The organism is Enterobacter sp. DSM 30060, from assembly GCF_013375955.1.
Lineage (GTDB): Bacteria > Pseudomonadota > Gammaproteobacteria > Enterobacterales > Enterobacteriaceae > Enterobacter > Enterobacter intestinihominis.
On record NZ_CP056118.1, the window covers coordinates 4,177,175 to 4,233,068 of the forward strand.

Consider the following 55,894-nt stretch of genomic DNA (forward strand, 5'->3'; position numbering starts at 1 on the left):
CCGAGCATGAAACCGATCTGTATGAGCGCCAGTGCGACGTGTTCCTTAACCCGAACGATCCGGCGGTGATTGAAGAAGCCCTGAAGCAGGGCATCCCGCAGAACGTCATCGACGCAGCGCAGCGTTCCCCGGTTTACAAAATGGCGATGGACTGGAAGCTCGCCCTGCCGCTGCATCCGGAATACCGCACCCTGCCGATGGTCTGGTATGTGCCGCCGCTGTCACCGATTCAGTCCTACGCGGACGCGGGTGGTCTGCCGCAGAGCGACGGTGTACTGCCTGCGGTCGAAAGCCTGCGCATCCCGGTGCAATACCTGGCAAATATGCTCAGCGCGGGCGATACCGGCCCGGTGCTGCGCGCTCTGAAGCGCATGATGGCGATGCGCCACTACAAACGCTCCCAGACCGTGGAAGGCGTGACCGATACCCGCGCCATTGAGGAAGTGGGCCTGACCGAAGCGCAGGTTGAGGAGATGTACCGATATCTGGCCATCGCTAACTACGAAGACCGCTTCGTGATCCCGACCAGCCACCGCGAAATGGCGCGCGACGCCTTCCCGGAGAAAAACGGCTGCGGCTTCACCTTCGGTGACGGCTGTCACGGCTCCGACACCAAATTCAACCTTTTCAACAGCAGCCGCATCGACGCGATCAACATTACCGAGGTGCGCGATCACGGGGAGGGAGAATAATGCAGATCCTTAAAATCATCGCGCTACTGATTGAGTATCCCGATGAGCTGCTTTGGGATAACCGTGAAGAAGCGCTTTCCCTGGTGGAACAGGATGCGCCCATGCTACTGCCGTTTGCGCAGCAGCACCTGAGCGCCCCGCTGCTGGATAAGCAGGCCGAATGGTGTGAAGTTTTCGAGCGGGGGCGCGCGACTTCACTACTGCTGTTCGAGCACGTTCACGCCGAGTCCCGCGATCGCGGTCAGGCGATGGTCGACCTGATGAGCCAGTATGAGAAAGCCGGGCTGGAGCTGGATTGCCGCGAGCTGCCGGACTATCTGCCGCTCTATCTGGAATATCTCAGTATCGTCAGCGACGACGAGGCGCGTGAAGGGCTGCAAAACGTCGCGCCTATACTGGCGCTGATTGGAGGCCGCCTGAAACAGCGCGAGGTAGCGCATTACCAGCTGTTTGACGCCCTGCTGTCGCTGGCGGAAACACGGCTTTCCAGCGACAGCGTGGCGAAACAGGTATCCGGTGAAAAACGGGATGATACCCGTCAGGCGCTGGACGCCGTGTGGGAAGAGGAACAGGTCAAGTTTATCGAAGACAACGCCACATCGTGCGACAGTTCGCCGATGCAGCAATATCAACGACGCTTTAGCCAGGACGTCGCGCCGCAGTACGTGGACGTCAGCGCCGGAGGCCCAAAATGACTCATTACCTGAACGTGTTTTTCTATGACATTTATCCGTACATCTGCGCCACCGTCTTCTTCCTCGGCAGTTGGTTGCGCTACGACTATGGGCAGTACACCTGGCGGGCGTCATCAAGCCAGATGCTCAGCAAGCGCGGGATGAACTGGGCTTCGAACCTGTTTCATATTGGGATTCTGGGGATCTTCTTCGGGCACCTGTTCGGCATGTTAACCCCGCACTGGATGTACGCCTGGTTTTTACCCGTCGCGGTTAAACAGCAGTTAGCCATGATTGCGGGAGGTATTTGCGGGGTGCTGACGCTGATCGGTGGGTCGATGCTTTTGATCCGACGCCTGTTCAACCAGCGGGTGCGCGCCACGTCCACCACGCCGGATATTATCATCATGAGTATCCTGCTGCTTCAGTGCATCCTTGGGCTGTCGACCATTCCTTTCTCCGCTCAGTACCCTGACGGAAGCGAGATGATGAAGCTGGTCGGCTGGGCGCAGGGTATCGTCACGTTTAAGGGCGGCTCGTCGGAAATGCTGAGCGGCGTCGCGCCGATCTTCCGCGTGCATCTGGTGCTGGGGATGACGATCTTCCTCATCTTCCCGTTCACCCGCCTGGTGCACGTGTGGAGCGCGCCGTTTGAGTACTTCACGCGTCGGTATCAGGTGGTAAGATCGCGCCGTTGATTTGTCGGGTGGCGGCTACGCCTTACCCGACCTACGTATACTCCCGTAGGCCCGGAAAGGCGTAGCCGCCACCGGGCTATTTCCCCGCCTGCGGATGCGTATCAAACCCCGCCATCACGGCCGTCAGCTCTGCCAGCGTAAAGCCGTGCTTCGGGTCATCAACGCCCAGGCCAAACCGCTCCTGCATCAGCTTATATAGCGCCTCCGCATCCGGCAAATGGATCTGCTCCTCCACATGACCGTTCTGCCAGTGGGTAAAATTAAAGTTGGTCAGCGTCAGCTTGCCCCCGTCCGGCAGGTGGCGACACATCAGCAGGTGATGACGAAAATGGGACTGAGGCCAGTGCGCCGACCAGAAGTTACCCATCACGTAATCGTTGAAGTACTGCGTCCCCAGGTCAAATTGGTACATTGACTGCCAGTGCTCGTGATGGCGGAATTGCAGTACCCAGTCGTTACCCTCGCTCAGCAAACGATAGCACCCGTGCGGGGTTTCCTGCTCCTCGTTGGCGATCAAACGAATCGGCGCCGTCAGCGTTTGTCCGCCAAATCCTACATCAGCGATCCAGCGCTCGCCGTTCAGCTCAACCAGCAGCAACCGGTGCGTGCGCGGCGGCATCTGCGACGGATTCGCCAGCACAACCCGCCCCAGCACGCTGCGTACCGTAAACCCAACTTCGCGCAACACCCGTTCAAACAGGCCATTTTGCTCGAAGCAATATCCCCCCCGACGCGCGGTGACCAGTTTATCCACCAGACACCCGTCGTCCAAATGGATTTCCCGCGGCAAAACGACGTCAATATTTTCAAAAGGGATCGCGCAGTTATGGTGTAAATGGAGCCCCCGCAGGGTATCGATATTAACCTGTACGGGCTGCTGCCAGCCCGTGCGGGCAAAATAAGCACTCAGAAATGGGGACATGATTTGCTCCATGATGTGATATCCCCTGTTTATAAACTATTTTCCCTAATGCATATGCGCAAAAGTGCTTTTTCGGCATACTCATCGTGTACATGAGGAGATCCTATGAGCCACTTTCGTCCTGTTGAATTACGTCATGCCAGCCGTCTTCTGAATCACGGTCCAACCGTGCTCATCACCAGCCGGGATGAGACCATCGATCGTCGCAACGTCATGGCCGCCGCATGGTCTATGCCGGTGGAATTTGAACCCCCGCGTATCGCGATCGTGGTAGACAAAAGCGCGTGGTCACGGGAGTTGATCGAACGCAGCGGGAAATTCGGCATTGTGATCCCCGGCGTGGCGGCAGCCAACTGGACCTGGGCGGTCGGCAGCGTCAGCGGGCGCGACGAGGATAAATTTAACTGCTACGGGATCCCGGTTATTCATGGCCCTGAGCTTGGTCTGCCGGTTATAGAAGAGAAATGTCTGGCGTGGATGGAGTGTCGGTTATTACCTGTCACTTCTGCGGCCGAGAAATATGACACCCTGTTTGGCGAAGTGGTTTCCGCCGCGGCAGATGAACGCGCATTTGTCTCCGGACGCTGGCAGTTTGACGGGGATAAGCTGAATACGCTGCATCATCTGGGGGCCGGGACGTTTGTGACGAGTGGGAAGATGGTGAAGGCGCTGGATTAACGCATCTCAAAAAAGAAAAGCCCTCTTCCTGAGGAAGAGGGCTTTTTATTACTTAACACGCTTCGCAATAATCTCATCCGCCACATTCCGCGGAGCTTCCGCAAAATGATGGAACTCCATCGTATACGTCGCGCGCCCCTGGGACATCGAGCGCAGCGTGGTGGCGTAGCCAAACATTTCAGCCAGCGGGACGTCAGCGCGAATAATCTGGCTGCCGTACTGCTCTGCCATCCCCTGCACCATGCCGCGGCGGGAGGAGAGATCGCCCATAATGTTCCCGGCATACTCTTCCGGCGTTTCCACCTCAACGTGCATCACCGGCTCAAGAATAACCGGATCCGCCCGCCGCGCGCCCTCTTTGAAGCCGAGGATCGCCGCCATGCGGAAGGCCATCTCCGAGGAGTCAACGTCATGGTAGGAACCAAACGTCAGGGTCGCTTTCACATCGACAACCGGATAGCCCGCCAGCACCCCCGTATTCATGGCTTCTCTCAAGCCTTTTTCCACCGACGGGATGTACTCCCGTGGAACTACCCCGCCTTTGGTGGCATCTTCAAACACAAAACCACTTCCGGCTGCTAACGGCTCCAGACTCAGGACCACATGACCGTACTGCCCTTTCCCGCCGGACTGTCGGACAAATTTACCTTCAATATCCTTCACCGCTTTACGCAGGGTTTCACGGTAGGTGACCTGCGGACGACCAATGTTTGCCTCAACGCCAAACTCACGCTTCATGCGGTCAACGATGATTTCGAGATGCAGTTCGCCCATCCCGGAGATAATGGTCTGACCGGACTCTTCGTCCGTGTGCAGACGGAAAGACGGATCCTCCGCCGCCAGGCGCTGTAGGGCGATCCCCATTTTCTCCTGATCGGCCTTGGTTTTCGGCTCAATCGCCAGCGAAATAACCGGGTCCGGGAACTCCATCCGTTCAAGGGTGATCACCGCATTCGGGTCGGTCAGCGTGTCACCGGTGGTGACGTCTTTCAGCCCGACACAGGCTGCGATATCCCCTGTGCGCAGCTCGTCCACCTCATGGCGGTCGTTGGCATGCATCAGCACGATGCGCCCGATTCGCTCTTTTTTGCCCTTCACCGGGTTATAAACCGCGTCGCCTTTGCGCAGTATGCCGGAATAGACGCGAATAAAGGTCAACTGTCCGACGTACGGATCGCTCATCAGCTTGAAGGCCAGCGCAGAGAATGGTTCATCATCGCTTGGGTGGCGCTCGGCGTGCTGTCCGTCTTCGTCTACCCCATCAATAGCGGGCACGTCCAGTGGAGACGGCATCAATTCAATCACCGCGTCGAGCATGCGCTGCACACCCTTGTTCTTGAAAGCGCTGCCGCACAGCATGGGCTGTATTTCACCGGAGATAGTCCGGATCCGCAGCCCTTTGATGATTTCCGCCTCATCCAGTTCGCCCGTCTCAAGGTACTTATCCATAAGCTCATCGCTGGCTTCTGCCGCAGACGAGACCATTTTTTCTCGCCACGTCTGCGCGGTGCTCAGCAGATCGTCGGGCACCGGCGCGTAGGTGAACGCCATGCCCTGGGTCGCATCATCCCAAAGAATGGTGCGCATCTTGATGAGATCAACCACGCCGGTGAAGTGTTCCTCTGCGCCCACTGGGATCACAATCGGGACCGGATTAGCTTTCAGCCGCTCCTGCATCATCCGCACCACGCGGAAGAAATCCGCACCCGGGCGGTCCATTTTGTTGACGAATGCCAGACGCGGGACGTGATATTTATTCGCCTGACGCCAGACGGTTTCCGACTGCGGCTGCACGCCGCCGACGGAGTCATAAACCATCACCGCGCCGTCGAGCACACGCATGGAACGTTCCACCTCAATGGTGAAATCCACATGCCCGGGGGTGTCGATAATATTGATGCGGTGCGGTTCAAAGCCTCTGTCCATGCCGGGCCAAAAACAGCTCACCGCCGCCGACGTAATGGTGATCCCGCGCTCCTGCTCCTGCGCCATCCAGTCGGTGGTTGCCGCGCCATCGTGTACTTCACCCAGCTTGTGGCTCATCCCGGTGTAAAACAGGATGCGCTCAGTGGTGGTTGTTTTGCCCGCATCGATATGCGCGGAGATACCGATGTTGCGATAACGTTCGAGTGGAATGGGTCGGGGCATGATATTTCCTTACGTCTTCATGACGGGTTTGTGACGACCAGGATAGTCGCGTGTTTGTTCGTTTGTTATAATAGTCCTATTGTACGAGTATTATCGAACTATTTTTTAACGGTTGACCTATTGTTGATATAGCTCAATCTCACGCGAGACGCAGGAAAACGATGATCCCAAACCACCCGGAACCAGAACAAATACTGCTGGAAAATGTGCTGTTCGCCCTCGGCAATCCGCTGCGGCTGGCGATTATTCGACGGCTGGCCGACGGCAGTGAGCTGAGCTGCAACGCGCTGCGCCCGGACGAGGTGGTGAAATCAACCATGACTCACCACTGGCGTGTACTGCGCGACAGCGGCGTGATCTGGCAGCGCCCGCAGGGGCGCGAGAATATGATTTCACTGAGAAGAGAAGATCTGGACGCCCGCTTTCCGGGGCTGATGGCGATCCTGTTACAGTCGAAATCATAAGCGCACTGACTGTTGCCTTTCGGCCAGCGCGCGCAGCGTAGCTTTGAGCCAGTTCGTAACGCCTCGTTTCCCGCTGCGCTTGTGCGAATAAATTTTTACTTCAAACGGACTGATGTGGAACGGTAAATCAAAAATTTTAATACGGGTAGCTGGCAGCAGCTTTTCAGCGGCGAATCGAGGTAACGCCATCAGCAGATCGCTTTCTGCAATAACAAACGGGGCGCTGAGCATAGACGGGGTTTTGATCGCAATGTGTCGGGTATAACCCATGCGTTCCAGCTGCAAATCCAGCACCCCCTGCTTCTCATTCCACGGCGTAACCACAAGATGCCGGGCGGCGAGATAATCCTCTAGCGTGAGCGCGCTCCGGCTCGCATTGCTAATCACCACATATTCATCTTCGAACCAGCTGATCTCTTCCAGCTCCGGGTACCGGCGATCCTCAATGGTGCTGAATCCCAAGGCCAGATCCACCTCTCCTGCCAGTAATTCCGTCAACGCCGGGCTGTGCGGCAAATATCGTAATTCCAGACGCAAGCCAGGCGCCGCATGTTGAAGCGTATTCATGAGCGCAGGGAATATGCAGAACGCGGTAAAGTCCGTTATCGCGATCTGCAAACACGCTGTACTGACAGCAGGATCAAATTCCGGCTGCGGCGACAGCTCCTGGTCGAGATATTTCAGGGCCGATGCAATAACTGGCGCAAGCTGGGTGGCATAGACGCTGGGACACATTCGATGTCCTTCCCGGTAGAACAGCGGGTCGTTGAGCGAAACACGCAGCCGTGACAGGGCATGGCTGAGCGCCGAGGTGCTCATCGCCAGCTCATCTGCCGCAAGTCGAACGGAACTGTGGCGATAAATCGCGTCAAAAACCGGCAGAAGGTTTAAATCAAGGCGCCTTAAGGCTGGATGCATAATATTCATCATTTATTGATTTCATTGCACTTAATTCTTCTGACATTAGCCTTTATGCTTATCCCCATCAACTACAAACAAAGATAAAGGGAAAGGAATGAGCATTACGATTCGTCAGGCGCGACCTGAAGATGCAGCGGCAATATACGATATGATTTACGAACTCGCAGTCTATGAAAAAGCGCCAGAAGAAGTGGTCACCACGCCGGACGAAATCCGTAAAACGCTGTTTGGTGCAGACAGTAAAACCGAAGCGCTGGTTGCCGAATATGCAGGCCATGCTGTGGGGTATGCCGTTTTTTTCACCAGCTATTCCACCTGGCTTGGTCGCAACGGCATCTATATGGAAGATTTGTATGTCTCCCCGGAATACCGCAGCAAGGGTGCGGGAAAAGCACTGCTTAAAAATATCGCGCAATGCGCAGTGGAACGTCACTGCGGCCGGCTGGAATGGAGCGTGCTTGACTGGAACCAGTCTGCAATTGATTTTTATCTGAGCATCGGCGCGGTACCGCAGTCCGAATGGGTACGCTATCGTCTTGATGGCGAGGCATTGCGGGCATTTGCTGAGTAGCAATGCCATCGCGTGAAACGCCCCTCTTTCTAAGGGGCATAATGTCAATGAAAGCGTTGCTGAAGCACGGTATATCTGAGAAAGAGATTACCGCCTTTTTTGTCTTCTCTGAGACGTTCGACGATTCAGCGACCGAGGCTCATTCCGGCTGCGTCAGGCTGTAGACGGGGATCCGCCGGGTTGTCATCGTTAGCGTATCAAACACCTCAGTCTCTGACGTCACAATCCTCGTGCCCGTTTTTCTTAGCCTCTGCACATCGGCCGCGATGCGCTGAATGCCAAACCAGAAAAGCCCGTCGAGCGCCGTTACAGATAGTCCATTTTCGAGTGCCAGTTTGAGTCGTTCCCTGGGCGCTTTCACCTGCTGTGCAATTTGCCGGTAAGGTACTTCACTTCCACCAGTGCTGTCGCTTCGCTGGATCCGCGTTTTCAGGTGATAGGTAAATTCGTCAGGAACACTTTCCAGGTCCTGTTTAAGGCTGTAAACGCAGCCAAACCGCTTGCCGTTGAACAGGACATTTTTTTGACTGAGCTGGAACTCATTTCTGATCCCATCAATCAACTGCGGGGCGCGGGTGAGGAGTAACCGGAAGGGAAGCTCAAAGCTGGTCACATAATCCACATTCAGCAGCGCGAGACGCAAACGCTCTTCCGCACCGGATTTTTGCTCGCGACACTCGCACATCACTTCTGCCCACTGGCGGGTCAGACGTTCTGGCTCGGCGACTTCGGTGAGGAGATATTTTTCAAGGTGATAGTAGACTCTTCCGGTCATATTTTGCATCCCGACAAGGTGGATGCGGTAATTCTATCCAGCGGCGCAGATTTTATAAAGGGCGGAGCGCAACGGCATCCGCCCCCTGTGCTACTGCTGGATACTCGACCGATCCGACATATCGCTGGCAGCGAAAGTTCTGACTGAGGACTGGACCTGTTTTTTTCGCGCATACAGGTCCGGTTGCCCTTCAGGACGCGTTTTGAAGCGACGATGCAGCCACATATATTGCTCGGGTGCCATCATCACCGCACGCTCAATTGCCCTGTTCATCTGCGTAGCCACGGCCACTTTATCGCCTCCCTGCAAGGTATCGCTAATATCGTCCAGGATAATCAGCTCATACCCTGTGCCGTCTGCTTTTCTGCGTGGTACAAACGGGATCACGGCCGGTCTGGCACTTTTCACCAGCATATAGCTCCCGGCAGTTGTCGCGGCGTCCGTGACGGCAAAAAACGGCACAAACACGCTATTCGTTTTTCCATAGTCGTGATCCGGGGCATACCACAGGATCTCGTTTTGCTTAAGCGCGCGGATCATGCCCTTCAAATCGTAGCGGTCGAGCATGGTTTTATTGGAACGCAGACGACCGCGCGTCTGTAGCCAGTCGAGCAACGCATTGTTGTTGGGACGATAGACGCCAATACCCGCGTTGAGCATGCCAAAGATGCGTGCGCCTAATTCCAGCGTGAGAAAATGCATGCCAATGAGCACCACGCCCCTTCCTTGCGCCCTTGCCTGTTCCATATGTTCGTAGCCGGTCACGCTGAAGTGTTTGCGCACGCGCCAGTCAGGCCAGAACCACGCGATGCCCGTTTCGATGACGCCCATTCCAACCGATTCAAAATTACGCTCAAGCAAACGCTCGCGCTCACCCTCTTTCATCTCCGGAAAGCAAAGCTCAAGATTTCGTCTGGCGATTTCCACGCGGCGTGGAAGCATGCGCATAGCCAGACGCCCGAGTCCGTGCCCTGCTTTTAACAGAAGCGAATATGGGAGCTGGACCGTACACCAGAGTGCGGCGATGCCTGCCCAACTGAACCAGTAACGAGGATGAATAAAGGCGAGTGAAAACCGAGGTAATTTTGTCATGAAAAAATTATCCTTTTACTATCTGTACTTAATCTGGTGCAGTTGTAGTGCTTACCTGCTGATTTAACGAATATTGTTCGGAGGAGTGAATTGTAGCGGAAACGTTGTGCTGTTTATTATCGATTTTTGCGAAAGGAATGAAAGGCGGGGATCGCCGGGTGATACTGCACCACCCGGCAGGCGAGTTACATCGAATAGCCGGGCTTCTTAATCAGTTCATCCAGTTTAGGTCCAATCTCGGTATCCCAGACCTGCGCCTTCCAGTCAGCTTCCTGGACTTCGTGAAGCGCCACGGAGATTGAGCGATCTTTGCTGTTCAGATGACGGACTATCGTTTCGGCGATATCCGCCGCCAGGGCCGTTTTTTGTTCGTCAGTCAGATCGCGTGGAAAACATTTGATATCAACGTGAGGCATGGGCAGGGCTCCTTTTATAGGTTAGCGTTCCACGTTATCAGATTATGTCGTTAGCTTTTAGCACCTTGTGCAGTTCTGGCAACGCGCAGACGGCATTCGCGATGGCGGTGATATTAGGTGCGTTGGTGGTAAACCACTCATGACCTGGCCCCCAGGTACGCACGACGGCAATATAGACGTCAAGCAGCGTTAGCTGTTGGCCAAAGGCATAAGGCGAGGCGCTGAGCTGGCTGTCAAACCACAGATAGAGGGATTTCCGGTACTCAATACAGTTTTTCTTCAGCTGTTCCGGGGCATCAGGCACCCAGCGTTCCGGGTAATCTGCATACGTAAAGGTGGGATAGACGTTCGCCACAAACCAGATGAGCAGGCGCTGAAACTGCTGGCGCTCGGCCTGCCCAACGGGCGGCGCGAGGTCGGGTCGTCTGTCGAGCACCATCAGGGCGATCGCCGCGGTTTCCGTCACGATCGCCCCATTTTCCAGCTCCAGCGTCGGCACCTGGCACAGCGGGTTCAGTTTCAACAGCAATTCGCGCTGCGGGCCGGGCTGGTCAAACCCATCCACGTTGACGAACTGATACGGGATGTCTGCCAGAGTCAGCATCACCTCACTGATTGCCGATCCCCAGCCGGGTACGCCATAGAGTTTGATCATGTTGCCTCCTCAGGGATGAAAACCCTAAGTGTATACCCGTCATACTTCAAGTTGCAGGTGCGTTGGCTGCATTCACTCACCCCAGTCACGTACTTATGTACGCTCCCGGGGATTCGTTCCCTTGCCGCCTTCCTGCAACTCGAATTATTTAGGGTATAGAGCACCATTAGTAGGTTATCCCGGGTGGATTAACGTCTGAAGACGTCACCGCTTCGCCCGCTTCCCCCCAGCGCGCCAGCACCTTTTGATAATCCCCGCGCTTAATCGCACCGTCCAGCGCAGCCTGCAACGCATACACCAGCCCATTGCCTTTTTTGGTTGTGGTGGCGACATAGGCTTTCTTCGGGCCTAATCCCACGACGCGGGTTTTGCCGGTTAACGCGGCTTTGTAGGCCGAAACGGACTGCGGTCCAAAGAAGACATCCGCCCTGCCGGACTGAATATAGAGATTGCCTGAGGCGTCGTCGGTCAGATAAACCGGCAACGCAGGCTCGCGCCCGGCCTTTTTATTCTCTTCGTTCCAGCCCAGCAGAATACGTTCCTGATTGGTGCCTGACCCGACAATCACCTTTTTACCGGCCAGATCTTTCGCACTGGTGATCGACTGTACGTTGCTGGTGGATTTCACCGAGAAGGCCAGGGAATCGACGCGATAGGTTGCAAAATCGAACTTCTCCTTACGTTGCTCGGTGACGGCGATATTCACCAACGCCACGTCATAGCGCCCGGAAGTGATCCCCAGCGGCCAGTCTTCCCACGCCGTTGGCACCAGCTTCAGCTTCAGCCCCAGACTGCCCGCCAGCAACCGGGCGATATCCGGGTCGCTGCCAATACGGGTGCGGTTATCACTGGCCAGCAGCGCCAGCGGCGGAGAATTCAGGGCTGAAATCGCCACCGTGAGGGTACCCGGCTCAACAAATTTATAGTTCGCCGGGATTTTCGCCACTGCCTGTTGATCAACCGTCACCGGCAGCGGCTGTTCGTTGGCCTTTAAATCAATGCTGGCGTGACTCGCCGTCGTGAAGACCAGCCCCGCCAGGAGTCCATATTTCATCTGCGCTCCTTACAGCACTTTTGAGAGGAACTGACGCGTTCGCGGATGCGACGGTCGGTTTAACACGTCGTCGCTGCTGCCCTGCTCCACAATTTTACCGTCGACCATAAATACCACCTGGTCCGCCACTTCCCGGGCAAAGCCGATCTCATGGGTGACCACCACCAGCGTAGTGCCGGAGCGGGCGAGCTTTTTAATCACGTCCAGCACTTCGCCAACCAGTTCCGGATCCAGCGCCGAGGTTGGTTCATCAAACAGCATCACGCGCGGGCGCAGCGCCAGCGCGCGGGCAATGGCGATGCGCTGCTGTTGGCCGCCGGAGAGGTGACGCGACCAGGCATCGGCTTTATCGCGCAGACCTACCACATCCAGAAGGCTGTAGGCGTTTTCAATAGCCTCTTTTTTACTGAACTTTTTATGCGCGATGGGTGCTTCAACCAGGTTTTCCAGCACCGTAAGATGCGGAAAAAGATTGAAGTTCTGAAACACGTACCCAACGTTGACGCGCTGTTTGAGGATCTCTTTCTCTTTGAGCTCGTAGAGTTTGTCACCCTGACGGCGATAGCCGATGTAATCCCCGTCAATCTGGATAAAGCCTTCGTCTACGCGCTCCAGATGGTTAATAGTGCGCAGCAGCGTCGATTTTCCCGATCCAGAGGGTCCGAGGATCACCGTCACGGAGCCCGGTGGGATCTCAAGCGTGACGTTATCGAGCGCTTTATGTCGGCCAAAAAACTTACTGACGCCGGTTATGGAAATGTGTCCTTCAGGAGAGGCTTGCATGAACGGGCTCCTGTGCTGACGAAGTGGTGACGGAACGCGCGCGGCTGGTCGCCCGGCTCTGGTTTACGGCGGAGCGGCGCTCGCTGCGGGCGAGTCCACGCTCAATAACATGCTGGATGGCAGACAGTACGGTGGTGATCACCAGATACCAGACGGCCCCCACCATCAACAGCGGGATCACCTCCTGGGTGCGGTTGTAGATCATCTGGATCGTGTAGAACAGTTCCGGCATCGCCAGCACGTAAACCATCGCCGTCCCTTTGGCGAGGCTGACGATTTCGTTAAACCCGGACGGCAGGATGGTGCGCAGCGCCTGAGGGAGAATTATGCGCACGGTGCGACGCCACGCCGGCAGACCCAGCGCAGCGGCCGCCTCATACTGACCGTGGTCGACCCCAAGGAAGCCCCCGCGAATGATCTCCGCCGTATAGGCGCTCTGCACCAGCGTCAGCCCCACGATGGCGGTAGAAAACTGCCCGAGAACGTTGATGGTTTCAAAGCTGCCCCAGGTAATGCCGGTAAAAGGCACGCCGAGAGAGAGCGTGTCGTAGAGATAGGAGAAGTTATAGAGGATAATCAGTACCACGATCAGCGGCAGCGATCGGAACAGCCAGATGTAACCCCACGCCAGGCTGTTCAACAGCCATGATGACGAGAGCCGCGCCAGCGCCAGCATGCCGCCAATCACCACGCTCAGTACGGTACTTATCAACGTCAGCAGCAGCGTCTGTCCGACGCCTTCGAGGATCACCGGGTCAAAGAACCAGCGGGCAAATACCGCCCACTCCCAGCGCGGATTAAAGGCCACGGACTGGATCACGACAGCCAGCACAAACAGCGCCACCACGGCGCCAGCAGCGCGCAGCGGATAACGTGCCGGGACCACTTTTATGGTTTCAACGTTGCTCATCGTCGCTCCTTATGCGGTTTTGCTGAGCGCTTCGCGGATCAGCATCTTGGTGAAACGCAGCCGACCGTCGAACGGCGGCTGGCTATACTCTTCCGGGTCGCGGTTGAGATCGAACTGCGGCTGATACCCCTGACTGAGATAGAGCCGCACCGCCTCCGGCTGACGAAACCCCGTAGTCAGGTAGATGTGGCTGTAACCCGCCAGCACCGCCCGGCGCTCCAGCTCCTGTACCACGCGCGCGGCCAGTCCCTGCTGGCGCAGCGTTTTATTCGTCCAGATACGTTTGATCTCTGCGGTATGTTCGTCGAAGGGCTTGTACGCCCCGGTGGCGATGATCTCGCCATCGCGCTCCAGGACGATAAACAGCCCCTGCGGCGCCAGGTACCACTCTGTCAGCTCGACTTCCGCATCCTTTGAAAAGTAGTCGCCGTAACGAGCGGCGTACTCACCGAAAAGCCCCGCGATAATGGGCTGAAGATCGGCATCTTCCGGCGAAACGTCACGAAATTGTTCCTGCATAGCGCCTCCTTAATCGCCCAGACCCGCCGGGTTAACTTCGGAACTGGAGATACGCTCCACGCCTTCCCCCCAGCGGTTTAGCACCTTGTCGTAATCTCCGTTCTTGATTGCGCCGTTCAGCGCGGTTTGTACCGGTTCGACCAGGCCGCTGCCTTTTTTCAGCGTCACCGCGATATGCGCCGCCTTCGGCCAGCCGCCGTCGACGCTGCCGACAAGTTTGGTTTTACCGTTAAGCGCCGCTTTCCAGGCACCGATCACGTTCGGGCCAAAGTAGGCGTCCGCGCGTCCGGACTGAAGCGCCAGCGTTTGGGCCGCGTCGTCTTTGGTGTATATCGGCGTAAAGGGTTTAAGCCCTTTTTTGAGGTTCTCTTCGTTCCATGCCAGCAGAATGGCTTCCTGGTTGGTGCCGGAACCTACGATGATGCGCAGCCCGGCGATATCCTCTGCCTTCACAAGCGAGTTGATCGGACTGGTGGATTTCACATAGAAGCCAAGTGAATCCTTGCGGTAGGTGGCGAAGTCGAACTTCTCTTTGCGCGCTTTAGTGACGGTGATGTTGCTGATAGCCGCGTCGTATTTCCCGGAGGCAACCCCCAGCGGCCAGTCCTCCCAGGAGGTGGGCACCACGTTCAGCTCCAGTCCGAGACTGTCCGATACCAGACGCGCAATGTCGACCTCACTTCCCAGCAGAGTTTTGTTGTCGTCGGAAAAGACCGTCAGCGGCGGTTGATTCAGTCCCGCCACCGCCACGGTAAATTTCCCCGGCACGGCAAAGCGATAGTCTTTCGGCAGTTGCGCGATCGCATCGCTGTTTTTGGCGGTATTGATCGGCGTTTTATTGGCCTCAATGCTCACGCCGGTGCCGTTAATATTGACGTTCTCTGCCCAGACGACAGGGGTAAAGGCCAGCGCAAGCGCCAGAATAAGCGATGATTTCTGCATAGCGTTTTTCTCTTTTATTGTTGTGTGAACTGATTTTTGGGCTCGTCTAAGCCCAGACTTTCGCGCAGCGTGGTGCCGGGATAGTCGGTGCGGAACAGGCCGCGCGCCTGTAAAAGGGGGACCACCTGGTCGACAAAGCGCGGGAAGGTGTCCGGCGTACCGCCCTGAATGATGAAGCCATCCGCCGCCTTCTCCTCGAACCAGGCCTGTAAACCATCGGCCACCTGCTCCGGTGTGCCGGAAAAACGCGGGCGCGGCGATGCGGCTTCCAGCGCGACCTGACGCAGAGTTAAGTTGCGCTCACGGGCGTTACGCTTGATTTCATCGGTGGTGCTGCGGAAGCTGTTTTTGCCCAAATCGCCAATATCCGGGAACGGCGCGTCGAGAGAATACTGGCTGAAGTCGTGATGCTCGAAATAACGTCCAAGGTAATTCAGCGCATCATTAATGGAGACCAGTGCCGCCGTGGTTTGATACTGGTTTTCTACGTCATCGGCGTCGTTTCCAACAATCACGCTGACGCCCTGGAATATATGTAAATCCCCTGCGCGGCGGCCGTGACTTTCAAGCTGCTGTTTAACATCGCGGTAAAAAGCCTGGGCTTCTTCCCGCGTGTCATGGTGGGTAAAGATGGCGTCAGCGTGTTTTGCCGCCAGCTTTTTACCGTCGTCGGACGCACCAGCCTGAAAGACAATCGGACGTCCCTGCGGCGTGCGGCCAATATTCAGCGGGCCGGAAACCTGGAAGAAATCACCGTGGTGATCCAGAGTATGCAGTTTCGACGCATCAAAGAACTGTCCGCTCTCTTTATTGCGGATAAAGGCATCCCCTTCCCAGGAATCCCACAGTCCTTTCACCACGTCGAGATACTCATCGGCAATGCGGTAGCGCAGCGCATGCTCCGGGTGTTTTTCACGGGAGAAGTTCCTGGCTGACCCTTCCAGCGGTGAGGTCACCACGTTCCAGCCCGCGCGTCCGTTGCTCAGGTGATCGAGGCTGGCGAACTGGCGTGCAACGGTGAAAGGCTCGCTGTACGAGGTGGATAACGTGCCGACCAGTCCCAGGCGCGAGGTGATACTCGCCAGCGCGGACAACACCGTCAGCGGCTCAAAGCGGTTTAAAAAATGCGGAATGGATTTCTCGTTAATATAAAGACCGTCGGCCACAAATATAAAGTCGAGCTTGCCCTCTTCTGCTTTTAAAGCCGTTTCTTTAACGAAATCAAAATTAATGCTGGCATCCGCGACCGCCGCGGGATGGCGCCAGGCAGACATATTACCGGATGCACCATGCAAAATGGTCCCCAGCCGCAATTGACGATGTGCAGTCATATTCACCTCAAATTAATTAAACGTGTTGCAGGGCTTTTTCCGCGAGCTGAGCAAAATAGCGGGCAGCGGGTTCGATTAATGCTTCGTCCGGGTTAAATGCCGGGTGATGTAACCCAAACGGACTGTTGCTGCCAATGCTGACAAACGCGCCGGGTATGTTTTGCAGATAGACCGCGAAATCCTCCCCGCCCATGTGCAGTTCCGCATGCCGGGTTTCATATCCCGCTTCGCGCGCGACCGAGGTGGCAAACCCGGCCCAGTGCTCATCGTTCACCAGCGCGGTGGGCCCGGCGTACCAGGTGATGTTGATCTGCGCGCTAAAAGCGCTGGCAAATCCGGCGGCGATTTCACCGACGCGCGCTTTCACGTTCTGCTGCACTTCCGTGCGGTGCGTGCGCAGCGTGCCCTCCAGCTCAACGCTTTCCGGCAGCACATTCCAGGTATTCCCCCCGGCGATGCGCGTCACGCTCAGAACAACCGAATCCAGTGTATTGACGTTACGGCTGGCTACGCTTTGCAGCGCGGTTACCAGCTGGCTTGCCAGCACGATGGCGTCGTTGCCTTCATGGGGACGTGCGGCATGCGCGCCTTTGCCGGTAACGTGAATAACGAAGCGATCGACGTTGGCATAGAACGGGCCGCCGCGCGTGGCAAATTCGCCGACCGGCAGTGAAGGCTCGTTATGCATTCCGAAAATCGCGCGTACGTCGCGTAACGCCCCGGCCCGCACCATGCTTTTCGCTCCGCCGAAATTTTCTTCCGCAGGCTGGAACAGGATCCGCACGCGACCGTTAAGCGAGGCTTCCCGCTCTTTCAGCTTTAGCGCGGCGCCGAGGATCACGCTGGTGTGAATGTCGTGTCCGCAGGCATGCATCACCCCGGCGCGCCGGGAGCTAAACGGCACCCCGCTGCGCTCGTCAATGGGTAACGCGTCGATATCGGCGCGCAGCGCAATCAGTGCGTTGCCCATGCCGATCTCCGCAACCAGCCCGGTCTGGAGATCGTAAGGCAGCGGTGCAATCCCGGCTGCCGTCAGCCACTCGCACAGGCGGGCCGTTGTTTCGACCTCCTGACCGGAGAGTTCAGGGTTCTGGTGCAGCTCACGGCGCCAGGCAATCAGTTGTTCGCTAAAGCTCATACGGTCACCTCCCTGTTAAATCGCGCCTCGGCCAGCAGTCGCAGTGACTGCACGCGCGTTGCGCCATCAGCGACCGGCGTGTCGATGATAAATTCGTCAATTCCCCACTGCTGATGCAGCGCGTTGAGCTGTTCAAGCACCGAATCCGCCGTTCCGGCCAGCAGAGACTGCGCCCGACGCGCAATGCGCACCGGTTCACTCCCCGCCTGCCGCGCAAAGGCGTAGGCCTGTTCTTCGCTGGCGACGGTGACGCGCTGTCCGTTTACCAGCTCCACGCCCCACACTTCAACCTTCTGCGCCAGCGCATCGGCCTCAGCCTGGGTTGGGGCAACAATGACCTGCACGGCCACAATCACCTCCCGGACGCTGTGTTGACGCCACGCTGTGACGACCTCGCGCAGCAGCTCAGGATCACCGTTCAGATGGGCGGCAAAGACAAAATGCCAGTCGAGGGAGGCCGCCAGTAGCGCGCTTTCGGTACTGGCGCCCAGCAGAAATCCCCGGGCAGGCACCGGCGGCAGCGGCGTGGCGCGAACGTCCTCCTCCGCTGACTGATTTTCAGGGCGGATCCAGCGATCAAGCTGCGTCAATTGTTCAGTAAAGCTGCCTTTTTCCTGCGGATTTAGGCCGTACTGCAAGGCGCGGGTAGAGAGCGGCAGACCGCCGGGCGCTTTGCCAACGCCCAGATCAACCCGGCCCGGCGCAATGGCGGCCAGTACGTTAAAATTTTCGGCGACTTTATAGGGGCTGTAATGTTGCAGCATGACGCCGCCTGAGCCCACGCGAATACGTTTTGTTTGCCCCAGGATCCAGGCAATCAGCAGCTCCGGCGAGGGGCTGGCAAGCTGCGGGGTATTGTGGTGTTCGGCAATCCAGAAGCGGTGATAACCCAGCGTTTCTGCCTGTTGCGCCAGTGCTAAGGTTCGCGCCAGCGCATCGGCGGCTGTTTCGTGTTCTGCGACGGGGCTTTTATCCAGAATGCTGATTCGCCATGACATGTTGCGTTCTCGTTTGACTTAACATGTCGTCATTATTAAAGGCGGATTTCACCTCTGAGAAACAATTAATTTACATTTGGATTGCCGGAAATCAGCTATAGCTTACCGCTACTCGTTCGGATACTGCTCGTCGGTGACCTTCTCCAGCCATGCCACCGGGCTCCCGTCGACAGCTTCTGCGATGGCGATATGGGTCATCGCCGTCTGCGCGCTTGCACCGTGCCAGTGCTTCACGCCGGGTGGGATCCAGGCGATATCACCCTGATTCAGCGGTTCCGCCTCTTTCCCCCACTCCTGTAACCAGCCGCGCCCCTGCGTCACGATCAGCGTTTGTCCAAGAGGATGCGTATGCCAGGCGGTACGTGCGCCGGGTTCAAAGGTGACGGTCGCGCCGCCGACTTTTGCCGGTTCAGTCGCCTGGAAAGGTGCGTCAATGCGCACGCTGCCGGTAAACCAGGCCTCTGGCCCCTGAACGGAAGGTAGCGAACCGCTACGGATAATTTTCATGATCTACTCCTCGTTTGCTATTGCGTTAACAGTAGCGTAAAGCCATGGAGAGCATTAGAGTGCATAATCAGAAAGGAACTATGAGTTCAATTCATAAATAGGATAAGCCGCCATGTTAAAAGACAACTTCAACGATCTGCTCTCCTTTATGGTTGTCGCCCGGGAGCGCAGCTTTACCCGCGCCGCGGCGCAGCTTGGGGTATCTCAGTCGGCGCTCAGTCACGCGATGCGCAATCTGGAAGCGAGGCTGGAAGTCCGTCTGTTAACCCGCACCACCCGCAGCGTGGCCCCTACCGAGGCCGGCGAGCAACTCTTCATGCGCTTAAGCCCCCATCTGCTGGAGATCGAGCAGGAACTTACCACGCTGCGTGATACCCGCGACAGACCTGCCGGGAATATTCGCCTAACCGCCGGGGAGCACGCCATGTCTGCCGTGCTGTGGCCTGTGCTTAAACCCTTTATGGCGCAGTATCCTGACATCAACGTTGAAGTCACGGTGGACGATGGGCTGACAGATATTGTCGACGGCCGCTTTGACGCGGGGGTGCGTCTGGGTGAGCAGGTGGCGAAAGATATGATTGCGATACGTATTGCCCCGGACATGCGCATGGCGGTCGTCGGGTCGGCAGACTATTTGCATCGTTTCGGGGTACCGGAAACGCCGGAGCAGCTTGATCAGCACCGCTGCATTAATATGCGCCTGCCCACACGCGGCGGATTATATGCCTGGGAATTTGAACGGGACGGACGTGAGCTGCGCGTGCGGGTTGACGGCCAGTTGATCCTCAACAGCCTGCCGCAACGCATTGATGCCGCCGAAAACGGTCTGGGGCTGGCGTACGTCCCGGAAGATGCGGTTCAGGACGCCCTTGCTGAGGGCCGGTTAGTGCGTGTGCTTGAAGCCTGGTGTCCGGCTTTTGCCGGTTATCATCTCTATTATCCGAGCCGCCGCCAGCACACTTCCGCGTTTTCATTACTTATCGCAGCTCTGCGGCATCCATAAGCTCTACCTATAGGTAACTATTAAGTAAACCTGATGATTAAATCAGCATTCACAGACCTTTTTGCCTAAAAAAACGTCACGATTCAGCGCGTTGTGATCGCAGTCTGCTCTGACCACACGATTTCCTTCGACGAGCATCACTTTCGGCACGGTTATATTTTGCGTCGCTTATCAATTGCGGGTAGGATGCCTCGCCATGTTTTGCCTTATCCATACACAGAATGACTGGAAAGGCAGCATGTGTCTGCGCAGAAGCAATCGTTTGTTTCGGCTTCTGCCAGGCAGGACTATCACGTTAATGGTTCAGACAGGCAAACAGGTAACTCAATGAAAACAAGCAATAAAAGCGCAGCCGATCATCATGCTGCTAAACGTCGCTGGTTGAACTCTCATGAAGAGGGCTATCACAAGGCGATGGGCAACCGTCAGGTGCAGATGATCGCCATCGGCGGCGCTATCGGTACAGGTCTTTTTTTAGGTGCAGGCGCACGTCTGCAAATGGCTGGCCCCGCTCTCGCCCTGGTCTATCTGGTGTGCGGTATCTTCTCTTTCTTCATTCTTCGCGCCCTCGGCGAGCTGGTGCTCCACCGCCCTTCCAGCGGCAGCTTTGTCTCTTACGCCCGTGAATTTCTCGGTGAAAAGGCCGCGTATGTCGCGGGCTGGATGTACTTCGTTAACTGGGCAATGACCGGTATCGTCGATATCACCGCCGTTGCGCTGTACATGCACTACTGGGGCGCGTTTGGGGATGTGCCGCAGTGGGTGTTCGCCCTCGGGGCGCTGGCAATCGTCGGGACCATGAACATGATCGGCGTGAAATGGTTCGCCGAGATGGAGTTCTGGTTCGCGCTGGTGAAGGTGCTGGCCATTGTGATCTTCCTGGTGGTCGGGACCGTATTCCTCGGCACCGGTAAACCGCTGGACGGCAACGCCACCGGCTTCCATCTGATTACCGATAACGGTGGTTTCTTCCCGCACGACCTGCTGCCAGCGCTGGTTCTGGTCCAGGGTGTGGTGTTCGCCTTTGCCTCCATCGAACTGGTCGGTACGGCGGCAGGTGAATGTAAAGATCCGCAGACGATGGTGCCAAAAGCCATCAACAGCGTGATCTGGCGTATCGGTCTGTTCTATGTGGGCTCCGTGGTATTGCTGGTACTGCTGCTGCCGTGGAATGCATACCAGGCGGGGCAAAGCCCGTTTGTGACCTTCTTCTCTAAGCTGGGCGTGCCGTACGTGGGCAGCATCATGAACATCGTGGTACTGACTGCCGCGCTCTCCAGCCTGAACTCCGGGCTCTATTCGACGGGCCGTATCCTGCGCTCCATGTCGATGGGGGGCTCTGCGCCGAAGTTTATGTCGAAGATGAGCAAGCAGCAGGTGCCTTACGCGGGTATTCTGGCTACGCTGGTGGTGTATATCTTTGGCGTGTTCCTGAACTATCTCGTGCCGTCTCAGGTGTTTGAGATCGTGCTGAACGTCGCTGCGCTGGGCATCATCGCCTCCTGGGCCTTTATCGTGGTGTGTCAGATGCGTCTGCGCAAAGCAATTAAAGAAGGGAAAGCGGCTGACGTCAGCTTCAAGCTGCCGGGCGCGCCGGTAACATCCTGGCTTACCCTGCTATTCCTGTTGAGCGTGCTGGTGCTGATGGCGTTCGACTACCCTAACGGCACCTACACCATCGCTACAATCCCGCTGCTGGCGGTGCTGTTGATTGCTGGCTGGTTTGGCGTGCGTAAACGCGTGAATGAAATCCACAGTACCGCCCCGGTTCATCCTGGAGATGACAAACAGGATGGTCCGCTGGTGGAAGAGACGTCGCGTTAATAAAAAAGCCGGGTGGCGGCTACGCCTTACCCGGCCTGCATTTCATTGTTTTCCAGGCCCGGTAAGCGCAGCGCCACCGGGCAATTCCCACCTTAAAGCGCGATACGAATCACATCGTCAGGCTGAGTGGCTTCCTGCTGACGGGTAGACTTCTGTTTCACCGTCACGTACAGCGTTTTACCGTCCGCAGACAGCGCCAGGCTGTTCGGGTAAACCGGCGTATCGAAGGTTTTGGTCACTTTGTAAGTTTTGGCGTCAATCACGCTCACCTTGCCCGCCTCGCGGTGCGTCACATAGGCTTCGTTACGCGCCGGGTTAAACAGTACGGCCAGCGATTCTGGCGCGGCGATTTTCTGCATTACGCTGCCATCTTTCAAATTCACCACCAGCACTTCAGGCTGTTTTGAATCCGTCACAAACGCACGCTGGCCGGCAGTGTCCAGGCTCAGGTTCAGGTAGAAGTGCTCTTTTCCGTCTTCCTGTACTTTCTTACGGCTGAGGATTTTGTTGGTCGCGGTATCAATGGTCACCAGCTCACCGTCCGCATTGGTGGTATACAGGCGTTTTGCCTTCGCATCCAGCGCCAGTCCGGTGCTGAACGTGCCGGTGTTCGTGATGGTGTCCTTCAGCTTCAGCGTTGCGCCATCAACAACCCAGATCACGCTCTCCTTGCCGATGCCGGTAATGTATACCGTATTGGTCGTGTCATCGGCCACCAGCTGGCGCGGCTGAAGCGGCTTCACCGTGTCGCTACGTTTGCGATCGTCCAGCACCAGGCGCCCTTTCACCTCGCTCGTTTTAGCGTCAATCGCCGTCACGGCACTGTTGACGGTGTTACCTAACCACAGCGTCTGGGTGGCGTTATCGATCGTGGCGCCAAACGGCTTGAGATCGTTATGAATCGCCTGCGTCACTTCCAGCGTGACCGGATCCAGACGATAGACCACGCCGCCCTTATCGGTTTTGCGGCTTTGTGACGTCGCAACCCACAGCGCGTTTTCCTGCTGGCTGACGGCCATTTCATACGCGCCCTTGCCGACCGCTTTGCGCAGCATCTCTTCAGCGGCATGAACCTGGAACGTACCGGCAAACAGTAAAGAACCCAACAGCAGAGACCCACGCAGGCGCGGCGAGCACAGATGACGTAAAGACATAACAATTCCTTTTTAAATGAGGATATTTACCGCTGACATCGCTTCCGGCGGGCAAAGTCATCGCTTTGCCGTTATTTTAATGAGAATAGTAATCATTAATGAGTTGAATGTGGAGTCTTTCTTTCCTGCAAAACCTTACATTCACGAAATGTGCGGTTATAGTTTTCATAACATTTACAAAGGATTTAACATATATACACAGGTTCCAGTTGATTTGGTTCGAATTTTTTCTTAACCGGCTTACTCCATGAAAATTATTACTGCCCATAAGGCATCACTACCCCTGTTGTTCGTTCCCGTCATTTTTGGCCCGCTGAGTGCGATGGCCGCGGATGAACAGACCCTGATCGTCAGCGCCACGCCGCAAACCGTCTCAGAACTGGACACCCCGGCCGCAGTCAGCGTGGTGAGCGGCGAGGATATGCGACATGCCACACCGCGCATCAACCTTTCTGAATCCCTTGGGAGCGTACCTGGCCTGCAAATCCAGAACCGCCAGAACTATGCTCAGGATCTGCAACTTTCCGTTCGCGGATTCGGCGCGCGCTCAACCTTCGGCGTACGCGGGATCCGTATGTACGTGGACGGCATTCCGGCAACCATGCCCGATGGCCAGGGGCAGACATCAAACATTGACCTCAACAGCATAGAGAGCGTCGACGTGCTGCGCGGCCCCTTCTCTGCCCTGTACGGTAATGCCTCCGGCGGCGTAATCAACATCAACACCCAGACCGGACAACAGCCAGCCACCATTGAAGCCAGCAGCTATTACGGCAGCTACGGCACCTGGCGTTACGGCATGAAGGCCACCGGGGCGGTGGGTGATGGTACTCAGGCGGGCGATGTGGATTACGCCGTATCCACTACCCGTTTCACCACCCATGGCTATCGCGACCACAGCGGCGCGCGCAAAAACCTCGCCAACGCGAAACTGGGCGTGCGCATTAATGATGTCAGCAAGCTGACACTGATTTTTAACAGCGTGGACATGAAAGCCAACGATCCGGGCGGACTGAGCTATCAGGAGTGGCAGAACAACCCGCGCCAGTCACCACGTGGCGATCAGTACAACACGCGTAAGACCATTAAGCAGACCCAGGCCGGGATCCGCTACGACCGTCAGCTGAGCGAACAGGACGACCTCAGCGTGATGATGTATGCCGGTGAGCGTGAAATGACTCAGTACCAGTCCATTCCGGCGTCCACTCAGCGCGAGAATCCTGCGCATTCGGGCGGTGTGATTGATATGCAGCGTCACTATCAGGGTATTGATACGCGCTGGACCCACCGCGGTGAGCTGCTGGTTCCGGTGACATTCACCACCGGGCTGAACTACGAAAATATGAGTGAAAATCGTCGCGGGTATGAGAACTTCGTGATGGACAACGGCGTGCCGGATTATGGCGTGAAGGGTAATAAACGCCGTGACGAACGCAATCTGATGTGGAACCTGGATCCCTACCTGCAAACCCAGTGGCAGCTAACGCAAAAACTGTCCTTAGAGGCGGGCGTACGTTATAGCTCCGTCTGGTTTGACTCCAACGATCGTTACATTACCCCGCAAAACGGTGATGACAGCGGCGACGCCAGCTACCACAAATGGCTCCCGGCAGGTGCGGTGAAATACGCCGTGACCGACGCATGGAACCTGTATGCTGCGGCAGGACGGGGATTTGAGACGCCGACCATCAACGAACTTTCCTACCGTTCTGATGGCAAAGGTGGCCTCAATATGAACCTGCAACCGTCCACCAACAACACCTATGAGATTGGCAGCAAAACCCGCATCGGCAATGGCATCCTGACGGCGGCGCTGTTCCGCACGGATACCGACAACGAGATCGTGGTGGACGAAAGCAAGGATGGTCGCACGACTTATAAAAACGCGGGAAAAACGCGCCGTCAGGGTGTGGAAATTGCGCTCGACCAGCAGTTTGCCGAGAACTGGAAGCTGAAGATGGCGTGGACCTATCTTGATGCCACCTACCGCACCAACGTCTGTAGCAATGCAGACTGTAGCGGCAACCGGATGCCGGGGATCGCCCGTAACATGGGATATGCGTCGTTTGGCTGGGAGCCTGAGGAAGGCTGGTACGCAGGGGCAGATGCCCGCTACATGAGCGATGTCATGGCCAACGATACCAACACCGCTAAAGCGCCCTCTTATACCGTTGTGGGCCTGAATACCGGGTATAAACTCAACTACGGCAAATGGGGAATGGACGTCTTTGGTCGCGTCGATAACCTGTTCGATAAAGAGTACGCCGGTTCAGAGATTGTTAACGCTGGCTACAACCGCTATTACGAACCTGCCCCTGGTCGTAACTATGGCGTGGGCCTGTCGGTCTCTTATCGTTTTGAGTAAACCATTCTCCGGCAGCGCACGTTGCCGGTAAAAAATAAGCAAAATAACATCATTCCCGGTTGCCTGATGCGCCGGGAATATAATCAAGGACGTTTGATACAAATAAACAAATAAGTGCGCCAGAGGGATCCTTAACTGTAGTATTGCCGTTGCAGAAGAATATTGGCTTCATCAATGGCTTTGTCGATCGCTTCCCGGCTGGCCGTCACATCCCTTTGCTCAAGCGCAGAAAGCAGATCGTCATAATGATAGGTCGCTGCGGGAACCTCGCTTAACTCTTCATGCAGATAGTGAATGCACGGACCAATCCGTACCCAGAGCTGCTCAATCAGCGAGTGAAGGGTCGGCATCTCGGCATACTGATAGAGCGTGAACCGGAAAACGCGGTTGGCATGGATCGCTTTCTGTACATCGCCCTGATGCATGGCGGCACTGAAGTTATCTGACAGCGCGCGTAACGCATCCAGTTTGGTCTCGGTCATATTCTGGCACGCCGCCGCAACGGCCATCGGTTCAAGCTGCTTTCTGATGGCGTTAATTTCGTTATAGCGTTCCAGCGTCACTTCTGGCACCAAAAACGCCTGCGCTGGCGTGGCCTGTAATGCCCCCGCCGACACCAGGCGCAGCAGGGCTTCGCGCACCGGTGTGATACTGGTGCCCAATTTATCCGCAATCTCTTTTGTAACGAGTCGAGCCCCAGGTTTTAATGAGCCCGTAATTAATGCTCCCTTTAAACTGTTCTCTACTTGCAAAGTCAGACTGATTCTTTGTGCTTTTTCCATATGTTCCAAATCAAGCATGTTTAATTCCCGTAGCCAAACAAAATGCCATTTTCAGCGTCTGTTTAAAAAAACATCGCCGGTTAGATATATCCTGTATCGTCATGCCTGGTATGAGGGGCGCGCGTAATATTAAAATCGTTCAAATAATATTGCATTTTTCACTTCTGGCTCAGCTGGGCCGAGGCGCGCAAAGCTTATGGATTAATTAAAGACAATATATCGTATCTTCACAAATAATTATGGCGGACACTGCCCGCCATAACCGATGCTCTGTTTAGTCGGCCGCCACGCGGATCACAACCTTGCCGAAGTTTTTCCCCTCAAGCAGGCCAATCAGGGCGTCCGGCGCCGCGTCCAGCCCTTCCGTAACCTGCTCGCGATAGTGAATTTTGCCTTCCTGCACCCAGCGGCCCATTTCCTGCTGGAACTCGTCAATACGATGACCATAGTCCTGCGCGATAATAAAACCCTGCATACGGATGCGTTTTTTCAGGATGGTCCCCATCAGTAGCGGTAAGCGGTCCGGACCCTCCGGCAGGTTGGTCGCATTGTAGCCGCTGACCAGTCCGCAAACCGGCACGCGCGCGGAGGTATTCAAGAGCGGCAGCACGGCGTCAAAGACTTTACCGCCGACGTTTTCGTAATACACATCAATGCCCTGCGGGCAGGCTTTAGCCAGTTGTTCGTCAAAATCATCCGCATGGTGATCCAGACAGGCATCGAAACCGAGCACGTCGACAGCATGACGGCATTTCTCCTCCCCGCCAGCCACGCCGATGACCCGGCATCCTTTGATTTTACCGATCTGCCCCACCGTTGCGCCGACCGGCCCCGTGGCCGCCGCCACGACAAGGGTTTCCCCTGCCTGAGGCTGGCCGATATCGAGCAGCCCCATATACGCGGTGAAGCCCGGCATCCCTAGCACGCCGAGTGCCCATGAAGGATGCGACGGGTTTTCACCCAGCTTCACCAGCCCCTGCCCGTCAGATAGTTCATACTCCTGCCAGCCGCTGTAACCCAGAACCCATTCACCCTCTTTATAATCCGGATGACGGGAGGTCTCGACGCGGCTTACCGTGCCGCCCACCATCACCGCGCCAATCTCGACCGGAGGTGAATAGGATGGCGCATCGCTCATACGGCCTCGCATGTACGGATCAAGCGAGAGCCATACGGTGCGTAATAACACCTGCCCCTCTGCGGGCGCGGGGATCGGCTGCTCTTCCAGGCGGAAATTATCGGCAACCGGCGCGCCGTGTGGACGGGAAGCCAGTACCCAGCGTCGGTTTTGCGTAGTAGATTGACTCATTCATCGCTCCTTACTGCTGAAAATGTCATTCAAGTCTGGCACGTTATCCTGCGGATCGCCTGTGCATTATGAGCCGGACTGATTAAGCCGCACGACCAGATAAAGGCATGATTCATCCGTTTCGTTGATAAACCGGCAGTCGTTCGGGGGCCCGAGTTCCAGACAATCTCCGGCCTTCATTTCATGGCGAGTATCCCCCTCCAGAAAGACCAGTTCACCTGCCTGCAACCAAATCAGCTGTCGTGCCAGCGCATAAGAGGAGGCGGGCATCGGCACATCGCTACCTGCGGGTAGCTCCACCTGGACGAGGTCGATAGGCATATCGCTGCGCGGCGACACATGGCGACGCAAATAGTGGGTTTGCGGATCGCGCCAGACGGGCTGATTCGCCAGACGTAACAGTTTGCCCTCCTGCATTTCCGCGCGCGCAATAAGCGTAGACATGCTAATACCGAAGGCACCGGATAACCGCGCAAGCAGCGTCGCCGTTGGGCTACTGTCTCCCCGTTCAATCTTGTGGATCATGGCGCGTGAGATACCTGCCCGTTCGGCCAGTTCGCTTAATGACCAGCCCCGCGACTCGCGTTCAAGGCGTATGCGGGCGCTAATGCGTTGATTCATATTGTCTGTCATTGTATTCATGACGTCATACTATAGTGTACGGATGGTTTTTCGGGGCAGTTTTGTGACAAAAAAAAGGGATTTTGTCGTAGCGATGCAATATAAGAACTGTGTAATATTGTGAGTAAATCGTACTACTATAGTGAACAACACAGCCAGAGGTTACCCATGATTGTTCGTCATGCCTGCAAAGAAGATTGTGCCGCTATCGGTGAAATTTATAACCATGCGGTGCTGCACACCGCCGCCATCTGGAATGATAAAACTGTCGACACCGATAACCGTATCGCATGGTTTGAGGCGCGTACTCTGTCGGGTTATCCAGTTCTGGTCAGTGAAGAAGACGGAGTGGTGACGGGATACGCCTCATTTGGCGACTGGAGAGCGTTCGACGGATTTCGCCACACGGTGGAGCACTCGGTGTACGTTCATCCCGAACATCAGGGCAAAGGCATTGGCCGGCTGCTGATGACGGAGTTAATCAAGGAAGCCCGCCAGATCGGTAAACACGTGATGGTTGCCGGTATTGAGGCGCAGAACCAGGCGTCAATTCATCTGCATGAAACCCTGGGCTTTATTACCACCGGCAATATGCCGCAGGTGGGAACCAAATTCGGTCGCTGGCTGGACTTAACCTTTATGCAGCTCCAGCTTGATGAGCGCAGCGATCCGGATGCTCTGCCATGAATCAATCGTTGACGTTAGCGTTTCTGGTAGCCGCCGGGATTGGGCTGGTGGTGCAAAACACCCTGATGGTGCGTATTACGCAATCTTCCTCCACCATTCTTATCGCCATGCTGCTGAACTCGCTGGTGGGGATTGTGCTGTTTGTCAGCATTTTGCTGGTGAAAAATGGCCTGGCGGGGTTTAACGAACTGGCGTCAACGGTGCGCTGGTGGACGTTGATCCCCGGCCTGCTGGGGTCTTTTTTTGTCTTTGCCAGTATTAGCGGCTATCAGAATGTGGGCGCGGCAACGACCATTGCCGTCCTGGTGGCAAGCCAGCTGATTGGCGGCCTGGTGATGGACATCCTTAAGAGCAACGGCGTTCCCCTGCGCGCGCTGGTTGGCCCGGTCTGCGGCGCAGTGATGCTGGTGGTCGGCGCCTGGCTGGTGGCGCGGCGCCAGTTTTAACCCTTACAGAATAGTCCCACCCTGTGTAAGGTGGGCATGGCGCGCCTCCGCCTCTTCTTTATGCTGCTTACCATGATGCGCAATCGCGGTACGCAGGCGCTGCTGCTGGGTATAGCGATCTTCACGGCTGAGCTCTGCATCATCGCTTAATTCGATCAGCAGTTCGTTCATGTGAGTAATTACGCTCTCTTCGATGGTGGCATCGACGCGGGCGATAACATCATTTAAATGTGACATTGTCACTCCTTTTCACATGCCCGGTGACGCTACGCTTACCGGGCCTACATTTGACACCCGTAGGCCGGGTAAGGCATAGCCGCCACCCGGCAAAATACGATCAGTTCAGCTTCGCTTTTGAGAAATCGCTGCCCATCAGGCTTACGCTGTACCCGGTCACATTGCTGCGGGTCGCGTAGAACGTTTTGCCGTTAGCTAACGCAATCCACGGTGCCTGCTGGTAGAAAATCTCCTGTGCCTGACCATACAGCTTCGCACGTTCGTCCGGGTTGCTGGTCAGTTTGGCCTTTTGCACCAGCTCATCATACCCCTTATCACACCAGCGCGCGGCGTTAGATCCGGTTTTGATGCTGTTACAACCCAGTAGCACATCGGCGAAGTTGTCCGGATCGCCGTTATCAGACATCCAGCCGAACAGCGCGGAATCATGCTCGCCTTTGCGCATGCCGGAGAGATATTCCCCCCACTCGTAAGAGACGATTTTCGCCTTCACGCCCACCTTCGCCCAGTCAGCCTGGATCATCTCTGCAATGCGTCGGGAGTTCGGGTTGTACGGACGCTGAACCGGCATGGACCAGAGGGTCACTTCCGCGCCTTTCTCCAGACCCGCCTGCTTCAGCAGCGCTTTTGCTTTTTCCGGATCGTAGCCGTAATCCTTCAGGTCTTTATTAAAGCCGAGCATGTTCGGCGGGATCGGCGATTTAGCGACCGTACCAGACCCCATAAAGACCGCGTTCACAATGGCCTTTTTGTCCGTCGCGTAATTCAGAGCCTGGCGCACCAGCACGTTATCAAACGGTTTTTTCTCCGTGTTGAACGCCAGGTACCCCACATTCAGCGCATCCACCGAGTGCAGCGTCAGGTCTTTGTTTTTCTTGATCGCTTCAAACTGCACCGGCGACGGCGCAGGAATGATCTGACACTCGTTCGTTTGCAGCTTCGCCAGACGCGTCTCAACGTTTGGCGTGATGGAGAAGATCAGGTGTTTGGTCGGCACCTCTCCCTCCCAGTAGTTCGGGTTGGCGACGTAGCGGATAAGCGAATCCACCTTGTACTGCTGAAGCACATACGGCCCGGTGCCGATTGGCCAGGTGTCCACATTTTCAGGCGTGCCCTTTTTCAGCATCGCGTCCGCGTACTCGGCAGAGAGGATCGAGGCGAAGTCCATTCCCCAGTCGGCCAGGAAAGCCGCGTTGGGTTCGCTCAGCGTGAACTGAATGTGATAATCGTCGATCTTTTTCACATCCTGAATGAGCTTGTCGAGGCCCACGTCATTAAAGTATTCGTAATTACCCTGGGAAACATTGTGATAGGGATGCTTAGGGTCTTTCTGACGCATAACGGAGAAAATAACGTCATCAGCGTTAAAATCACGGGTCGGTTTGAAGTATTTATTGCTGTTGAATTTCACCCCTTTACGCAGGGTAAACGTGTATTTTTTGCCGTCTGGCGAAATGGTCCACGACTCCGCAAGAGAAGGCACCGGCGTGTTTTTTACCGGGTCGAAGTTAATCAGACGGTTATAGAGCGTTTGCGAGCTGGCAACAAACGAGGGGCCAGAGCTGGCGATCTGCGGGTTAAACGACTCCGGCGACGCCTCAGAGCAGTAGATAATGGTGTCTTTGTTTGCCGCCCATGCGACGCTTGCTGGTAGCAGCGCGCTCAGCGCGAGGGCGAGCACGGTTTTCCCTGTAAACATGGTTATTACCCTTTCGGTTTTATTATAGTGAACAGTAATAACAGCACAGACGTTTTGGCCTGACAAATAACGAATCACTATCAGGTTATTCTAAAGCCGTACATTTCGCTGGTTTTAGCATCAGCCCGCAGAAACCGATTTGCCTTAAGGTCCATTATTCGTCAAGCACAACCGTTACGATCAATGCCGCAAGAAATCGTCCCTTTTGTCGTCTCCTCCGCCGTTTGCTTGCTTACCTGATTCGCTAAAGTAATGGCGTGAAGAAGTCTACAGGACCAAATCGTGGCAAAAACACTTTTACGCAGCGGTAATCTGGATGATTTTCAGGCCGTTGGCGGCGGCGGACAGGCCGTTTTTGAATCAGCGCTGCAAATCCGCGAAGCGCTTCGGTTGCGCAAACAGCAGGCTATCGTCGATTGCCTGGCCATTCCTCAGGTCAATGACGGCGGCGATCGCGTTGACTGGTACTCCCCGGTTGAGGGAACCGTCTCCAGCTGGAAGGCGGCGGATGAAGACGATCGTTTTCGCGCCCTGCGCTATCTGGAAAACACGCTCGCCAGCATGGAGTCGCTGAGTAAAAAATGCCTTCAGTCACCGAAAATGGCGCAGCAACTGTTTGGATCTCTGCTCTCTAAAGCTTTCCAGTTTCCCGGTGAAAACTTTGTTTTCCTGGTGGATGGCAAACCGGTGATCTGCTTCTGGGGTTTCGTCAGTCTTAACGAAAACGCGCGCGACGACGTGCTGGACTGCCTGCGCGAATCGTTGGTCCCTGAACCTGAACCCGTGATGATTAACGAACCTGAACCTGAGCCAGAACCGGCCCCGGTGGTGACCTTCGAGCAGGCCGACGCGCCGCTTATCACGCCTGTGGCTACCGTCCGTATCACCGAAGATGAGCTGTATACGCCAGAGCCGGTGCGCATGAACACCGTGCCGTCAGAGCCCGCACCAGCGGTGGTGCAGAAAAAACGTCGCTCCCCCCTGTGGTTGCTGCCGGTTGCCACCGTCATTATTGCAGCCATTGCCACGCCGCTGCTCTGGCCAAAACAGGCCCCGACCGCAGCGCCAGTTACCTCACCAGCGCCAGCACCTGTCGCCATTGCTCCGGCCCCCGTGAAGACGGTTGAGCCGCTTGAGCTGAAACTCCCGCTGCACCAGGCAGAAGTGGTAGAGCCGAAGGTGAAGACGCCTGCCCCGGCAGCCGAACCGGTGGTCATTACCGCGATACCGAAAGATGCCATGGTAATGGAAGCAAACCAGGTCAAAGCGGGGTTAACGCGCTTCCTGAACGGCACCTGGCGCGCGTTTCTCGATGTGCAGGATCCGCTCACCGGCAAACCGCCGTCTCTGCGCTACCAGATCCAGAACAATAAAGGTTTCGCCCGGGTCGTGCATGGCGACAACATTGTCTGCCGGGTAGACGTCTTTTCCGGATTACACAGCAACGGCGAGCTGTTGATCAAAACGCGCGGAAACGCTCGTTGCACCGACGGTTCACGCTATCCGATGCCGGAAGTGACCTGTAAGGCAGGTGCCAGCGACGTGGCGGAATGCACCGCACGTTACGATGCCCACACCGTCGTTCCTCTGACGTTCAAGAAAGCAGGTGTCTGATCCTATGCTGGTTAATCTTTGCGACTATAAACAGAGCGTGACGCTGATTGCTAACAGCGGCGTACAGTTTCTCGATTTTGGCCTGACTCCGCAGGACACCGCCAGCAACGGGCGTTTCGTGCGTAAAACGGCAAACGGCCCGCTGCTGCGCCTGGATTTTGACCTGGTCAACGGCCGGTACACGCTGCCTGCCACCGATGGCGGGAAGCCGGAAGTGGTCAAGCCTGAAAGCACCATTCCACTGCATGACTCCCTGACCGTGCTGGACGGTGTCTGGCTGCCGCTCCCTTTCCTGCGCTTTAACCCGCCGCGGACGTTTGTTGATGGCCCCGATAACTGGGCGCGCGTCCAGGTACGGAAGCTGTCCACGCCCGACGCGGCTGGCAATACGCACCGGGTCACCGTCGCGCTCGACAGCCAGATTGCGGAGCATGCGACGTCTGCCCTGTCGCCGGTTGAAAACGACATTCTTAACGGCACGCGTTTCGCCCTCGCCTGGCGCGACAGTGAGGTTGAGAGTTTCCTCGACCAGACCTGGATTGACGGCTGGCTGCGTGAAGCCTTCACACAATATGCTGACGGTGTTGAAAAACGCGCCGAGCGCGAGCTGCATCAGGCCATGCGCAGCTTTGAATATCAGGCGCACTGGCTCAACCTGCTCTCCATGCTCGGTGAACAACTCACCGTGCCGGAAGTGAAGTTTGTCACCCATACCCTGAGCACCCCTGCTATTCCTGTCGATCTGATCCTTGACGTAGGCAACACCCACACCTGCGGCGTGATTATTGAAGATCATGGTGATGCCAACGACGGCCTGCGCCAGACGGCTGAGCTCCAGGTGCGTTCCCTGAGTGAGCCGCAGTTCCTGAATGAGCCGCTTTTTACCAGCCGTCTTGAATTTTCTGAAGCGCGTTTTGGCAAGCAGCACTTCTCGGTGGAAAGCGGCCGGGAGGATGCGTTCGTCTGGCCATCCATTGTCCGCGTGGGTGATGAAGCGCGTAAGCTGGCGATGCAGCGTCTGGGCACGGAAGGCAACAGCGGTATCTCCAGCCCGCGTCGCTATCTGTGGGACGAGACGCCGGTGGTGCAGGACTGGCGCTTTAGCCAGATGAACAGCAAAACTCAGCGCGAACCGCTGGCAACCGCGTTTCCGCTGATGAACCTGATGAACGACGACGGGGAACCGCTCTTTACGCTGCCGCAGGATGAGCGCCTGCCGGTGTTCTCGCCGCAGTACAGCCGCAGCACCCTGATGACGCACATGCTCTGCGAGCTGCTGGCTCAGGCGCTTGGCCAGATTAACAGCGTAGCCACCCGCTTGCGGCTTGGCTTCCCGGCCTCTCCCCGCCAGCTGCGAACGCTGATCCTCACCCTGCCTTCGGCGATGCCGAAACAGGAGCGCGAGATTTTCCGCCGCCGCATGTTCGAAGCCATCGCCATCGTCTGGAAAGCGATGGGCTGGCATCCGCAGGATGAAGATTTTGCCAGCCGTAAACAGCAGGAAAAAAGCGTGGTGCCGGTCCCTGAGATCCAGATGGAGTGGGACGAGGCCAGCTGCGGCCAGCTGGTGTGGCTGTATAACGAAGCCATTTCCCACTTCGGTGGCCAGACCGAGGCCTTTTTCGCCTCCCTTGCCCGTCCGGATCGCGCGCCTGAGCCTGGCGTCCAGCCGGGGCGCGCTCTGCGCGTGGCCTCGATTGATATCGGCGGCGGCACGACGGATATGGCCATCACGCACTATCAGCTAGACGATGGTACCGGTAATAACGTCAAAATCACCCCGCAACTGCTGTTCCGCGAAGGGTTCAAGGTCGCTGGCGACGACACACTGCTGGACGTGATCCAGCGCTATGTTTTGCCCGCACTGCAAACCCAGCTTCAGAAATCCGGCATAGCCGATGCTTCCCAGCTGATGGCATCCCTGTTCGGCGACTCCGGGCGGATCGATACCCAGGCGGTCCTGCGCCAGCAGACGGCACTTCAGCTCTTTATGCCGATCGGCCACGCGATCCTGGCGGCGTGGGAATCGAGCGATGTTGACGATCCGCTGGCCGGGCTGCATGCCACCTTTGGCGATCTACTTGCGCAAAAACCGACCCGCAACGTGATGAACTATCTCCAGCAGGCGATCGACCATGCGTTGCCTGCCGGCTCAGAACACTTTGATCTGTTCAGCGTCCCGCTGCACGTCAGTTTCCGCGAGATGCAGGACGCGATGCTGGCGGGTCAGTTCACGCTTGCCGCCCCGCTGCATGCGGTATGTGAGGCGATATCTCACTACAGCTGCGATATTCTGCTGATCACGGGACGGCCAGGCTGTCTGCCAGGCGTTCAGGCCTTGATTCGCCACCTGCAACCGGTGCCCGTCAACCGCATCGTCTGGCTGGATAAATACCAGGTTCATGAATGGTATCCGTTCAGCCAGCAGGGACGGATCGGCAACCCGAAATCCACCGCCGCCGTGGGTGCGATGCTCTGTAGTCTGGCGCTGGATCTTCGTCTGCCGCGCTTTAACTTTAAAGCAGCAGATATTGGCGCGTACTCTACGGTGCGCTATCTGGGCGTGCTGGATAACACCATCAATACCCTGCGGGACGAGAACGTCTGGTATCACGATATCGACCTCGATAAACCCGGCGCGAAACTGGACGCCCGTCTGCACTTCCCGCTGCGCGGCAACGTTACGCTCGGCTTCCGGCAACTGGCCAATGCCCGCTGGCCCGCGACGCCGCTCTATACCCTGAGCATCAACTCTGCCGAGCTGGCGAAAGCCATTGCGGGCGACGGCGTACTGAACGTGCGCCTGAAGCTGTGTGGCGGCAATAAGCAGGAGGGCCCGGAATCTTTCGAGCTGAGTGATGCCTGGCTACAGGACGGCACGCCAGTGCCGCCGGACGCCCTGACCTTTAAACTGAATACTCTGGCCGATCGCCGACACAGCGGCAGCCACTACTGGATCGACAGCGGGAGCGTATACCTCAAATGACTGCGACGACTGCCACCACTCAGGCCTTAATCGGGTGGATCAACGAGACGCGACAGCACGCCCCGATGCTGGATAACGAAGCCGACGCCCTGCTTGCCCGCCTTAACGCTGCTCGCGCGCGTGAAGAGGCCCTCGAACGTGCCCTTGTCTGCCAGGGCAGCATCGGCTTATACGGCCACTCGCAGGCCGCGAAAGCGCATCTGCTGGCCTCCCTGTGCGGCAGCGGCGACGAACGGCTGAACGTTACGCCGGGTCAACGCACGTTTGATTACTTCTCGCATATTAACCCTGGGCATGCGCCGACCAACATGGCCGTGCGTTTCACCAGAGCGTCCAGCGAGGTCGCAGACGACGCGTTTCCCCTGCGCCTGAGCCTGGTAACGGAGGCCGAGCTGGTACAGCTGTTTATCGCCCGCACCACGTTGGATCCGCAGATCCGTGCGGTGGATAAATCGGTGATTGAAGCCCGGCTTGAGAAGTGGCGTACGCTGCGTCAGCCGCACAGCGTGCCGGGAATAACGGCGCAGGAAGTCGCGACCGTTGCCCGGTTCTGGCAAACCGTAGTACCCGGCGCTAAGCAGCATATTGATGATGCCCTGTGGCACCAGTTTGCCCTGCTGGTTCCGTCGCTTGATCTCAGCACCCGCGCCAGCATCTGGTCTCTGCTGTGGGGTGAGCAGCAGGAGTTAACCCAGCAGTGGCTTAAACTCGCCCAGGTGCTGCATCAAACCAGCCATGCCAGCGCGCTTGCGGCGCCGTTGAGTCTGCTGGTGGACAGTTTTGGTCTGCCGTGTGAAGGTTTCCTTACTCACGGGGCCTTTACCGTGCCGGAAGCGCAGGAAACATTGCTTCATCCGGTAAATAACGGCGAGTTGCTTAATGCCATTAGCCTGCCCGTCGATGTGCTGGCCTGCCTGACCCGCGAAGTGGTGCTGCCCGTTGAAAACTGCGTTCTGGATAACGTAGATATTATTGATATTCCGGCCATTTCTGAGGAAAACACGCCGCTGATGACGCAGGCAAAATGCCTGTGGTTGCTGGAGCATTATCGTCAGCACATACAGCCTGATGTCCTGGTTATCTGCAATGCGACGGCCCACCACCAGCAGACGGCAAAAACGGCCAGACTCCTGCAAAACTGGGTCAAAGAGACGCAGCCGGTGGAAGAGTCCGCGTTGCCGGGCCTGGTCTGGGCCATTACCCCTCACGATGCGCGGTTTACCACAAAGCAGAATCTGGACGAAGCGGTGCAACAGTTGCTGGGCCAGCCGGGTCTGCGCTGGGGCACGCTCCAGGCGCTCGATACCCACAGTATGCAGCGGGTAATTGAATGGCTGTCGCAGGCTACCCTTCCAGCACAGCGCCAGAAGCGTCTCCACGCGCTGAAAAGGCTGTTGCAACAGTCTCTGACCACGCTGATGCGCGCATACGTCGCCCCACTCACTCAGGAGCCAGGCGCAGGGCGGGCAGAGGCCGAAAAAATGGTCCGTACGCTGCAAGGCAGCGCCGCTCGTCATGGTGAACTGCTTGAGGGGCTTCTGCCGCCGTTAAATGCGTTTGAGACGCTGCTGACGGTTCACCAGCCCCGTGAGGAACAGGTCAACGGCCTGTTTAACGACGTTATCGATCTGTTTGCGGAAGAGACGCCGGAATATCCAGGCACGTTGCAGACCAAAGACAAGGCGCGACTGGCCCATAACGTGTGGGTTAACCATCTTCGTCAGTGTAGTCGCAACGACGCGGCCGCCGCCCGTCTGGGCCTGGACCCAGAGGTATTACAGCAGATTGCGGATGTGTTAATCGTTACCAGCTACCGGCTGGATCTGCCGCTGCAACTGCAACGCATTGCAGAAACAGATAAAAGCAGTGCTGCGCAGCTGCATGCCGCGACAGGCAATTTCATTAGTTGGCTTGGCTATGAACTGACGCCCGTTTCTGAACGGCCTGCAAGCCGGATCCGCAAAGGTCAGCCAATTTTTGTGACGCCAGTTGTGAGCAATGCTTCACCCCGTCTTACCCGACTTGGCGAGCAGCCTGTTCATGCGGCGACAGCCTATGTTTATGACTGGCTGGTTGCGCTCTACACCCGCGCGATTGAGAATGTGGATTATCAGTGCCCGTATGACATTAAGCCTGCTGCGCGGAAAGCCTTGTCTGCCTTGCTGTCTTAATCATTGCAGCCCGCAGCAATGCGGGCTACCCCTTCATGATCCGTTTATGAAGCCAGACAAAGCCTGAGCCAACGCTGACGGGTTTTCCCAGGACATTGAATGGCCCGCATCAGGGATAATTTTTACAGCAACGCCTTTTTGTTGCAGGCGATTAAAATCTTCATCAGGCAGGGACCACTCACCAAAAACTAACATGACCGGGCAGCTCAATGACAAAAACAGGTGTTCCCAGTCGGGTTTAACGCCCTTGACCAGGCTCGTTGCGCCGCGCCAGACGGCCCAGGGGGCATTGCTTTGAAGGCTTCCAGACCACGCCGTCGTTTCCGCCCGCAGCATGTCATCATAGCCCTGTTCCAGAAAATGTTGTTCCGTTTGGGCCGCAATTGCCCGGCTGAACATCCCGCCACCCGCATGAAAATTGGGTTCAGACACTATCAGGCCTTTAACGCGTGACTTTAGCAGCGTTGCCGTTTCGATCGCGATACTCCCCCCCATGCTATGACCATAGAGCCAAAGACTATCCAGGCCGAGATGGTCTAACAGTTCAACCACCACCTGCGCCTGTTCACTTGTGCGATAACGGTAGTTGTCAGGTTTGTCACTGTAACCGCTACCGGGAAGATCGATCAGAATGGCTCTGCGCCCCCCGAAACGGGTATCACAGACAATACGAGGATATTCATACGACGATGCACAGCCCAACCCGTGGATAAACACAACCGGGTCACCGAAACCGGGAAGATACTGCCAGCGCACCTTGCAGCCTGCTTGCTGTGAATAGAAACTGTTCATAAGCACTCCATGTATGACGGACTGTATATTTATACAGCCTCAATGTATGGAATGCTATGTCTGGATGCCGATTCTTGAAGCGTGCTTCAGAAAAGAGAGATTAACAGGGCAACAGGAAAGCTCATCGGCCAGGTAGATCCCACCAGGAATGCGCTCAACAGGCGAATACGTTTACGATCTTTAGACAGGAACCAGGTAATTAATGCGCAGATGGAGGCCATGATTGCGTAGAAAACCAACATCTTTTGATACAACGTCATTCTGTTTACCTGAGCCGAAAAATAACCGCACGCAATATGCGTCATATGTTGACACAGATCAAGTTTTTTCGTTACACAATAACCACTTAATTATTAATGATAATAACAACTGAGTACCTTGTGTAACAACGCCGGGTAAAGCAAAACGGTTATTATTGATAACATGCAAATTAAATGCACTTTTTGATAAATCCATCCCCTCAGAAAGCAGTCTAATAACAGCAGGCTTTTAAGGGAGGAAACATGCTACGCATTCCGCAGAGTTGCATTCACACCCGTTCCACGCCTTTCTGGAACAAAGAAACGGCCCCAGCCGGCATTTTTAAACGTCACCTGGATACGGGCACGCGTCCGGGCGTTTACCCTCGCCTGTCGGTGATGCGTGGCGCAGTGCGTTATCTGGGCTATGCTGATGAATTTACACCTGAGCCTGACAGCGAGCTCGTCATTGAAGCGGGTCGTTTCGGCGTTTTCCCGCCAGAGAGATGGCACCACATTGAGGTGATGACCGACGATACCTTGTTCAATATTGAATTCTTTGTTGAACCTGAGGTGCTTAAGTCCCTTTAAGCGTCCGACAACATGAAGGAAACTATTATGTTACGTATTCCTGAAAACTTTGTTCATACCCGCTCGACGCCGTTCTGGAATAAAGAGAGCGCCCCAAAAGCGCTTTTTACCCATCACAACACCAAAGCCGGCGTGTACGGTCGGTTGTCCGTCATGCAGGGTGCGGTGCGTTACTTTGGCTTTGCCGATGGCGATGCCACCGAACCCGATCTGGAAGTGATCATTGAGGCCGGTTCTTTTGGCATCTCGCCACCGCAAAAATGGCACCGCATTGAGCTACTGACCGACGACACGTATTTTAATATCGACTTTTTCGCGGATCCTGCCGTCACGCTCAGCGGTGCGGGTATCGGTAAAGTGGTCAACACGCATAAGGAGTAAATAATGGGTAAGGCTACCTATACCGTGACCCTCACCAACAACAGCAACGGCGTGTCGGTGGATTATGAAACAGAAGCGCCAATGGAGCTGTTGATTCCGGACGTCGCGGCAGATGTCGTGAAGGATCTGGTGAATACCGTTCGCGCCTACGATACGGAAAATGAACACGAGGTATGTGGCTGGTAAGCTGAATCGCCCGGCACTGCGCCGGGCATGAGGGTTTAGTGTTTAAACATGACATGTCGGATTACCGTGTAATCCTCAAGTCCGTAGACCGACATATCTTTTCCGTAACCGGATAACTTCATCCCGCCGTGCGGCATTTCGTTCACCAGCATAAAATGGGTATTGACCCAGGTGCAGCCATACTGCAACCGTGCGCTGAGGCGATGGGCGCGTCCGACGTCTTTTGTCCAGACGGACGAGGCCAGGCCGTATTGCGAATCGTTAGCCCAGTTCAGCACCTGCGCTTCATCCTCAAATTCTGTCACGCTGACCACCGGGCCAAACACTTCTCGCTGGACGATCGCATCTTCCTGCTTCGCCCCGGCCAGTAGCGTTGGCTGGAAGTAATATCCTGCCCCCTCTCTTTTACTGCCACCGGTGACGACGCGGATATGTCCAAGGGCTTTGGCTTCATCCACGGCAGCGCAAACGCGGGAAAGATGCGCTGCGGAGCTGAGCGGGCCCAGCTCCGTTGATGTATCGTCCGGCGCGCCCATTTTCAGGCTGGTAACAGCTGCGCCCAGCTTTTCGACCAGCGCGGGGTAAATCCCCTTCTGGGCATAGATACGACAGGCTGCGGTACAATCCTGACCAGCATTGTAGAAACCAAACGTACGCACGCCTTCAACCACGGCATCCAAATCTGCATCGTCAAAGACAATGACCGGGGCTTTTCCGCCCAATTCCATATGGGTACGTTTAACTGAAGATGCGGTATGCCCGATAATATGTTCTCCGGTAGCAATAGAGCCGGTGAGAGAAACCATACGGACTTTTTCGTGCCCGGTCAGCGGATCTCCTACGGTTTTGCCGCGACCAAACAGCACGTTGAGCACGCCTGGCGGGAAGATATCTTTCGCCAGTTCCGCCAGCTTCAGCGCCGTCAACGGGGTGATTTCAGACGGCTTGATGACGACACAGTTTCCCGCCGCCAGCGCGGGCGCCAGCTTCCACGCCGCCATCATCAGAGGATAGTTCCAGGGCGCGATAGAGGCGACAACGCCAACCGGGTCGCGGCGAATCATTGAGGTATGTCCTTCGAGGTATTCTCCGGCAGCCAGCCCATTCAGGCAGCGGGCGGCCCCGGCAAAGAAGCGAAACACATCGACCACGGCCGGGATCTCATCTCCCTGGACACAGTGCAGCGGTTTCCCGCAATTTAGCGACTCCAGTTGTGCGAACGCGTCAGCGTTGGCTTCTATCACATCAGCCAGTTTCAACAAACTTTCGGCGCGCGTTTTGGGCGTCGTTTGCCCCCACTCAGTGAACGCGCGATCGGTAGCCTGGACGGCAGCGTCCACCTGTGCTGCCGACGCTTCAGCAATCTCCAGCAATACTTCACCCGTGGCAGGATTGTAAACCGCCTGCTTCTCACCCTCGCCGGTCACCAGTTCACCATTAATCAGCAGTTGATTTTGCATAGTATCGTCCTGTTGAAATCGACATTGTTTTCGCTGTCAGCACACGTTCTGGCGGGTCGATGCGTGACAACGTCACGTTACCAATCCACACTCCCTTACTAAAGGTAGACCGCGCGTCATGTCGCTTCAGGAATTTTCATCAAGGTGTGACTGGGGGCAGCATCATTTCGCGAATTAACGCCGCCAGCTGGACGACCGCCTGCTCCTCCCGCTCGCCCCATCCCCATGAGGTATTGAAACGGAAAAACGGTGTCCAGATATTGGACGTGGAAAACATTTTGCCGGGCGCAATGCTGATTTGATGAGTTAATGCCTTTTCACTCAACTGCCCCGCATCCAGCTCTTCAGGCAGTTCCAGCCATAAAAAGTAGCCGCTGTCGTTATGATGGATTTTGACGCCAGCAGGCATATGGCGCAAAAGCGATTGCCAGGCCTGCTGTTTGCGTTCAGCAAGCGTGCGCCGCAGGCGACGAAGGTGGGCGTCGTAACGTTTGGTCGCCAGGTAATCCACCAGCGCCAGCTGCATGGGGGAGCTGGTGGATAACGTACTCATCAGCTGTAACTGCTGAATACGGCGCGCATGTTTTCGCGCCGCCACCCAGCCAATACGGAAACCGGCCACCAGACACTTGGAGAATGAGGAGCAGTGCAACGTCATATCCTGCTTATCCCAGGCCTTTGCCGGAAGCGGCTTTTCGCGGCCAAAGTAGAGTTCGCTGTAAACATCGTCTTCAATCAGCGTGACGTTATGCCGGGTTAATAAGGCCACCAGCTGAGATTTCTTCTCTGCACTCAGCGTGAAGCCGAGCGGGTTCTGACTGTTGGTCATCAGCCAGCAGGCTTTCACCGGATAATCATTTAACGCCTGCTCAAGGGCACTGAGATCGATGCCCTCACGCACGTCAGTGGCAACCGACAGCGCTTTCAGTTTCAGACGTTCAAGTGCCTGGAGTGCGCCATAAAAACAGGGGTTTTCAACGATAACCCAGTCACCTGGTTCAGTGACAGCCTGCAAACTAAGGTTGAGTGCTTCGAGCGCGCCCGCGGTGATCACAATTTCGTCCGGGGAGATATTCATCCCCTGCTGAGCGTAGCGACGGGCAATGGCATGACGTAAGTCGACGTTACCCGGCGGCAGGTTTTCAATCACGCTCATGGCCGTGGCCGTTTTACTGACATTAGCCAGCGAGCGGTTGAGTTGCTGAAGCGGGAATAGGCGCGGATCGGGAAATGCCGAGGCAAAAGGGACAACGGAGGGGTCGCGGCTGGCCTGTAGCACGTCGAAGATATAGGTGTTGATGTCAACTACTTCATCGCGCATCACCTGCGCGGGCGGTGCTGGCTGGTGTGTGGTCGGACGGGCGGCAACGTAATAGCCTGACTGCGGTCTGGCAACAATGCGCCCCTGACTTTCCAGCATCTGATACGCGTGGCCCACGGTCATGAAACTCATGCCGCTGCTTGCCACCTGCTCTCGCAGAGAAGGCAGCTTATCGCCCGGCAACCATACGCCAAGCTCAATCTGCGAGATAATTTGTTGCGCCAGACGCTGGTATTTTTTCATCAGATTCTCCTTATTGCTGACAGTGTATATCAGCAGGAGAAAAAGAGAAGAATTTGCTAACTGTTATGGGAAACGCGGTAGATTACTTGCGGTACTCAGTAATGTGATTCTGAGCAGAACGCGCTGCGGCCAGGTGGTCGAGCGTGATCATCGACGATTTGCAGAAAATGCATTTTGCGCCGAACGGATTTTTGTCAGACACATCAAAAGCTGAGGTGCGGTACTGCGAGCCATGACAGCATGGGCAGCGGAAATGGATATAAGAAGTCATAGGATTCTCCTGTAAACGTAAAAACGTAAATTACTCATGAGCCGATCAGGCAAAAGTTGGTTCGATACAAAACTAATCGGAATGTAGATAAAGACCCAAGAGAGGCTGCGGAGAGGCACAACGTGATGAGAACTGCTTTATAAAACTACGTCAGATATTTATTTGGATTCAAAACCAGAAATCCATTAACGCATGTTGCTGGCGACAAAGCAAGCTGTTTAATGCGTAAAAATCATAAAAAGAAATTTTTTATTCTTCCTTGTTAGCTATATCAGCCAGATAAAGTTCACATTTTCCCACAACTGTTATAGATAAATTATCAATTTCTGCTTCTGCTATCTCATTTTCCCCCTCTTTATCATAACAGCACACCGTTTAACATTGAGGCAGTGCATGTTTGGTCCAGATGCGTTTCATCTTGCGCGAATACAGTTCGCCTTTACCGTATCCTTTCATATTATTTTTCCGGCGATAACCATTGGCCTGGCGAGCTATCTCGCCGTGCTGGAAGGGCTGTGGCTGAAAACAAAAAACCCCGTCTGGCGTTCGCTGTACCATTTCTGGTCGAAGATCTTCGCCGTCAACTTTGGGATGGGCGTGGTCTCCGGCCTGGTGATGGCTTATCAGTTTGGCACCAACTGGAGCGGGTTTTCGCAGTTTGCGGGCAGCATTACCGGCCCTCTGCTGACCTATGAAGTGCTTACCGCGTTCTTCCTTGAGGCGGGGTTTCTCGGAGTAATGTTGTTTGGCTGGAATAAGGTCGGGCCGGGGCTGCACTTCTTTTCGACCTGCATGGTCGCACTGGGGACCCTCATGTCTACGTTCTGGATCCTCTCGTCAAACAGCTGGATGCAGACACCGCAAGGGTATGAAATCATCAACGGTCAGGTCGTTCCGGTGGACTGGTTTGCCGTGGTGTTTAACCCCTCCTTCCCTTACCGCCTGCTGCACATGTCGATTGCGGCATTTCTCAGCAGCGCGCTGTTTGTCGGAGCCTCCGCGGCCTGGCATTTGCTGCGCGGAAACAACACGCCTGCCATTCGCACCATGCTCTCCATGGCGTTGTGGATGACGTTGATCGTAGCCCCTGTTCAGGCACTGGTGGGTGATATGCACGGGCTTAATACCTTAAAACACCAGCCCGCGAAAATAGCCGCCATTGAAGGCCACTGGGAGAATCCCCCGGGTGAGCCTACTCCGTTGCTGCTGTTTGGCTGGCCGGATATGGAGCAGGAACGGACCCGTTTTAGCCTTGAAATTCCCGCTCTCGGCAGCCTTATCCTGACCCACAGTTTCGATAAACAGGTTCCGGCATTGAAGGAGTTCCCAAAAGACGATCGCCCGAACGCCACCATTGTCTTTTGGTCTTTCCGCATCATGGCCGGTTTAGGGATGTTGATGCTCTTCCTGGGCATGGTGGCGGTCTGGCTGCGTTACAAACAGCGCCTCTACACCTCACGTTCCTTCCTGTGGTTTACCCTGCTGATGGGGCCGTCCGGGCTGATCGCGATCCTCGCCGGATGGGTAACAACGGAGGTCGGCCGCCAGCCCTGGGTCGTCTATGGGCTACAGCGTACGAAGGATGCGGTTTCCGCACATGGCGATCTGCACATGAGCATCAGCTTGCTGGCCTTCTTCGTGGTTTATACCGCGGTGTTCGGCGTGGGTTATAGCTATATGGTGCGTCTGATTAAAAAAGGGCCGCAGCCTTATGAATCCTTCGCGACTGAATCCGATGGCCGCCCTGCTCGTCCGCTTTCTGCCGTCACCACTGAATTTAAGGAGTAACCGTAATGGGTATCGATCTTTCCATTATCTGGTTCGTGATTATCGTTTTCGCCACGTTGATGTATATCGTGATGGACGGTTTTGATCTGGGGATTGGCATACTGTTTCCGGTAACACCGAATGCGGACGATCGCGACGTAATGGTCAACAGCGTGGCTCCCGTCTGGGACGGCAACGAAACCTGGCTGGTGCTTGGCGGTGCGGCTCTGTTTGGCGCCTTTCCTCTCGCCTATGCGGTGATCATCGACGCGCTAACCATTCCACTGACAATAATGCTGATCGGGCTTATATTTCGTGGCGTCGCCTTCGAATTTCGCTTCAAAGCGACTCCGGCGCACCGTCCGTTCTGGGATAAGGCCTTTATTGGCGGGTCAATTGTGGCGGCCTTCAGCCAGGGCATCACCGTCGGCGCGGTCATCCACGGGTTCAGCGTCACCGGTCGCGCTTACAGCGGTGGTCCGTTTGACTGGTTTACCGCGTTCAATCTTTTCTGCGGTGCGGGTCTTGTGGTGGCTTACGCGCTGTTAGGATCAACGTGGCTGGTAATGAAAAGTGAAAATGCCCTGCAACAGCGGATGCGTCAGGTATCGAAAGTGCTTCTGCTCCTGCTTCTGGTATTCATTGCGGTAATCAGTATATGGACCCCTCTCGCCCAAGCAGCCATTGCTGCGCGCTGGTTTACGCTGCCAAATCTGTTTTATCTGCTGCCCGTTCCTGCGCTGGTTGCGATCCTGAGTCTGTGCCAGTGGCGCTGCCTGAACGATCCTGCGAGCCATACACTGCCGTTTATCATGACGTTAGGGCTGATTTTTCTTGGCTTTAGCGGGCTTGGGATCAGCATCTGGCCGCATATCATCCCGCCGGACATTACCCTCTGGCAGGCCGCTGCGCCAGCCCAAAGCCAGGGCTTCATGCTGGTGGGCGCACTGTTGATCATTCCTGTGATTCTGGTCTACACCTTCTGGAGTTATTACGTTTTTCGCGGAAAAGTACAGCATGGGGAGGGTTATCACTGATGCAACAACCTGTATGGAAACGTTTGATGTGGCTTGCCATCATCTGGGGCGGCAGCGTCCTGGCACTGGCCTGCGTAAGTATGCTCTTTAAAATGCTGATGGCCGCAGCCGGGTTTAAATCGCACTAATTTATTCACCGGGTGCGTTGCCGCCCGGTCCTTATCTCGCACTTTCAGATAAACCCCATTAACACCCTGGAGGGTATGGTTACACTGAAAAAATATTTACAGCATTGATAGTTTGAGAAGAAAAATGAAAAAGCTCGCGGCAGTAAGTTTAATCAGCCTCGCACTGGCTGGATGCGTTAATCCCGGTAAAGCCTCCGTTCAGACCGATCAGTTAGAGAATCACCGTTTCGTGCTGGAAAACGTTGATGGCAAAGCGGTTAAGGGCCTGAAAACGCAGCCTGAAATTCGGTTCAGCGCGCAGCCCAGTATCAGCCTGATTAACAACATTGCCGTCTCCGGCACAATGTGCAACGGCTTCAACGGCCAGGGAAAATTGTCCGAAGGAGAGTTGACGGTCAAAACGCTGGCAATGACGCGGAAACTCTGCACCGAGCCGCAGCTTAATGAACTGGATCAGACCCTCGCCGATATGCTACGCACAGGCGCTCAGGTAGACCTGACCGAAGACCAGTTAACGCTGGCGACAGCCAATAAGTCTTTAATGTTTAAGCGAGTTGAATAACTCAGTAACTCCCGCACGATCCTACGGCAAGGGACTGCTCACTACAGCGTTTGCCGTTTGGCAACGCGCACATGCCGATAGCGGAGCCGTCAAGCTGACGGGCAACGGAGAGTGAACCGCCGATCATTGCGCAGTTGGCCTGACCTGAACTGGACATCGCCGCTCGCATACCCGGCGTAACGTGTGCCGCTGTCGCCTGCTGTACAGGTTCATTGCTGCATGCCGACAACAGTAACGCGGCACATCCGACCCAAAATGCTGAACGCATACCTTCCTCCCCATAAATAAAGCGAAACCTATGCATAATAGGCATCACGCGCCGCATCGTCGAGAGCGGATGTGCGTATTTATGCGCCCTGGTAACAATTTCTCGCAATTTTTTAACGCGAATAGCCATCCAGTCATTGATACAGCGCATCCCAAGGACACAAAAGCGAAAATCGTAAAACCTGAGCTTTGCTAAAATACACAGATAATATTCAGGGTCTGTCGTCGTTTTACAGGCCCCTCTTTTTGCGCAATGTAAGGGTGTTGTCCTATGCAAACTATTGACGGCAATGGTGCAGTCGCGTCTGTTGCGTTTCGTACCAGCGAAGTGATCGCCATCTACCCCATCACGCCCAGCTCCACCATGGCTGAACAGGCTGACGCCTGGGCTGGTAATGGGATAAAAAACGTCTGGGGCGATGTCCCGCGGGTTGTAGAGATGCAGTCCGAAGCCGGTGCCATTGCCACCGTGCATGGTGCGTTGCAGACCGGTGCCCTGTCGACCTCGTTCACGTCATCTCAGGGGCTGCTGTTGATGATCCCCACGCTTTACAAGCTGGCAGGGCAATTAACGCCGTTTGTGTTGCACGTTGCCGCACGCACCGTAGCCACTCACGCTCTCTCTATTTTTGGCGACCACTCAGACGTGATGGCCGTGCGTCAGACCGGCTGCGCTATGCTCTGCGCCAGCAGCGTGCAGGAAGCACAGGATTTCGCGCTGATTTCGCATATCGCCACGCTGAAAAGCCGTGTGCCATTTATTCATTTCTTCGATGGTTTCCGTACGTCCCACGAGATCAATAAAATCGTTCCACTGCCGGACGACACCATTCTGAATCTGCTGCCGCAGGCGGACATCGATGCGCATCGCGCTCGCGCCCTCAATCCGGAACATCCGGTGATCCGGGGTACCTCTGCGAACCCGGATACCTATTTCCAGTCCCGCGAGGCGACGAACCCGTGGTACAACGCGGTGTATGCGCACGTTGAACAGGCGATGGACGATTTTGCCGCTGCGACGGGCCGCGAATATAAGCCGTTTGAATATTACGGTCATCCGCAGGCCGAGCGCGTGATCGTCCTGATGGGCTCTGCCATCGGCACCTGTGAAGAGGTGGTTGATGAGCTATTGACGCGTGGAGAGAAAGTTGGCGTGCTCAAAGTTCGCCTCTACCGTCCATTCTCTGCGAAACATCTGCTCGCAGCCCTGCCGGAAAGCGCGCGTGCCGTGGCGGTACTTGACCGCACCAAAGAGCCTGGCGCGCAGGCTGAACCCCTTTACCTTGATGTAATGACCGCTCTGGCTGAGGCGTTTAATCACGGTGAACGCGAAACGCTGCCGCGCGTCATTGGCGGGCGTTATGGTTTGTCTTCCAAAGAGTTCGGGCCGGAGTGCGTCCTGGCCGTATTTGCTGAACTGCGCGAGGCAAAACCGAAGCCGCGCTTTACGGTCGGCATTTATGATGACGTGACTAACCTTTCTCTCCCTTTGCCGGAAAACACCCTGCCCTCGAATGCGAAACTGGAAGCGCTGTTCTACGGTCTGGGCAGCGACGGCAGCGTCTCGGCGACCAAGAACAACATTAAAATTATCGGCAACTCTACGCCGTGGTATGCGCAAGGATATTTCGTCTACGACTCCAAAAAAGCGGGCGGACTGACCGTTTCCCACCTGCGCGTCAGCGAACACCCGATCCGCTCGGCATACCTGATTTCTCAGGCGGATTTTGTTGGCTGTCATCAGCTCCAGTTTATCGATAAATACCAGATGGCCGAGCGCCTGAAGCCCGGCGGTATTTTCCTGATCAACACCCCGTATAGCGCCGATGAGGTCTGGGCACGCCTGCCTCAGGAAGTGCAGGCAGTGCTTAACCAAAAACAGGCGCGCCTGTATGTCATTAACGCCGCGAAGATCGCCCGCGAATGCGGCCTGGCGGCGCGCATCAATACGGTTATGCAGATGGCGTTCTTCCACCTGACCAATATTCTGCCGGGCGACAGCGCGCTGATGGAGCTACAGGGGGCGATAGCCAAAAGCTACAGCAGCAAAGGTCAGGAGCTGGTTGAGCGCAACTGGCAGGCGCTGGCGCTGGCCCGCGAGTCGCTGTTCGAGGTGCCATTGCAGCCAGTCAATACCAGCAGCCCGAACCGGCCGCCAGTGGTGTCTGACGCTGCCCCGGATTTCGTCAAAACCGTTACGGCGGCGATGCTTGCCGGGTTGGGCGACACTCTTCCCGTCTCTGCGCTTCCGCCTGATGGCACCTGGCCGATGGGCACGACCCGCTGGGAAAAACGCAACATTGCCGAAGCGATCCCTATCTGGAAAGAAGAGCTGTGCACCCAGTGCAACCACTGCGTGGCGGCCTGCCCGCACTCGGCCATTCGCGCCAAAGTGGTGTCGCCAGAAGCGATGGCGGACGCACCGGAAAGTCTGCACTCGCTGGATGTAAAATCCCGTGATATGCGTGGCCAGAAATATGTTCTTCAGGTGGCACCAGAGGACTGTACCGGCTGTAACCTGTGCGTCGAGGTGTGCCCGGCGAAAGATCGTCAGGATCCCTCAATCAAAGCCATTAATATGATGTCGCGTCTGGAACATGTTGAAGAAGAGAAAGTGAATTATGACTTCTTCCTCGACCTGCCCGAAATCGATCGCAACAAGCTGGAACGCATTGACATTCGTACCTCGCAGCTCATCACCCCCCTCTTCGAGTACTCCGGGGCGTGTTCCGGATGCGGTGAAACGCCGTACATCAAACTGCTTACCCAGCTTTACGGCGACCGGATGCTGATTGCCAACGCGACGGGCTGCTCGTCAATCTATGGGGGGAACTTGCCGTCTACGCCTTATACCACCGACGCGTATGGCCGCGGCCCGGCTTGGGCAAACTCGCTATTTGAGGATAACGCAGAATTTGGTCTGGGATTCCGCCTGACGGTCGATCAGCACCGCGCCCGCGTAATGCGTCTGCTGGAACAGTTTGCCGATAAAATCCCGGCAGAGCTGAATGACGCCCTGCATGCGGAGGCCAAGCCTGACGTTCGTCGCGCACAGGTTGCTGAACTGCGCCACGCGCTTCAGGGTGTTGAAGGGGCTGAACAACTGCTGACCGATGCTGACGCGCTGGTTGAAAAATCTATCTGGCTGATCGGTGGCGACGGGTGGGCCTACGATATTGGTTTCGGTGGTCTTGATCACGTCCTGAGCCTCACCGAAAACGTTAACATTCTGGTGCTTGATACTCAGTGTTATTCCAACACCGGCGGACAGGCCTCGAAAGCAACGCCACTGGGTGCGGTCACGAAATTTGGTGAGCATGGCAAACGAAAGGCGCGTAAAGATTTGGGCGTCAGCATGATGATGTATGGACACGTCTACGTCGCGCAGATTTCGCTGGGCGCGCAGCTTAACCAGACGGTGAAAGCCATTCAGGAAGCGGAAGCGTATCCTGGACCGTCGCTGATCATCGCCTATAGCCCGTGTGAGGAGCATGGCTACGATCTGGCGCTTAGCCACGACCAGATGCGTCAGCTTACCGCAACCGGCTTCTGGCCGCTGTACCGCTTTGACCCGCGCCGTGCCGATGAAGGAAAATTACCGCTGGCGTTGGATTCACGTCCGCCTTCAGAAGCCCTTGCCGAAACCTTACTTCAGGAGCAGCGTTTCCGCAGGCTGAACGCCCAACAACCAGAAGTAGCAGAGCAGCTATGGAGGGACGCGGCAGCGGATCTTCAGAAGCGTTATGATTTCCTTGCTCAGCTGGCGGGGAAAGCGGAAAAATCACCCAGCGAATAACCGTTATGCCCGGCTTGTCCGGGCATTTTTTTGCCATAAAAAAGCCCGATGCACGTGCACCGGGCTAATCCAGAAGTTCGGTGAAAATTGCCTCAATGTTCTGAACAATATTCACGTGAATTATGGATGAAAAAATCTTAAAGGCATATAACGCCATGGAGAATACCTGCTTTACCACTTAATTAATAATTTTTATTTTGTATCGATTATAACGATTAATTCACGGCATCAATTGTTATTTCAAACGCATCATTTGCTTTAGATTTTACTCAACCCGTAACAATTATATTTTATTCATCAGCCCTCAGTGTGATTTAGCATGGGACAGCTTTCCAGCCCGGAAAGTTCACTAAGCAATAAAAAATAACTGCAAAGGAATAATCAAAATGCAAAGAAAAGTACTGGCACTGATGATCCCCGCTTTGTTAATGGCTGGAGCCGCTCACGCAGCTGAAATTTATAATAAAGACGGCAATAAACTGGATCTGTATGGCAAAGTAGATGGTCTGCATTATTTCTCTGACGATGCGTCAAAAGATGGCGACCAAACCTATATGCGTCTGGGTTTCAAAGGTGAAACCCAAATCAACGACATGATGACCGGTTACGCGCAGTGGGAATACAACATTCAGGCTAACAACACCGAAGGCTCTGACAATCAGTCCTGGACGCGTCTGGCCTTCGCGGGTGTGAAGGTGGGCGACTACGGATCCTTCGATTATGGCCGTAACTATGGCGTCCTGTACGACGTAGAAGGCTGGACCGATATGCTGCCAGAATTTGGTGGCGACTCTTATACTTATGCCGATAACTTTATGACCGGTCGTGCAAACGGCGTGGCGACCTACCGTAACACCGACTTCTTTGGTCTGGTGCAGGGTCTGAACTTCGCGGTGCAGTATCAGGGTAATAATGAAGGTAATAACTGCGATGAGAATTTCTGCTCTACCAATGAAGGGACCAACAACGGTCGTGATACACGTCATGAAAATGGTGACGGTTACGGTATCTCCGCAACCTACGATTTCGGCATGGGCTTCAGCGCAGGCGCGGCATATGCTTCATCTGACCGTACTAACGATCAGGTAAATTACACTACTGCGGGCGGTGATACTGCGGATGCATGGACCGCAGGCCTCAAATACGATGCCAACAACATTTACCTGGCTGCAATGTATTCCGAAACCCGTAATATGACGCCGTACGGCGACAATGCAGATGCGGTTGCAAATAAAACCCAGAACTTTGAAGTGACCGCACAATATCAGTTTGACTTCGGCCTTCGTCCGGCTGTTTCCTATTTACAGTCCAAAGGTAAAGATCTGGGCAATGGTCAGGACGATAAAGACCTGGTGAAATACGCTGACGTCGGTGCTACCTACTATTTCAACAAAAACATGTCCACCTATGTTGATTATAAAATCAACCTGCTGGATGAAGATGATTCATTCTACAAAAACAATGGCATCGGTACGGATGACATCGTAGCGTTAGGTCTGGTTTACCAGTTCTAATCCCGTTAGCCCGCAGCGATCTGCGGGCTAATTTTATCTCTGTTTCGCCTGCTCTTTACGAAAAGAGAGATAGCCAATTACCCCGCTGTCGCCATCCATTGGGTGATTTACTCCATCCATTACCGCCACTTCCGGGAAGTCGAATGGCGTAACATTCTCCAGACAGGCGACATTCACACCATATTCATTGGTATTGGAACGTCGTTGATGGAACGTATAAATACCGCAAACCGAGCAGAAGAAATGGCGCGCCGTGCCGGTGTTGAAACGGTACTCTGTGAGCGTGTCCGCGCCCTGCGTCACCTTAATACCCGTCAACGGCGCGGAAACCACTACTGCCCCGCGCATCCTGCAAAACGAGCAGCTACATCGCCGTGCGGTATTCAGGCCGTCCGTCAGCTCAACAGTGAATTTCACCGCCCCACAATGACACTGTGCATGACGAATTTCAGCCATCGCTTATACCCCTTTTCTCACTAACTCAGCCGCTTTTAAAAAGACCTCATCTTCGACACCATCCCCCTTCTGCCTGCCGAGCCTCACCAGCTCATCGACAATACTTTCACGGTTGATGATCTTCTGCGCTGAAACCAGCCCGATAACGGCGGCACCAATCGCCAGCCCAACTAATCCTGTCTGTTCGTCTTTATTTTTCATAGAAGCGCTCCCTTGTCCCCCTCAAAAGCGTAGCAGGAGAACTGTAAAACGTGCTGGAACGCGGGGATGAGATCGGTGCTTTATCTCACCTTCTCGTCCGGCAAAACAGGGGGTTCTGAGCGGGTATCGGAATATCGTGAATAGCGTTGCGCATAGCGAGGCCGTAATGGGTGTTAAAACCGCCTTCGTAGAGGCGGCTGGTCATTACTCTGGATCTTTATCGCCTGATTCAGGCGCTGAGCCAGGATCATCTTTCGGTTTTCTTCCATCCTTTTCCGGGTTATCCGGGCTGGGATTATAATCAGGATGGTCACCATTAACGGGACGGTCAGACATTTTCACCTCCGTTTTTACTGCGTAAGCTGTAAGTGTAGACAACCCGTTAGTCTTAACCAAACTTCTTTGAGGGGCTCATTTGTAAATCGTGCTGGCATTCGGCGCTGCAATCCGTACCATACACGACACACTTTCGCATGCTGGTTTTTACCGGTAGCCGCAAACCCGTCTTTTATCGCTAACCAGATGGGGCACGTAAATGCGCAGATGGTGTATGAAATCTATGCTACATGGATAGAAGAGATGAACACGAAGCTGACGCTTTGAAATCGTTTTCTCACCCTGTGCCCCATTTGAGATCTGAGTAACGAATAGATGCTACAAAATCAAGAGATTAACAAGAAAGAACAGTACAACCTGAATAAGCTACGCTGATTTTTCCAACTCATTGATATCATTTATTTTCTCAACTTATTCAATTAGTTATAGCATAATAACTTCTCCCTAAAGCTACCCAGACCTACATTTTCAGTGCCCTTTTTTTGCCCCTATTCCGCATTTTTGCCCCTAAATTTGCCCCTAACTTTACTCAGTGCGTACCTCATTTTCTCCCTGCCCTATACTTTCAGTCTGAGTGACTGGAGGTTTCTATGTGTGGACGTTTTGCACAAGCACAAACCCGTGAACAATATCAAGCTTACCTGGCCGACGAAGCCGATCGTGACATTGCCTATGACCCGGAACCTATTGGACGCTACAACGTTGCGCCCGGTACCAAAGTTCTGCTGCTGAACGAACGCGACGAGCAGGTGCATCTCGATCCAGTGTTCTGGGGCTATGCGCCCGGGTGGTGGGATAAGCCGCCACTGATTAATGCTCGCGTCGAGACTGCGGCCACAAGCCGCATGTTCAAACCTCTCTGGCAACATGGCCGGGCGATATGCTTCGCCGACGGATGGTTCGAATGGAAGAAGGAAGGCGACAAGAAACAGCCCTACTTCATTCACCGGGAAGATGGCCAGCCCATTTTCATGGCGGCGATTGGCAATACGCCATTCGAGCGCGGCGATGATGCACAAGGCTTTCTGATTGTAACGTCTGCAGCTGATAAAGGTCTGGTCGATATTCACGACCGCCGGCCTCTTGTTCTGTCACCTGAAGCGGCACGCGAATGGATGCGCCAGAACGTCGGGGGAAAAGAAGCAGAAGAGATTGTCGCTGACGGCACGGTTCCAGCCGACAAGTTTATATGGCATGCCGTTACTCGTGCAGTGGGGAATGTGAAGAATCAGGGGCCGGAACTAATCGAGCCGATTTCGTGAGCTGCGTATTCATATCTGTAGCCCATCGTCTATTGCATGATTGAAGAAGAACGTCATCCGGCCCAGCACTTCAATCTGCTCCAGCGCTGCTCCTTATATCGCCTCTCCATCATCAGTTATGAGCGCCCTGCCCATTAGCTTGGCAAATTGTGTGTGGCCATCGCTAAGTATTAACAACACATCTCCGGGTGTCTTGTTCACTACAGGTTCGATAATCGCAAACCCCAAATCAGTTTCGAGTACACGACTATCGGCACCCATGTTGCACAATACTTCGGGAGTGGGCTGGCGCTCGACGTAATCGGAAGCGGGTGATGCAAATCCCATCAGTGAACCCTCCCCATATTGCGTAAGATCCAGTAACGATTGTCACTGCCGTCTGTCGTCTTGTTAGCGAAGCCTAGCTGGTTGCGCTCTATCCATGAATTTGCATCGGCCCTAGTGAAATGCCAGCTGAACTCCCGCAACTTTTCAATGAAGTCGTCAGTTCTCAGGTAACGATAACCCTTAGGGTTAAGCTGTATAGACGCAACGAAAGCAATTTTTATGTCTTATATGCGTGACATCATGACCTCAAAAAAGCACTGTGTATATGCACAGTATATTTTGAAGATGCGAATGGTCAATCCTAGTATTACCTATCAATCTTTTACAATGAGTAAGCCATTGAGATAATTGGAGACTACAAGATTTTACAGTGAACAGATGGCGACATCATAGATAATCGCCATTTTTTCTGTCTAGAAGATCTCCGATTAAAATCTAATACTAAATATATTTTTCATGTGCGATTAAAATTTACCCGCCACATATTTTATATTTTTTAATTAAAAAAATTTTCCTTGGACTCTATGAATAGATAAAGCCCTCAACGATTAGCCCCATTGAAATCGGTTTTGCTAAATAATAATTTAACACCGACATTTGACAGATGACTCCCGCTGTTATATAGAGATCCTTCGGTAGTGATTATTTTGCATCCTTTATTATCACAAATAAAATCAACAGGTCTAATTATAGTTAGGTTTTCTTTATTAACGATTACAGAATCTAATTTCTTAGCAAATTCTATAGCATCGGTTTTCCCTTTGATATTTTTCTCGTATATAATACCGTCAAATTGGGGTTTAAGATCGGTTATTAATGATAAATACATTTTCTTTGCATCTTCAGTAACAGATGGGATAGGGTAAATAACGATTACATTGTGACCCAATGCCTGGAGAGTTACAATATTCTTAGAAAAAGACTGCCATACCTCATCCTCATTGGCTCTAATGCCATAGCTCAAATTATTC

General features: G+C 55.1%; 56 protein-coding genes and 2 pseudogenes (2 of these 58 cut by a window edge). 25 read left to right on the plus strand and 33 right to left on the minus strand.

What is annotated here, in order from left to right; translation table 11 throughout:
• The 3 genes in view from narH to narI are tightly spaced (each overlapping or abutting the next) and all read left to right on the plus strand, a layout consistent with a single transcriptional unit that may run on beyond the window.
• Window positions 1–692 carry the 3' portion of a nitrate reductase subunit beta gene (gene narH / locus HWQ15_RS19925; protein WP_022648212.1) on the plus strand. The gene continues 853 nt to the left of window position 1, outside the view, so the window shows 692 of its 1,545 coding nt (coding positions 854–1,545); its start codon lies off the left edge, out of view; its stop codon occupies window positions 690–692.
• On the plus strand, window positions 692–1,387 hold the full coding sequence (narW, locus tag HWQ15_RS19930; protein WP_022648213.1) for a nitrate reductase molybdenum cofactor assembly chaperone: 696 nt from the start codon (window positions 692–694) through the stop codon (window positions 1,385–1,387). Before narH ends, narW begins: the two co-directional genes overlap by 1 nt.
• Window positions 1,384–2,064, plus strand: coding sequence for a respiratory nitrate reductase subunit gamma (narI, locus tag HWQ15_RS19935; protein WP_022648214.1), 681 nt, complete (start codon window positions 1,384–1,386; stop codon window positions 2,062–2,064). The genes narW and narI overlap by 4 nt, the downstream gene beginning before the upstream one ends.
• Before the next feature lie 76 nt (window positions 2,065–2,140).
• On the opposite strand, the gene nhoA is transcribed toward narI, so the two are convergent.
• Window positions 2,141–2,986, minus strand: a complete 846-nt coding sequence (gene nhoA, locus HWQ15_RS19940) for an N-hydroxyarylamine O-acetyltransferase (protein WP_046621439.1) — start codon at window positions 2,984–2,986, stop codon at window positions 2,141–2,143.
• Window positions 2,987–3,091: 105 nt separating this feature from the next.
• On the opposite strand from nhoA, the gene HWQ15_RS19945 reads away from it, so the two are divergent.
• Window positions 3,092–3,664, plus strand: a complete 573-nt coding sequence (locus HWQ15_RS19945) for a flavin reductase family protein (protein WP_045622528.1) — start codon at window positions 3,092–3,094, stop codon at window positions 3,662–3,664.
• Between the two features lie 48 nt (window positions 3,665–3,712).
• Here HWQ15_RS19945 and fusA read toward each other — a convergent pair whose 3' ends face one another.
• Window positions 3,713–5,812, minus strand: coding sequence for an elongation factor G (gene fusA / locus HWQ15_RS19950; RefSeq protein ID WP_023330144.1), 2,100 nt, complete (start codon window positions 5,810–5,812; stop codon window positions 3,713–3,715).
• A gap of 161 nt (window positions 5,813–5,973) precedes the next feature.
• On the opposite strand from fusA, the gene HWQ15_RS19955 reads away from it, so the two are divergent.
• Window positions 5,974–6,276 (plus strand): helix-turn-helix transcriptional regulator, encoded by a 303-nt coding sequence (locus HWQ15_RS19955; protein WP_022648218.1) that lies wholly within the window; start codon window positions 5,974–5,976, stop codon window positions 6,274–6,276.
• Here HWQ15_RS19955 and HWQ15_RS19960 read toward each other — a convergent pair.
• Window positions 6,271–7,206 carry a LysR family transcriptional regulator gene (locus HWQ15_RS19960; RefSeq protein WP_045308160.1) on the minus strand — a complete coding sequence of 312 codons (936 nt, stop codon included), beginning with the start codon at window positions 7,204–7,206 and terminating at the stop codon, window positions 6,271–6,273. The two genes, HWQ15_RS19955 and HWQ15_RS19960, sit on opposite strands and share 6 nt — an antisense overlap.
• An 85-nt stretch (window positions 7,207–7,291) precedes the next feature.
• Here HWQ15_RS19960 and HWQ15_RS19965 point away from each other — a divergent pair, with 85 nt between their 5' ends.
• The gene (locus HWQ15_RS19965) at window positions 7,292–7,768 is read left to right on the plus strand and encodes a GNAT family N-acetyltransferase (protein WP_022648220.1); all 477 of its coding nucleotides are present in this window, start codon (window positions 7,292–7,294) and stop codon (window positions 7,766–7,768) included.
• A gap of 139 nt (window positions 7,769–7,907) precedes the next feature.
• On the opposite strand, the gene HWQ15_RS19970 is transcribed toward HWQ15_RS19965, so the two are convergent.
• From HWQ15_RS19970 to HWQ15_RS20030, 12 genes and pseudogenes are all read right to left on the minus strand, one after another.
• Window positions 7,908–8,543 (minus strand): helix-turn-helix domain-containing protein, encoded by a 636-nt coding sequence (locus HWQ15_RS19970; protein WP_063148954.1) that lies wholly within the window; start codon window positions 8,541–8,543, stop codon window positions 7,908–7,910.
• Between the two features lie 90 nt (window positions 8,544–8,633).
• A complete protein-coding gene (locus tag HWQ15_RS19975) occupies window positions 8,634–9,635 on the minus strand; it encodes a Kdo(2)-lipid IV(A) acyltransferase (protein WP_063148926.1) in 1,002 nt (333 codons plus the stop codon).
• Window positions 9,636–9,820: 185 nt separating this feature from the next.
• Window positions 9,821–10,051, minus strand: coding sequence for a tautomerase PptA (pptA, locus tag HWQ15_RS19980; protein ID WP_022648223.1), 231 nt, complete (start codon window positions 10,049–10,051; stop codon window positions 9,821–9,823).
• Window positions 10,052–10,088: 37 nt separating this feature from the next.
• Entirely contained in the window at window positions 10,089–10,706 is a 618-nt protein-coding gene (locus HWQ15_RS19985) for a glutathione S-transferase family protein (protein ID WP_063148927.1), read from the minus strand.
• A gap of 166 nt (window positions 10,707–10,872) precedes the next feature.
• Complete coding sequence (locus tag HWQ15_RS19990) at window positions 10,873–11,760, minus strand: transporter substrate-binding domain-containing protein (protein WP_022648225.1); 888 nt, start codon at window positions 11,758–11,760, stop codon at window positions 10,873–10,875.
• 9 nt (window positions 11,761–11,769) lie between these two features.
• Window positions 11,770–12,543 carry an amino acid ABC transporter ATP-binding protein gene (locus HWQ15_RS19995; RefSeq protein WP_022648226.1) on the minus strand — a complete coding sequence of 258 codons (774 nt, stop codon included), beginning with the start codon at window positions 12,541–12,543 and terminating at the stop codon, window positions 11,770–11,772.
• Window positions 12,527–13,453 carry an amino acid ABC transporter permease gene (locus HWQ15_RS20000; protein ID WP_063148928.1) on the minus strand — a complete coding sequence of 309 codons (927 nt, stop codon included), beginning with the start codon at window positions 13,451–13,453 and terminating at the stop codon, window positions 12,527–12,529. The genes HWQ15_RS19995 and HWQ15_RS20000 overlap by 17 nt, the downstream gene beginning before the upstream one ends.
• 9 nt (window positions 13,454–13,462) lie before the next feature.
• Window positions 13,463–13,972, minus strand: coding sequence for a GNAT family N-acetyltransferase (locus HWQ15_RS20005; protein WP_063148929.1), 510 nt, complete (start codon window positions 13,970–13,972; stop codon window positions 13,463–13,465).
• Window positions 13,973–13,981: 9 nt separating this feature from the next.
• Window positions 13,982–16,245 (minus strand): annotated as a pseudogene (locus tag HWQ15_RS23325) (NtaA/DmoA family FMN-dependent monooxygenase).
• A gap of 16 nt (window positions 16,246–16,261) precedes the next feature.
• Window positions 16,262–17,383, minus strand: coding sequence for an amidohydrolase (locus HWQ15_RS20020; RefSeq protein WP_038416115.1), 1,122 nt, complete (start codon window positions 17,381–17,383; stop codon window positions 16,262–16,264).
• On the minus strand, window positions 17,380–18,381 hold the full coding sequence (locus HWQ15_RS20025) for an MsnO8 family LLM class oxidoreductase (RefSeq protein WP_063215929.1): 1,002 nt from the start codon (window positions 18,379–18,381) through the stop codon (window positions 17,380–17,382). Before HWQ15_RS20025 ends, HWQ15_RS20020 begins: the two co-directional genes overlap by 4 nt.
• Window positions 18,382–18,489: 108 nt before the next feature.
• Complete coding sequence (locus HWQ15_RS20030; protein ID WP_023314200.1) at window positions 18,490–18,888, minus strand: cupin domain-containing protein; 399 nt, start codon at window positions 18,886–18,888, stop codon at window positions 18,490–18,492.
• 112 nt (window positions 18,889–19,000) lie between these two features.
• Here HWQ15_RS20030 and HWQ15_RS20035 point away from each other — a divergent pair, with 112 nt between their 5' ends.
• Both HWQ15_RS20035 and ansP read left to right on the plus strand, forming a co-directional pair.
• Window positions 19,001–19,891 carry a LysR family transcriptional regulator gene (locus tag HWQ15_RS20035; RefSeq protein WP_063148933.1) on the plus strand — a complete coding sequence of 297 codons (891 nt, stop codon included), beginning with the start codon at window positions 19,001–19,003 and terminating at the stop codon, window positions 19,889–19,891.
• 327 nt (window positions 19,892–20,218) lie between these two features.
• Window positions 20,219–21,715: an L-asparagine permease gene (ansP, locus tag HWQ15_RS20040; RefSeq protein ID WP_063148934.1), complete on the plus strand. Its 1,497-nt coding sequence runs from the start codon at window positions 20,219–20,221 to the stop codon at window positions 21,713–21,715.
• Window positions 21,716–21,807: 92 nt separating this feature from the next.
• Here ansP and HWQ15_RS20045 read toward each other — a convergent pair whose 3' ends face one another.
• The gene (locus tag HWQ15_RS20045) at window positions 21,808–22,869 is read right to left on the minus strand and encodes a YncE family protein (RefSeq protein ID WP_063148935.1); all 1,062 of its coding nucleotides are present in this window, start codon (window positions 22,867–22,869) and stop codon (window positions 21,808–21,810) included.
• A gap of 247 nt (window positions 22,870–23,116) precedes the next feature.
• On the opposite strand from HWQ15_RS20045, the gene pqqU reads away from it, so the two are divergent.
• Window positions 23,117–25,234: a TonB-dependent receptor PqqU gene (pqqU, locus tag HWQ15_RS20050; protein WP_063147274.1), complete on the plus strand. Its 2,118-nt coding sequence runs from the start codon at window positions 23,117–23,119 to the stop codon at window positions 25,232–25,234.
• A gap of 131 nt (window positions 25,235–25,365) precedes the next feature.
• On the opposite strand, the gene HWQ15_RS20055 is transcribed toward pqqU, so the two are convergent.
• From HWQ15_RS20055 to HWQ15_RS20065, 3 genes are all read right to left on the minus strand, one after another.
• Window positions 25,366–26,034, minus strand: a complete 669-nt coding sequence (locus HWQ15_RS20055; RefSeq protein ID WP_022648238.1) for a GntR family transcriptional regulator — start codon at window positions 26,032–26,034, stop codon at window positions 25,366–25,368.
• 256 nt (window positions 26,035–26,290) lie between these two features.
• Window positions 26,291–27,325: an NADP-dependent oxidoreductase gene (locus tag HWQ15_RS20060; RefSeq protein ID WP_022648239.1), complete on the minus strand. Its 1,035-nt coding sequence runs from the start codon at window positions 27,323–27,325 to the stop codon at window positions 26,291–26,293.
• Window positions 27,326–27,391: 66 nt separating this feature from the next.
• On the minus strand, window positions 27,392–27,967 hold the full coding sequence (locus HWQ15_RS20065; RefSeq protein WP_017382277.1) for a helix-turn-helix domain-containing protein: 576 nt from the start codon (window positions 27,965–27,967) through the stop codon (window positions 27,392–27,394).
• A 147-nt stretch (window positions 27,968–28,114) separates the two neighbouring features.
• Between HWQ15_RS20065 and HWQ15_RS20070 the strand changes: the two genes are divergently transcribed.
• Entirely contained in the window at window positions 28,115–28,633 is a 519-nt protein-coding gene (locus tag HWQ15_RS20070; protein WP_023306282.1) for a GNAT family N-acetyltransferase, read from the plus strand.
• Window positions 28,630–29,079 (plus strand): DMT family transporter, encoded by a 450-nt coding sequence (locus HWQ15_RS20075; RefSeq protein WP_022648242.1) that lies wholly within the window; start codon window positions 28,630–28,632, stop codon window positions 29,077–29,079. The genes HWQ15_RS20070 and HWQ15_RS20075 overlap by 4 nt, the downstream gene beginning before the upstream one ends.
• Before the next feature lie 3 nt (window positions 29,080–29,082).
• Here the strand turns inward: HWQ15_RS20075 and HWQ15_RS20080 are convergent, their stop codons facing one another.
• Together HWQ15_RS20080 and HWQ15_RS20085 are read right to left on the minus strand one after the other, a co-directional pair.
• Complete coding sequence (locus HWQ15_RS20080) at window positions 29,083–29,316, minus strand: YdcY family protein (RefSeq protein ID WP_022648243.1); 234 nt, start codon at window positions 29,314–29,316, stop codon at window positions 29,083–29,085.
• 100 nt (window positions 29,317–29,416) lie between these two features.
• Entirely contained in the window at window positions 29,417–31,015 is a 1,599-nt protein-coding gene (locus HWQ15_RS20085; RefSeq protein ID WP_063148938.1) for an ABC transporter substrate-binding protein, read from the minus strand.
• Between the two features lie 282 nt (window positions 31,016–31,297).
• Here HWQ15_RS20085 and HWQ15_RS20090 point away from each other — a divergent pair, with 282 nt between their 5' ends.
• Genes HWQ15_RS20090 through HWQ15_RS20100 form a run of 3 tightly spaced genes read left to right on the plus strand, consistent with a single transcriptional unit; the run spans window position 31,298 to window position 37,786 of the window.
• The gene (locus tag HWQ15_RS20090) at window positions 31,298–32,629 is read left to right on the plus strand and encodes an SrfA family protein (protein WP_063215930.1); all 1,332 of its coding nucleotides are present in this window, start codon (window positions 31,298–31,300) and stop codon (window positions 32,627–32,629) included.
• 4 nt (window positions 32,630–32,633) lie between these two features.
• Window positions 32,634–35,615, plus strand: a complete 2,982-nt coding sequence (locus HWQ15_RS20095) for a virulence factor SrfB (RefSeq protein WP_063148940.1) — start codon at window positions 32,634–32,636, stop codon at window positions 35,613–35,615.
• Complete coding sequence (locus HWQ15_RS20100; protein ID WP_063148941.1) at window positions 35,612–37,786, plus strand: virulence factor SrfC family protein; 2,175 nt, start codon at window positions 35,612–35,614, stop codon at window positions 37,784–37,786. The genes HWQ15_RS20095 and HWQ15_RS20100 overlap by 4 nt, the downstream gene beginning before the upstream one ends.
• Window positions 37,787–37,819: 33 nt before the next feature.
• Here the strand turns inward: HWQ15_RS20100 and HWQ15_RS20105 are convergent, their stop codons facing one another.
• Window positions 37,820–38,578, minus strand: coding sequence for an alpha/beta fold hydrolase (locus HWQ15_RS20105; RefSeq protein WP_063148942.1), 759 nt, complete (start codon window positions 38,576–38,578; stop codon window positions 37,820–37,822).
• 86 nt (window positions 38,579–38,664) lie between these two features.
• Window positions 38,665–38,838 (minus strand): GhoT/OrtT family toxin, encoded by a 174-nt coding sequence (locus tag HWQ15_RS20110; protein WP_003856960.1) that lies wholly within the window; start codon window positions 38,836–38,838, stop codon window positions 38,665–38,667.
• Window positions 38,839–39,081: 243 nt separating this feature from the next.
• Between HWQ15_RS20110 and HWQ15_RS20115 the strand changes: the two genes are divergently transcribed.
• Genes HWQ15_RS20115 through HWQ15_RS20125 form a run of 3 tightly spaced genes read left to right on the plus strand, consistent with a single transcriptional unit; the run spans window position 39,082 to window position 39,975 of the window.
• Window positions 39,082–39,408 (plus strand): DUF1971 domain-containing protein, encoded by a 327-nt coding sequence (locus HWQ15_RS20115; protein ID WP_015570441.1) that lies wholly within the window; start codon window positions 39,082–39,084, stop codon window positions 39,406–39,408.
• Window positions 39,409–39,435: 27 nt separating this feature from the next.
• Entirely contained in the window at window positions 39,436–39,789 is a 354-nt protein-coding gene (locus HWQ15_RS20120) for a DUF1971 domain-containing protein (protein ID WP_022648250.1), read from the plus strand.
• 3 nt (window positions 39,790–39,792) lie between these two features.
• Complete coding sequence (locus HWQ15_RS20125; protein WP_063215931.1) at window positions 39,793–39,975, plus strand: DUF1869 domain-containing protein; 183 nt, start codon at window positions 39,793–39,795, stop codon at window positions 39,973–39,975.
• A gap of 35 nt (window positions 39,976–40,010) precedes the next feature.
• On the opposite strand, the gene patD is transcribed toward HWQ15_RS20125, so the two are convergent.
• The 3 genes from patD to HWQ15_RS20140 all read right to left on the minus strand — a co-directional run bounded on the left by patD (window position 40,011) and on the right by HWQ15_RS20140 (window position 43,270).
• The gene (patD, locus tag HWQ15_RS20130; RefSeq protein ID WP_063215932.1) at window positions 40,011–41,435 is read right to left on the minus strand and encodes an aminobutyraldehyde dehydrogenase; all 1,425 of its coding nucleotides are present in this window, start codon (window positions 41,433–41,435) and stop codon (window positions 40,011–40,013) included.
• 139 nt (window positions 41,436–41,574) lie between these two features.
• Window positions 41,575–42,999: a PLP-dependent aminotransferase family protein gene (locus HWQ15_RS20135; RefSeq protein WP_063148944.1), complete on the minus strand. Its 1,425-nt coding sequence runs from the start codon at window positions 42,997–42,999 to the stop codon at window positions 41,575–41,577.
• A gap of 82 nt (window positions 43,000–43,081) precedes the next feature.
• Window positions 43,082–43,270 (minus strand): hypothetical protein, encoded by a 189-nt coding sequence (locus tag HWQ15_RS20140; protein WP_017693360.1) that lies wholly within the window; start codon window positions 43,268–43,270, stop codon window positions 43,082–43,084.
• A 393-nt stretch (window positions 43,271–43,663) separates the two neighbouring features.
• Here HWQ15_RS20140 and HWQ15_RS20145 point away from each other — a divergent pair, with 393 nt between their 5' ends.
• The 4 genes from HWQ15_RS20145 to hslJ all read left to right on the plus strand — a co-directional run bounded on the left by HWQ15_RS20145 (window position 43,664) and on the right by hslJ (window position 46,764).
• The gene (locus HWQ15_RS20145; RefSeq protein ID WP_063148945.1) at window positions 43,664–45,058 is read left to right on the plus strand and encodes a cytochrome ubiquinol oxidase subunit I; all 1,395 of its coding nucleotides are present in this window, start codon (window positions 43,664–43,666) and stop codon (window positions 45,056–45,058) included.
• 5 nt (window positions 45,059–45,063) lie between these two features.
• A complete protein-coding gene (cydB, locus tag HWQ15_RS20150; RefSeq protein ID WP_063148946.1) occupies window positions 45,064–46,074 on the plus strand; it encodes a cytochrome d ubiquinol oxidase subunit II in 1,011 nt (336 codons plus the stop codon).
• Window positions 46,074–46,202 (plus strand): DUF2474 domain-containing protein, encoded by a 129-nt coding sequence (locus HWQ15_RS20155; protein ID WP_017693358.1) that lies wholly within the window; start codon window positions 46,074–46,076, stop codon window positions 46,200–46,202. The genes cydB and HWQ15_RS20155 overlap by 1 nt, the downstream gene beginning before the upstream one ends.
• A 124-nt stretch (window positions 46,203–46,326) precedes the next feature.
• Window positions 46,327–46,764 carry a heat shock protein HslJ gene (hslJ, locus tag HWQ15_RS20160; RefSeq protein WP_023300211.1) on the plus strand — a complete coding sequence of 146 codons (438 nt, stop codon included), beginning with the start codon at window positions 46,327–46,329 and terminating at the stop codon, window positions 46,762–46,764.
• A gap of 1 nt (window position 46,765) precedes the next feature.
• Here the strand turns inward: hslJ and HWQ15_RS20165 are convergent, their stop codons facing one another.
• A complete protein-coding gene (locus HWQ15_RS20165; RefSeq protein ID WP_003856935.1) occupies window positions 46,766–47,032 on the minus strand; it encodes a DUF333 domain-containing protein in 267 nt (88 codons plus the stop codon).
• 270 nt (window positions 47,033–47,302) lie between these two features.
• Here HWQ15_RS20165 and nifJ point away from each other — a divergent pair, with 270 nt between their 5' ends.
• Window positions 47,303–50,827, plus strand: a complete 3,525-nt coding sequence (nifJ, locus tag HWQ15_RS20170) for a pyruvate:ferredoxin (flavodoxin) oxidoreductase (protein ID WP_176587410.1) — start codon at window positions 47,303–47,305, stop codon at window positions 50,825–50,827.
• 386 nt (window positions 50,828–51,213) lie between these two features.
• Window positions 51,214–52,341, plus strand: coding sequence for a porin OmpC (ompC, locus tag HWQ15_RS20175; RefSeq protein WP_022648258.1), 1,128 nt, complete (start codon window positions 51,214–51,216; stop codon window positions 52,339–52,341).
• 33 nt (window positions 52,342–52,374) lie between these two features.
• On the opposite strand, the gene HWQ15_RS20180 is transcribed toward ompC, so the two are convergent.
• From HWQ15_RS20180 to HWQ15_RS23330, 3 genes are all read right to left on the minus strand, one after another.
• Complete coding sequence (locus tag HWQ15_RS20180) at window positions 52,375–52,797, minus strand: GFA family protein (RefSeq protein WP_063148948.1); 423 nt, start codon at window positions 52,795–52,797, stop codon at window positions 52,375–52,377.
• A gap of 3 nt (window positions 52,798–52,800) precedes the next feature.
• Complete coding sequence (locus tag HWQ15_RS20185; protein ID WP_022648260.1) at window positions 52,801–52,998, minus strand: hypothetical protein; 198 nt, start codon at window positions 52,996–52,998, stop codon at window positions 52,801–52,803.
• A 204-nt stretch (window positions 52,999–53,202) separates the two neighbouring features.
• Window positions 53,203–53,334, minus strand: a complete 132-nt coding sequence (locus HWQ15_RS23330) for a hypothetical protein (RefSeq protein ID WP_255248590.1) — start codon at window positions 53,332–53,334, stop codon at window positions 53,203–53,205.
• A gap of 81 nt (window positions 53,335–53,415) precedes the next feature.
• Here HWQ15_RS23330 and HWQ15_RS23335 point away from each other — a divergent pair.
• Window positions 53,416–53,601 (plus strand): annotated as a pseudogene (locus HWQ15_RS23335) (tyrosine-type recombinase/integrase); the annotation flags it as partial.
• A gap of 323 nt (window positions 53,602–53,924) precedes the next feature.
• Window positions 53,925–54,596, plus strand: coding sequence for an SOS response-associated peptidase (locus HWQ15_RS20190; RefSeq protein ID WP_033487830.1), 672 nt, complete (start codon window positions 53,925–53,927; stop codon window positions 54,594–54,596).
• A 93-nt stretch (window positions 54,597–54,689) separates the two neighbouring features.
• On the opposite strand, the gene HWQ15_RS20195 is transcribed toward HWQ15_RS20190, so the two are convergent.
• The 3 genes from HWQ15_RS20195 to HWQ15_RS20200 form a co-directional block, all read right to left on the minus strand.
• Window positions 54,690–54,923, minus strand: coding sequence for a hypothetical protein (locus tag HWQ15_RS20195; RefSeq protein ID WP_369806292.1), 234 nt, complete (start codon window positions 54,921–54,923; stop codon window positions 54,690–54,692).
• Complete coding sequence (locus tag HWQ15_RS23340) at window positions 54,923–55,144, minus strand: hypothetical protein (protein ID WP_223230154.1); 222 nt, start codon at window positions 55,142–55,144, stop codon at window positions 54,923–54,925. Before HWQ15_RS23340 ends, HWQ15_RS20195 begins: the two co-directional genes overlap by 1 nt.
• A 320-nt stretch (window positions 55,145–55,464) precedes the next feature.
• Window positions 55,465–55,894 carry the final stretch of an acyltransferase family protein gene (locus HWQ15_RS20200; protein WP_063850147.1) on the minus strand. 1,550 nt of this gene lie beyond the right edge of the window, so only the last 430 of its 1,980 coding nucleotides appear in the window; its start codon lies beyond the right edge, outside the window; its stop codon occupies window positions 55,465–55,467.

Excerpts from the sequence above, each read along its gene's own strand:
- HWQ15_RS20195 (WP_369806292.1), bottom strand. The coding sequence starts at position 54,923 with ATGGGATTTGCATCACCCGCTTCCGATTACGTCGAGCGCCAGCCCACT.
- HWQ15_RS20120 (WP_022648250.1), top strand. The coding sequence starts at position 39,436 with ATGTTACGTATTCCTGAAAACTTTGTTCATACCCGCTCGACGCCGTTC.
- HWQ15_RS19985 (WP_063148927.1), bottom strand. The coding sequence starts at position 10,706 with ATGATCAAACTCTATGGCGTACCCGGCTGGGGATCGGCAATCAGTGAG.
- HWQ15_RS20105 (WP_063148942.1), bottom strand. The coding sequence starts at position 38,578 with ATGAACAGTTTCTATTCACAGCAAGCAGGCTGCAAGGTGCGCTGGCAG.
- HWQ15_RS19960 (WP_045308160.1), bottom strand. The coding sequence starts at position 7,206 with ATGATGAATATTATGCATCCAGCCTTAAGGCGCCTTGATTTAAACCTT.
- HWQ15_RS23330 (WP_255248590.1), bottom strand. The coding sequence starts at position 53,334 with ATGTCTGACCGTCCCGTTAATGGTGACCATCCTGATTATAATCCCAGC.
- HWQ15_RS20110 (WP_003856960.1), bottom strand. The coding sequence starts at position 38,838 with ATGACGTTGTATCAAAAGATGTTGGTTTTCTACGCAATCATGGCCTCC.
- HWQ15_RS20100 (WP_063148941.1), top strand. The coding sequence starts at position 35,612 with ATGACTGCGACGACTGCCACCACTCAGGCCTTAATCGGGTGGATCAAC.
- HWQ15_RS19990 (WP_022648225.1), bottom strand. The coding sequence starts at position 11,760 with ATGAAATATGGACTCCTGGCGGGGCTGGTCTTCACGACGGCGAGTCAC.
- HWQ15_RS20185 (WP_022648260.1), bottom strand. The coding sequence starts at position 52,998 with ATGAAAAATAAAGACGAACAGACAGGATTAGTTGGGCTGGCGATTGGT.
- HWQ15_RS20080 (WP_022648243.1), bottom strand. The coding sequence starts at position 29,316 with ATGTCACATTTAAATGATGTTATCGCCCGCGTCGATGCCACCATCGAA.
- HWQ15_RS20155 (WP_017693358.1), top strand. The coding sequence starts at position 46,074 with ATGCAACAACCTGTATGGAAACGTTTGATGTGGCTTGCCATCATCTGG.
- HWQ15_RS20045 (WP_063148935.1), bottom strand. The coding sequence starts at position 22,869 with ATGTCTTTACGTCATCTGTGCTCGCCGCGCCTGCGTGGGTCTCTGCTG.
- HWQ15_RS19955 (WP_022648218.1), top strand. The coding sequence starts at position 5,974 with ATGATCCCAAACCACCCGGAACCAGAACAAATACTGCTGGAAAATGTG.
- ompC (WP_022648258.1), top strand. The coding sequence starts at position 51,214 with ATGCAAAGAAAAGTACTGGCACTGATGATCCCCGCTTTGTTAATGGCT.
- HWQ15_RS20075 (WP_022648242.1), top strand. The coding sequence starts at position 28,630 with ATGAATCAATCGTTGACGTTAGCGTTTCTGGTAGCCGCCGGGATTGGG.
- narW (WP_022648213.1), top strand. The coding sequence starts at position 692 with ATGCAGATCCTTAAAATCATCGCGCTACTGATTGAGTATCCCGATGAG.
- HWQ15_RS20020 (WP_038416115.1), bottom strand. The coding sequence starts at position 17,383 with ATGAGCTTTAGCGAACAACTGATTGCCTGGCGCCGTGAGCTGCACCAG.
- HWQ15_RS20190 (WP_033487830.1), top strand. The coding sequence starts at position 53,925 with ATGTGTGGACGTTTTGCACAAGCACAAACCCGTGAACAATATCAAGCT.
- HWQ15_RS20180 (WP_063148948.1), bottom strand. The coding sequence starts at position 52,797 with ATGGCTGAAATTCGTCATGCACAGTGTCATTGTGGGGCGGTGAAATTC.
- HWQ15_RS20115 (WP_015570441.1), top strand. The coding sequence starts at position 39,082 with ATGCTACGCATTCCGCAGAGTTGCATTCACACCCGTTCCACGCCTTTC.
- narI (WP_022648214.1), top strand. The coding sequence starts at position 1,384 with ATGACTCATTACCTGAACGTGTTTTTCTATGACATTTATCCGTACATC.
- HWQ15_RS19945 (WP_045622528.1), top strand. The coding sequence starts at position 3,092 with ATGAGCCACTTTCGTCCTGTTGAATTACGTCATGCCAGCCGTCTTCTG.
- hslJ (WP_023300211.1), top strand. The coding sequence starts at position 46,327 with ATGAAAAAGCTCGCGGCAGTAAGTTTAATCAGCCTCGCACTGGCTGGA.
- HWQ15_RS19970 (WP_063148954.1), bottom strand. The coding sequence starts at position 8,543 with ATGACCGGAAGAGTCTACTATCACCTTGAAAAATATCTCCTCACCGAA.
- HWQ15_RS20055 (WP_022648238.1), bottom strand. The coding sequence starts at position 26,034 with ATGCTTGATTTGGAACATATGGAAAAAGCACAAAGAATCAGTCTGACT.
- HWQ15_RS19975 (WP_063148926.1), bottom strand. The coding sequence starts at position 9,635 with ATGACAAAATTACCTCGGTTTTCACTCGCCTTTATTCATCCTCGTTAC.
- fusA (WP_023330144.1), bottom strand. The coding sequence starts at position 5,812 with ATGCCCCGACCCATTCCACTCGAACGTTATCGCAACATCGGTATCTCC.
- HWQ15_RS20070 (WP_023306282.1), top strand. The coding sequence starts at position 28,115 with ATGATTGTTCGTCATGCCTGCAAAGAAGATTGTGCCGCTATCGGTGAA.
- HWQ15_RS20125 (WP_063215931.1), top strand. The coding sequence starts at position 39,793 with ATGGGTAAGGCTACCTATACCGTGACCCTCACCAACAACAGCAACGGC.
- HWQ15_RS19995 (WP_022648226.1), bottom strand. The coding sequence starts at position 12,543 with ATGCAAGCCTCTCCTGAAGGACACATTTCCATAACCGGCGTCAGTAAG.
- cydB (WP_063148946.1), top strand. The coding sequence starts at position 45,064 with ATGGGTATCGATCTTTCCATTATCTGGTTCGTGATTATCGTTTTCGCC.
- HWQ15_RS20030 (WP_023314200.1), bottom strand. The coding sequence starts at position 18,888 with ATGAAAATTATCCGTAGCGGTTCGCTACCTTCCGTTCAGGGGCCAGAG.
- ansP (WP_063148934.1), top strand. The coding sequence starts at position 20,219 with ATGAAAACAAGCAATAAAAGCGCAGCCGATCATCATGCTGCTAAACGT.
- HWQ15_RS20165 (WP_003856935.1), bottom strand. The coding sequence starts at position 47,032 with ATGCGTTCAGCATTTTGGGTCGGATGTGCCGCGTTACTGTTGTCGGCA.
- nifJ (WP_176587410.1), top strand. The coding sequence starts at position 47,303 with ATGCAAACTATTGACGGCAATGGTGCAGTCGCGTCTGTTGCGTTTCGT.
- HWQ15_RS20060 (WP_022648239.1), bottom strand. The coding sequence starts at position 27,325 with ATGAGTCAATCTACTACGCAAAACCGACGCTGGGTACTGGCTTCCCGT.
- HWQ15_RS20085 (WP_063148938.1), bottom strand. The coding sequence starts at position 31,015 with ATGTTTACAGGGAAAACCGTGCTCGCCCTCGCGCTGAGCGCGCTGCTA.
- HWQ15_RS20065 (WP_017382277.1), bottom strand. The coding sequence starts at position 27,967 with ATGAATACAATGACAGACAATATGAATCAACGCATTAGCGCCCGCATA.
- HWQ15_RS20095 (WP_063148940.1), top strand. The coding sequence starts at position 32,634 with ATGCTGGTTAATCTTTGCGACTATAAACAGAGCGTGACGCTGATTGCT.
- HWQ15_RS20005 (WP_063148929.1), bottom strand. The coding sequence starts at position 13,972 with ATGCAGGAACAATTTCGTGACGTTTCGCCGGAAGATGCCGATCTTCAG.
- HWQ15_RS20000 (WP_063148928.1), bottom strand. The coding sequence starts at position 13,453 with ATGAGCAACGTTGAAACCATAAAAGTGGTCCCGGCACGTTATCCGCTG.
- HWQ15_RS19965 (WP_022648220.1), top strand. The coding sequence starts at position 7,292 with ATGAGCATTACGATTCGTCAGGCGCGACCTGAAGATGCAGCGGCAATA.
- HWQ15_RS20145 (WP_063148945.1), top strand. The coding sequence starts at position 43,664 with ATGTTTGGTCCAGATGCGTTTCATCTTGCGCGAATACAGTTCGCCTTT.
- HWQ15_RS20025 (WP_063215929.1), bottom strand. The coding sequence starts at position 18,381 with ATGTCATGGCGAATCAGCATTCTGGATAAAAGCCCCGTCGCAGAACAC.
- HWQ15_RS20035 (WP_063148933.1), top strand. The coding sequence starts at position 19,001 with ATGTTAAAAGACAACTTCAACGATCTGCTCTCCTTTATGGTTGTCGCC.
- pptA (WP_022648223.1), bottom strand. The coding sequence starts at position 10,051 with ATGCCTCACGTTGATATCAAATGTTTTCCACGCGATCTGACTGACGAA.
- nhoA (WP_046621439.1), bottom strand. The coding sequence starts at position 2,986 with ATGTCCCCATTTCTGAGTGCTTATTTTGCCCGCACGGGCTGGCAGCAG.
- HWQ15_RS20135 (WP_063148944.1), bottom strand. The coding sequence starts at position 42,999 with ATGAAAAAATACCAGCGTCTGGCGCAACAAATTATCTCGCAGATTGAG.
- pqqU (WP_063147274.1), top strand. The coding sequence starts at position 23,117 with ATGAAAATTATTACTGCCCATAAGGCATCACTACCCCTGTTGTTCGTT.
- patD (WP_063215932.1), bottom strand. The coding sequence starts at position 41,435 with ATGCAAAATCAACTGCTGATTAATGGTGAACTGGTGACCGGCGAGGGT.
- HWQ15_RS20140 (WP_017693360.1), bottom strand. The coding sequence starts at position 43,270 with ATGACTTCTTATATCCATTTCCGCTGCCCATGCTGTCATGGCTCGCAG.